Below are 57,671 nucleotides of genomic sequence, written 5' to 3'. Positions count from 1 at the left end.
CTGGGCTGCGACGTCTCCTACGTCAGCCTGCCGCGTCCCGAGGGCGGCTCCTACGTCCACGCGTCGGACGGCGAGACCACCATGTTCAACGTGGGCCTGGAGATCGAGGAGGGGCACGGCCTGGGCGAGGTGGCGCAGGGCGAGGGGGGTCCCCTGTGGACGGCCGACTACCTCGGCGACACCGCCTTCCCCCGCTCCGACCGGGTCGACGAGGTGGTACGGGCCGAAGGGCTGCGCGCGATCCTCGCCGTGCCCATGCGCCACAGCGGCAAGACCGTGGGCGCGCTCTACGCGGCGGACCGGAAGATCAGACACTTCACCCCCGACGAGATCGGCCTGATGCGATCGCTCGCCGACCTCGCCGGCACGGCCCTCGACCGGACCCGGCTGATGGAGCACGTCCAGACCGATCTGGCCGATGTGGGCGCGCGGCGCGCCAGGGAGCTGGCCATCTCCTCCCGGTCGCGGTTCCTCTCCGAGGCGCGGGGGAAGCTGGCCGGGATGGTGCTGGACGGCTGCGACCTCCGTGACGTCGCCACGGTCGCCGGGGACGTCCTCAACGGGTCGGTCGCCGTGCACGACGCGGCCGGCTGTCTCATCGTCGGCGTGGGCGCTCCGCAGGACGTGGACGCGGCCGTCACCGCGAAGGCGAGCCTGGACGCGCTCGCCATGCGGGCCCCGATCGCCCTCGGCCCCACGCTCTGGGCCGCGCCCGTCATCGCCGGTGCGGAGGATCTCGGGGCGCTGATCACCCGTACCCAGCGGCCGCTCTCCGACGAGGAGGCCAAGTTCCTGCACTTCGCGGGGCAGGCGGTCGCCCTGGTGCTGCTGCTCCAGCGGAGCACGGCGGTGGCGGCGGGCCCGGTGCGCGACGAGCTGTTCGACAATCTGCTCGCCGACTCCAACCGTTCTGTACGGCACTTGGCGGAGCAGGCCCGCAGGGTCGGCATCGATCCCAAACGGCCGCACTCCCTTCTGGTCATCCGGGTGGAGGGCAGTGAGCAGGGGCGTGCCGTGGTGTGGGCCTCCTCGTACGCCCACCGCAGGTCCGGGCTGAAGACGGTGCGCAACGGCTGCATTCTTCTGCTGCTGCCGGGCGAGAACCCTTCGGCGATCGCGCAGTCCGTGCACCATGAGCTGTCTCCGTTGCTCGCCCAGCCGGTCTCGGTGGGCGCGGCGGGCCCGACCCGCGATCTGGCCGCGATCAGGGAGGTCTACCGGGAGGCACAGCGCTGCCTGGACGCCCTGATCGCCATTGATGGACAGGGCAGCGCTGCGGCGACGGAGGACCTGGGCTTTCTGGGGGTGCTGCTCTCCGACGACCACGATGTCGATCGGTACATCAACTCGACTCTCGGCGCCGTCCTCGACTACGACAACGAACGGGACACCGAGCTGGTACGCACACTTGACGCCTACTTCAGTTCACACGCCAGCCCGACCCGGGCGGCCGGGGTGCTGCACGTCCACGCGAACACGGTCTCCCGCCGGCTGGAGCGGCTGACCGAACTGCTGGGGCCGAAGTGGCAGGAGCCGTCCGACGCCCTGGAGATCCAGCTCGCGCTGCGGCTGCTGCGGACCCGGCAGGTGCTGCGGCACCGCCATGGACCCGGCAGACGCGATCAGGCCGACAGGCGGGACACCTGACGGTGCGTCCGCTGCGCGGTGCGCCGGCCCTCGGTGGAGGAGAGGATCTCTATCGCGTGGGCGGCGGAGGCGAGTGACATGTGCCGGTGCCAGCCGCGCAGCGACCGTCCCTCGAAGTCCCGCAGCCCGGTGTTGAAACCGACCTGTGTGACGTCGAGGTCGACCCGGGAGGTGAGTTTGGTGACGAGCAGCAGCGCCTCGGCGCGGAGCATGTGCGCGTTGGCCACCCACAGATTCTCCGGGACCCGCTGAGGGTCCTGCCACTCCGCGAGCAGCAGAAGCCGCCCGTCGGCCGGGTTGCGCGGCCCGGCCGGCCGGCCCAACTCCCGTACCTGCACGGTCGCCACCAGGGAGTGGTGGGAGGCGTTCGGTGTGGCGGGGTCCGCCCAGGTGACGGGCCGGCGCAGCGACCGGGCCGACATGGCGATCTGCCGGGCCTGGAGCGGGCCCCCGGAGAAGCCCGCGAGAGCCGGGTCCTCGACGGTGAGCCGGGTCGTCGGACGCACCCGGGCCACGGCCGGCACGCCCGCGTCCGCGAACCGCCGGAACGCGGCGTCGACCCGGCCCATCGGCAGATCCAGCACCACGGGCGCCAGCGGTACGCCCCGCAGCGGCAGGGTCTCCAGTACGGACTTGACCGCGCACTCCTCCAGCGTCTCCTTCGGGTTCTCGGTGGGGGCCGCGTCGGAGCGGCCGGCCGGCTCCTGGTCGAAGCAGGTGTCCGGGAGGAACATCCGCCAGTTGACCGGGACGCTCAGCGCCGGAGAGGCGTGCCACATGCCGAACGCGCGCTGCCCCCGGAAGATCCTGCCGAGGTGGGGGTCGAAGCCCTGGTTCACGCCGACGGACTGATTGCCCGCCTTGGGGATGGACAGCGCCCGCACCACATAGGCCTGGGGCAGATTCTTCCGCTCCAGATAGGAGGCGAGCGCGTCGCGCACCGGCATCCAGTCCCACGGCGCGTTCGATATGAAGTGCTGTAACCGCTGTTCCGCCGCCGCGCCGCCCAGATGTGTGGCGAGGTTCCTGATGGACTTCCTGCCCTGCGCCTCCAGCAGCGCCCGAAGGTACTGCTCGCCCTTCTCCCGTTGGTCACGTCTGGAGAGGGAGCCGAAGAGTGTGTCGCACAGTTCGGCCGTGATGACCTCCTTCAGGCGCGCGCTTCTGCCCTCCGGGGCCCGCCACCACGTCGTGCCTGATGTCAGCCCGGCTTGAGGCTTCTTCACAGGGTTCCCCAATCGATGGACGCGGCAGCTCCCCTGCTGCCCGGACCAGGCTCGCCGCCCGGCGTCCCCCTGAGGAAGGTGAGCATCACACCACGACACCGATCGAGGCCACACAGAGTGGTCGCCCGCCCACCAGTCCCGTGCGCCACTCACGGCGGCTCACCGCCCAGCCGTCACTACCGGCGGGTAGTGGGTGTGGTGGGATCACCACTCACTCCCCGCCCACTGGTTGCCGCACAAGCGTTCGGTGGTGGTCTTTGCACACATCGCATGCACACGATCCGCACATCGTCAGGGCTCATATCAAGCCCTCGGCAGCCCGGGGCCGGGGCGGGCGGCGGCCCCGGGCGCGGGGTCTAACGGTCCGTCGGGGCGTCCGGGAGGGCGGGGGTGTTCGGGAGGGCGGGAGCGTCCGGGACGGCGGGGGTGTCCAGGAGGTAGGGGGCGATCGAGCCCCGGTAGGCGGCCCTGCGGTCGGCGGGCAGATCCTTCCAGCCGGTGATGCGGCCGCGGCACAGGACGGTGCCGCACTGGCAGCGGGCCGGGAAGTGCTCGATGGAGAAGTTCCGCATCGCGTAGTCGAAGGTGATCTCCTGACCCGACCGGATGGGGCGGCGGGCGACCAGGTCGTGCGCCCCCGCCGGGTTGAGCCCGATGCCGCAGGCCGGGTCGCAGGAGTGATTCACCTTCGGCACCAGTCCGCCGTGCCGGACGAAACGGTCCCAGCCGACCTGGGAGGCGTGGGAGTCGTTACGGCCGAGTTCGGCCTCGATGACACCGGTCAGCACCGTCTCTCCGGTGCGGAAGGAACGGACGGCGAAAACCCCGGCCCCCTTGCCCGCGGACTCCCGGAGTTCGGCCCCCGGCCGCCGGACGGCGGTGGTGGTGCTGAGTGCGGCGGGCGGGGGAACGGCGGTGCGGTCACGATCCATGGTTGAGCCCTTCGATCCGTCGGGCGCGAGTGGTGCGGACGTCCCGGCGGCGGGCCGGTGGCCGCGGAGCGGCCCCGCCGCTCCGCCGGGAGCGGATGTGGCACACACAACCCCACCCGGACCCGCGCCGCCAGGTGTTTACCGGCCGCCGCGGCCCGGGGACGACAACTGGCCGAGGACCGACGTACGCCCGGGCCGCTGGTCAGCCGGGGGCCAGAACCGGTTCCAGGACGTCGATCGCCTCGGCGAGCCCCAGCGGCCGCACGGTCCCGGGGACCCGCGCCCCGGACCAGCCGGGACCGGCCGTCAGGACGAGAGGGCGGCCGCGAGCGCCGCGTACGCCCCAGGTGATGCCCGCGACATGGCGGGCCAGGGCGCGATCGGCGGTGGTCCGGGACTGCGCCCAGAGCACCACGGCGGCGGGGCCGGTGCGGCGGACGGCGCTGTCCAGCGCCTCGACGGGCAGCGCGGCCCCGAACATCCGTACCGGAAGACCCCGCCTCCGCAGCGCCGCCGCGAGCGCCTCCAGCGGGAGGGTGTGCCCCTCCCCCGGCAGACAGGCCAGCAGGGCGGGCGGGCCCGGGCGCTCGGGGGCCACGGTGGCGCAGCCGCGCCGCAGGGCGCCGGAGATGTGCCAGGAGAGGAGGTGCTCGACCTCCACATACCGCTCGCCCGAGCTCTGCTGTTTGCGGCCGACGGCGCGCAGCACGGGCGCGATGACCTCGTGCCAGGCGGTGACCAGGCCATGGGTGCGGATGACGGAGTCGAGCAGCGCGTCGACGGCGTCGGCGTCCAGCCGCAGCGCCGCCCCGGCCAGCCCCCTGCGCTCCCGGCGCACCCCGCCGGCCGGCGGTCCCGCGTCCGCGTCCGAGCGGTCGGCGGCGGCGGTCCGGGGCCCGGGGACGCCCGCCGGGGCGTACGGGGCGCTCGGGGCGCTCCGGGCGATTCTGGCCGCTTCGGCGGGCGGGACGCCGGTGCTGGTCAGGGTGGCCATACGGGTGAGCACGGCCAGGTCGTCCGGGGTCCACCGGCGGTGCCGTCCGTCGGTGCGCAGCGCGGGGCCGACGCCGTAGCGGCGGTCCCAGGAGCGCAGTGTCGTCGGGGCCACTCCGAGCCGCCGTGCGACCGCTCCGGTGGTGAGGCCCGCGCCCGTCCCGCGGTCCCGCTCGGAGGGGGTGCTCATCGGCCGATGATACGACGCACGAACGACGCGGCTTGAAGGCCCCGGAGCACAAATCCGACACTGAGCCGCCCGTCCCGGTGCGCCCCCGTCGCGCCGGGACGGGGAATCCAGCCGGCCGGGAGGAGCGGGAGCATGAACGCCACAGCACTGTCCGGGACGGCCCCCGAGCCCCCCGCACCCGATGCGCCGCCCGGTGCGCCGCTCGGCGACGAGCGGAGCTTCGCCGACGCCTACCGGCGCTGGGGACCGCTGGTGCACACGCTCGCCGCCCGCACCCTGGGCGACGCCCGCGAGGCCGAGGACGTCACCCAACAGGTGTTCCTCGCCGCCTGGCGCGGCCGCGCCGGATTCCGCCCGGAGCGCGGCCCGCTCGGCGCCTGGCTCGTCGGCATCACCCGCCGCAAGACGGTGGACGCACTCGCCGCCCGCACCCGGCGCGGCGAACTCGCCGCCGCCGCCCGGCCGACGGCCGACGTCGGCTCCGTCTCCCCGGAGTCGGCGCTGGACCGGGTCCTCATCGCGGACGAGCTGGGCAGACTGCCCCGCCCCCAGCGCGAAGTGCTCTGTCTGGCCTTCTACGAGGATCTGACCCAGACCCAGATCGCGGAGCGCACCGGCATCCCCCTGGGCACGGTCAAGAGCCACGCCCGCCGGGGTCTGCACCGGCTGCGCGGCCGTATCGGCTAGGGCCTGTCGCCGGGGTCGATCGGGGTGAGGACTCCGAGGCGGTCCTCGACGGCCTGGGCCGCGTCCAGGCAGAGGTCCTCGCGGAAGGCGCGGCCGATGATCTGCACTCCGGTGGGGAGTCCGTCGGCCAGGCCGGTGGGGACGGCGACGGCGGGGACGCCGACGAAGCTGGTCGCGGTGCACAGGCGCATCGCGGAGGCGACGCGGTCGCGGCCCGCCCGGTCGCGGGACTCCAGACCTGGTTCGACGGGGGGTTCGGTGAAGGAGGGGCCGAGGAGCAGGGGGTACGTGTGGAGGAATTCGGCCCAGGAGCGGCGGATGTTGAGCCGGAGGCCCATCAGCCGCATCAACTCGTCGGCGCTCGCGGGCGGGGTCTTCTCCATCGCCATCCCGATGTAGCGGTCTCCGCCCTCGCCGAGCAGTTCGCGCACCGCGGGCCAGGTGGGGGCGAACTCGGTCAGGGTGATCCGGTCGTACGCGTCGAGGGCTTCGTCCAGCCTCGGTACGTCCGGCACCTCGCACACCTCGTATCCGGCGTCGTGGAGCGCTTCGGCGGCGGCCCGGACGGCCGCGCGGACCGTGGGGTGTACGCCGTGGCCGCCGGGGTCGGCGACGACCGCGACGCGCGGCGGGCCGGGGAGGGGTTCTCCGTGGAGGGGGACCGGGACGGAGCGCGGGTCCCGCGGGTCCGCGCCGGCCAGCACCTCGTAGGCGAGGCGCAGATCGCCGACGGTCCGGGCGAGCGGGCCGTCGGTGACGAGCGTCTGGGTCGCCGGGCCGGGGTCGTCGGGGCCGAAGACGCGGTGGTCCGCCGGGAACCGGCCGGTGGAGGGCTTCAGTCCGGCGACCCCGCAGAACTGGGCCGGGACGCGCACCGATCCGCCGGAGTCGCTGCCGAGGCCGAGCGCGGCCATGCCGGTGGCGACGGCCACCGCGTCGCCTCCGCTGGAGCCGCCCGGGGTCCGGCCGCCGTCCCACGGGTTGAGCGTGTCGCCGAACAGCTCGCTGCGTGTGTGCATTCCCGCCAGGATCAGGGTGGGGATGTTGCCGCGCCCGATCGGTATGGCCCCGGCCGCGCGCAGCCGGGCCACCGGGAGCGCGTCGGCCGGGGCCACCAGATCGCGGAAGCGCTTCACGCCGAAGGTGGTCGGGACCCCTTCGACGGGGGTGCTCTCCTTCACCGTGAAGGGCACGCCCGCGAGGGGTCCCGGCGTCCGGCCGGCGGCGCGCAGCCGGTCCGTCCGCGCGGCGGCCTCGCGGGCGCGCTCCGCCAGGAGTCGGGTGACCGCGTTGACCCGGGGGTTGACCTCGGCGATGCGGTCCAGATGGCTGTCGATCAGTTCGACGGCGGAGACTTCCCCGCCGCGCACGGCCGCCGCCTGCGCGGCGGCCGGCATCTTCCACAGGGCGTCCCGCACGGGCTCCCCCTCCTCGTTCCTCGTTCACCCATGTACCAATGCGCTTGCATCGGAACCGTACCCCGGAACCGATGCGAGCGCATCGGATAAAGTACGCCGCAGGAGCCGCGGAAGCAGTGGGAGCAGTGGGAGGCGAACGGGGTATGCCCAGACAGGTCGATCACGCGGGCCGGCGTCAGCTCATCGCCGAGGCCGTCTGCCGGCTCGCCGACGAACACGGGCTGGAGGGCGTGACCCTTCGCGATGTCGCCGCCCGCGCCGAGGTGTCGATGGGGGCCGTTCAGCGGTGCTTCCGCACCAAGGAAGAGATGCTCGTGTTCACTCTCGGGCACATCGGCGAGCGGATCGTGGGGCGGGTGCGGGCGGCCCGCCCCGCCGGGAGTCCGGCGCGGTCGGCCGGTGCCGCGCTGGGCCACGCGGCCACCGAGGTCGCGCTGCTCCGGGAGGAGCACCGCGCCGAGGCCAGGGTCTGGCTCGCCTTCCTCGCGCAGGCGGCGGTCAGCGAGACGCTCGCGGCGACGCTGAGGGCCGACTACGCGCCCCTGGAGGAGATGTTCACCCGGCTCGTCGCGGAGGCCGCCGGGGGGACGGACCGCGCCGTGCCCCTCGACGCCCGGCGCGAGGCCCGTACCCTGCTCGCCCTCGCGGACGGCCTCACCGCGCACGTACTCATCGGCCGTCTCACCTCCCGGGAGGCGCAGGACGTCCTCCAGGCGCGTCTGGACGGCCTCCGGGGCGCGGCGGGGAGCTGATCCCGGTTCCGGTTTCCCCCACTCCCCGACACTCCCAGACTCAGCCGACGTCCCGGGCCCGGCGGAAGCGGTCCAGCGCCTCGGGGAGGGTGACCAGGGGCTCGGGGTAGTCGTGGCGGGCGCGCTCGGGGGCGGGGAGCAGCCACGGCTCGTGCACCGCGGGGCCGGGGAGTCCGGACAGCTCGGGGACCCAGCGGCGGACGTAGTCGCCGTCGGGGTCGAAGCGACGGCCCTGGCGGACGGGGTTGAGGACGCGGTTGGGGCGGGTGTCCGCGCCCGTGCCTGCCACCCACTGCCAGTTGAGCTGGTTGTTCGCGATGTCGCCGTCCACGAGATGGTCCAGGAAGTGCCGGGCCCCGACGCGCCAGTCGATGTAGAGCGTCTTGGTGAGGAAGGAGGCGGTCAGCAGCCGGCCCCGGTTGTGCATCCACCCCTCGTGGCGGAGCTGGCGCATCGCCGCGTCGACCACGGGGTATCCGGTGCGGCCCGCCTTCCAGGCGGCGATGTCCCCGGCCGCCTCGCTCCCGGAGCGCCAGAGGTCGCGCCGGGGGCGGTAGTCGGCGTGGGCGGCGGCGGGGCGGGCGGCGAGCATCTGGTGGTGGAAATCGCGCCAGCAGAGCTGCCGTACGAAGGCCTCCGCGCCCGGTCCGCCCAGGGAGCGGGCGCGCTGGACCAGTTCCACGGGGGAGAGCGTGCCGAAGTGGAGATGCGGCGAGAGCCGGGAGGTGGCGTCGCCGGGCAGATCGTCGTGCCGGTCCTCGTAGCCGGCCAGACCGGCACGGCGCCAGGCGAGCAGCCGCCTGCGGCCCTCGCTCTCGCCGCCCGGGGCGAGCCCGGGGGCCGTCCCTGCGATGTCCGCGCGGGCGGGCACCGGCTCCGAGGCGAGGCCTTCGGGGACCCTTACCGCGCGGGGCGCGCCGAGCGGGTCGCGCAGCCGCTCCCGCGACCAGCGCTTGAAGTACGGGGTGAAGACGGCGTAGTGGTCGGAGCCCGAGGGCAGGACCGCTCCCGGGGGCAGTGCGGTGATCACCCCGTCGTGGACATGGAGCCGGCGGTCCAGGCCCGCCAGCGCCGAACGAAGCGCCTCCTCGCGGCGGGCGGCGTAGTGGGTGACGCCCGCCGCGACACGGACCTCGGCCGCGCCGGTCTCCGCGACGACCCGGGCGACCTCCTCGGCGGTGCGGCCGGAGCGGACCACCAGCCGGCCGCCGCGTTCGCGCAGCGCGGCGTCGAGGTCGGTGAGGCAGTCGGCGAGGAAGGCGCGGCGGTTGGGGACGTCGAATCCCGCTTCCCGGACGCCCCGGTCCAGGACGAACAGCGGCACCACCTCGTCCGCCGAGGCGAGCGCGGCGCGCAGCGGCGGATGGTCGTGCAGCCGCAGGTCCGAGGTGAACAGGACGACGGAGACCGCCATGGCGTCACTCCTGGTGGGTGAGGGTGGGGTGGGGTGGCCGGGGAACGCTTCGCCGTGTTCTTCCGGTCCCGGGGGCCGCGCGGATGCGCCGTTCCGCGCCGGAAGGCCCCGACCCTCGCCGACCGGGCGTCGCCGCGCAAGCACATCGGGCGCACGGGCTCCTGGGCGCGCCGGGCGGACCCGGTGGCGGACGGCCCCGGCCCGGGCCTTGGTACGGTCGGGCCGCACCGTGCCCGCCCGGTGCCCGCACCGTGCCCGCACAGTGCCCGACCAGCGAAGTCCCAAGGAAAGACCGGTGAAGGATCATGTCGGTGGATGTGCTCGACACCCGCATCCTGCGGCTCATGATCGAGCAGCCGCGCACCAGCGTGCGGGAGTACGCCCGGATCCTGGGCATCGCGCGCGGCACCCTCCAGGCGCGGATCGACCGGCTGGAGCGGAACGGGGTGATCACCGCCACCGGTCCCTGGCTCTCCCCCGCCGCGCTGGGCCACCCGGTGCTCGCCTTCGTCCACATCGAGGTCACCCAGGGGCATCTGGACGAGGTCGGCGAGGCGCTCTCGGCCGTACCGGAGATCATCGAGGCCTTCTCGATCACCGGCGGCGGCGATCTGCTGACCCGGGTCGTGGCACGCGACAACGGACATCTGGAGGATGTCGTGCAGCGGCTGATCCAGCTACCCGGGGTGGTGCGCACCCGCACCGAGATGGCGCTGCGCGAGCGGGTGGCGCACCGGCTGCTGCCGCTGGTCGAGTCCCTGGGCCGGGAGGCCGGCGGCGCGGGGCGATAGGGCTCCCGGCAGAGATGGGAAGAGACTGGCGAGGTGGCTGAGTCTGGTGTGGCCCGGCTGTAGGCCCCCTTGGCATGCTGGAGCGCATGAGCACTCTTCGTACGACTTCCGTCATTTTCGATCTCGACGGCACCCTCGTGGACAGCGAGCCGAACTATTTTGAAGCAGGGCGCAGACTGCTCGCCGAGTACGGGGTGACGGATTTCAGCTGGGAGCGGCACACCGATTTCATCGGTATCGGCACCCGCGAGACGCTGGAGGCGCTGCGCGAGGAGTACGCGATCGGCGCGCCGGTCGAGGAGCTGCTCGCCGGGAAGAACCGGCACTATCTGGAGCTGGCCCGGGCCGCCACCGAGGTCTACCCCGAGATGCTGAAGTTCGTGGAGCTGCTGCACGGCGACGGGGTGCCCCTCGCGGTGGCCTCCGGCTCCTCCCGTGCGGCGATCGAGGCGGTCCTCGCCGGTACCGGCCTGGACGCCTTCATCCGTACGGTCGTCTCCGCCGAGGAGGTCCCCCGGGGCAAGCCCGAGCCCGATGTCTTCCTGGAGGCGGCCCGCAGGCTGGGAGCGGTCCCAGCGGACTGCGTGGTCCTGGAGGACGCGGCTCCCGGGGCCGTCGCCGCCCGCGCGGCGGGGATGCGCTGCGTCGCGGTCCCCTACCTTCCGGCGGCGGCCTCGGACCCGGCGTTCGCGGCGGCCGAGCTGCTGTACGCGGGAGGGCAGCGCGAGTTCACCGCGCGGGCGGCGTACGACTGGCTGAACACCGCGGGCTGAGCGCGCCGGGGCCGGACCCCGGGCCCGGGACCGCCCCCGAGCCCGCCCCCGGGCCCGCGAAACGCCTTGGGTAGGGTCGGGTCCCGGAAGGAGCGGTGGTGGACACGAGCGGAATGACCCGAGCGGCCGGCGCCTGGTGGCAGCTGCTGCTGGTCGTGCTGGCTCTGGGCGTCTTCGCGATGCACACCACCGGCCACCCCGACGGCGGCTCCGGCATGAGCCACCCGGGCCCTGCCCCGTACTCCTACTCGGCCCCGGAGGCCGTCCACGGCCCGGCCGAACGGCAGGACTCGGCGCACCTTCCCCAACCGGGGATGGCGATGGACATGTCCTCGCTCTGTGTCGCGGTGCTCGTCGGCTGGATCCTCGCCGCGCTGCTGCGGGCCGCCCCCGGCCGGGGCGCGGATCGGCGGGCGGCAGCGCCCGCCGGTGTGTTCGCGGCCCCGGGGCCGGGCCCTCCGCCCCCGCGACCGGACCTCGCCAAGCTGTCGATCCTGCGGATCTAGGAGTCCGTCCGGCGTCCGACCTCTCTCGGACCGAACGTTCTCCTTCCGCGGTACAGACCAGCACGAGGTGCCCCCATGACATCCCACGACAGCTTCCCCACCGGTCCGCGCGCCCCGCGCCGCCGGACCGCCGCCCGCCGTACCGCCCTGGCCGCCGCCGTCGCCGCGGCCGGGCTGCTGCTCACCGCCTGCGGCGGCGACAGCGAAGGCGAAGACACCGGCCAGGGCTCCGGCGCGACCACCATCAGCCATATCCATGGCGTCGGTATCGGCCCTTCGGACGGAAAGCTCTACGTCGCCACCCATGAAGGCGTCTACACCCCGGACGCCGAGGGCCGGCCCCGGCTCGTCGGCGACCGCAAGGACGACTTCATGGGCTTCACCGTCGCGGGCGAGGGACGGTTCCTGGCCAGCGGCCACCCGGCCCCCGGCCGGGACGCCCCGAGCAATCTCGGGCTCATCGAGAGCACCGATTCCGGGGCGACCTGGAAGGACCGCTCGCTCGTGGGAGAGGTCGACTTCCACTCCCTCGAATACGCCCACGACACGATCTACGGCTACGACAGCACCAATGGGCTGCTGCGCGTCAGCCGGGACGGCGAACGGTGGGAGAAGCGCGCCGAGCTGACCGCGCTCGACATCGCCGTCAGCCCCGACGACCCCGACACGGTGCTCGCCACCACCGAGTCCGGGCTGATCACCAGCACCGACGGCGGCAAGAGCTTCGGATCCGGCGAGAAGCCGCTGATGGCCTTCGTCTCCTGGGCGAAGACCGACGCCCTCTACGGCGTCGACCCCAAGGGCGGGCTGAGCCGCAGCGCCGACTCCGGCGCGACCTGGAAGAAGGCCGGGACCGTGCCGGGCGGCGCGCCCCAGGCGCTGACCGCGCTCGACGCGCGCCATCTCGTCGTGGCGACCCAGGACGGCGTCTACGAGTCCAAGGACGCCGGCGAGACCTTCGCCAAGCGCCTCGACGTCAGCTCCGGCGGCGGCCACTAGACCCCGAAGAAGGCCCCGGGGGCCCGGACCCCGGGCCCCCGGCCACGCGTCAGCGGAAGTCCGCCGCGTGGTCGCGGGCCCACTCCGCGAAGTCGCGGGAGACTCCTCCGGTGACCTCGGCGGCGGTCAGCCAGGGGACGCTGTCCAGCCCCTCGTACGCGGGCTCGCCCTCCTCGATCGGCGTGCCCGAGTAGTCCTCGAAGCCGAAGATGAACTCGGCGTTCTCGGCGGCCCAGCCGCCCTGCCGGCGGTAGAAGGCGAGGGCCTCCTCCTGGGTGACCGTCTCCAGCCGGACGGGTTCGCCGATGGCCGCCGCGATGGCGGCGACCCGCTCCCGGGGGGTCACCGCCGAAGGCCCGGAGATGTCGTACGCGCGGCCGGTGTGGCGGTCCTCGGTGAGCGCGGCCACCGCGACATCGGCGATGTCGGCCTCGTGGACGGGGATGCCGGGCTCGTCGGGGGCGATGTCGACCACCCGGCGTCCCTCCCGGACGGAGGGCCCCCACAGCTGGAGCGAGTTGAGCGCGAATTCCCCGGGCCTGACATGGGTCCACTCCAGTCCGGAGCGCTCCACGGCCCGCTCCACCGGAAGGTGGTAGTCGGTGTCGTACCCGGCGGTGACGGCGGCCGACGACAGGACCACGATCCGGCGTACCCCGGCGTCGGCCGCCAGCGCCACCACCTCGTCGACGGCGTCGGCGACCGGGAACAGCAGCATCGCCGACACTCCGGCGAGCGCCGCGCGCAGGGTCTCGGGGCGGGCGAGATCCCCCTCGGCGACCGTCACCCCCGGGGGCGGGGCGGCCGTGGCGGGAGCGCGGGTCAGCGCCCGGACCTCCCTGCCGTCGGCGGCGAGCCGCCGGACCACGTGCCGGCCGATGTTCCCGGTCGCGCCGGACACCAGAATCGTCATACCGCTCAACCTCCGCGCTGGTACGGGCCGTTCGGCCCTCTCCCCGTCCACCGGTCTGCCCGGCGGGCGGCCCAGAACCCTATCGCCCGGCATCAACAGGCTTTTACCCGGGCCCCATTGACGGTTGGTCTGGACCAACCTACGGTTTGCCCGTCGCACCACGTACGTCTCCAGGCCCCCACACCCAGGAGGTGAGCGTGACCCCCCGCGTCCGTCCCCATCCCCCGTCCCCGACCGGGGCCGCGCTCACGGCCCCGCCCCTCCTGGTCTCCGTCGGCCTGTCCTGCACCGCACGGGATGAATGGCAAGGGAGCTTCGTATGATCCGTCGGACATCACGCCTGCTCGGCGTCGGGCTGGCAATGGCATTCCTCATACCGCTGACCAGCGCCGTCGCCGCGCCGGCCCAGGCCCCGGCCCCCCTCTCGCCGCGGGCCGACGTCTGCGCGGTCCAGTCGAAGCCCCCGGGCAAGGTGCTCCAGGGGTACTGGGAGAACTGGGACGGCGCGGCGAACGGCGTCCATCCGCCGCTGGGCTGGATCCCGATCACCGACTCCCGGATCCGCGCGCACGGCTACAACGTGATCAACGCGGCCTTCCCGGTGATCCGCTCGGACGGCACCGTCCTGTGGGAGGACGGGATGGACACCAATGTGAAGGTGCCGACCCCCACCGAGATGTGTCAGGCCAAACAGAGCGGCCTCACCCTGCTCATGTCCATCGGCGGCGCGACGGCGGGCATCGATCTCAGCTCCAGCGCCGTCGCCGACCGCTTCGTGGCGACGATCGTCCCCATTCTGAAGAAGTTCAACTTCGACGGCATCGACATCGACATCGAGACCGGTCTCATCGGCAGCGGAAACATCAACCAGCTCTCCGCCTCGCAGTCCAATCTGATCCGCATCATCGACGGGGTGCTCGCGCAGATGCCGTCGAACTTCGGTCTGACGATGGCGCCGGAGACGGCCTACGTCACCGGCGGCAGCGTGGTCTACGGCTCGATCTGGGGCTCGTACCTGCCCATCATCAAGAAGTACGCGGACAACGGCCGGCTGTGGTGGCTGAACATGCAGTACTACAACGGCAGCATGTACGGCTGCTCCGGCGACTCCTACTCCGCCGGGACCGTCGCGGGCTTCCGGGCTCAGACCGACTGCCTCAACCGGGGCCTGGTCATCCAGGGCACGACCATCAAGGTGCCCTACGACAAGCAGGCCCCCGGGCTGCCGGCCCAGCAGGGCGCGGGCGGCGGCCATATGTCGCCGAGCCTGGTGGCCCAGGCGTGGAACGGCTACAACAACGCCCTGAAGGGCCTGATGACCTGGTCGCTCAACTGGGACGGCGCGCGGAACTGGACCTTCGGCGACAATGTGAAGTCGCTCCAGGGCCGCTGACCGCCGCATCATGACCGCGGTGCCGGGCAGGTCACCCCACCCGGCCCGGCACCGCTTCCTCCCGACCGGATCCACCGGATCCACCGGATCCACCGGATCCGAGCCCCGGTCGGCCGCCCACGCCGCCCACGCCGTCCACGCCGTCCACGCCGTCCGCGCCGCCCACGCGAAGAGCCGCCGAGCGCTTGGCTCGACGGCTCTCGACCTGCTGTGGCGAAGGTGCCTAGCGGGCGCGGCGGACCCGGGCGGCCTTGCGGGCCTCGGCGGTCTGGCGGGACTCGGCGGTACGGCGGGACTCGCCGCCACCGCCGCCGGAGCGGCCGCCGCCACCGGTGCCGCCACCGCCGCCGGGGCGGCCACGACGGGTGCCGCGGCCGAGGAAGGGCGCGTTGCCGTTGCCGCGCTTGGCGGGGCGCTCCACGACCGGGGCGGTGACCTCGACGGGGACGCCGGACGGGGCCTGGGCGCCGGTGATCCGGGTCAGCTCGGCCTCGCCGGAGCGGACCCGGGTGGTCTCCGGGACGATGCCCGCGTCGGCCATGAGACGGGTCATCTCACGGCGCTGCTCGGGCAGGACCAGGGTGACGACCCGGCCGGACTCACCGGCGCGGGCGGTGCGGCCGCCCCGGTGGAGGTAGTCCTTGTAGTCGCTCGGCGGGTCGACGTTGACGACCAGGTCGAGGTCGTCGATGTGGATTCCGCGCGCGGCCACGTTGGTGGCGATCAGCGCGGTGATGTGACCCGTCTTGAACTGCGAGAGGGTGCGGGTGCGCTGCGGCTGGGACTTGCCGCCGTGCAGCGCGGCGGCGCGGACGCCGCTCTTCAGCAGGTGCTTGGTGAGCTTGTCGACGGCGTGCTTGGTGTCCAGGAACATGATCACCCGGCCGTCGCGGGCCGCGATCTCGGTGGTGGCGCTGTACTTGTCGGCGCCCTGCACATGGAGGACGTGGTGCTCCATGGTGGTCACCGCACCGGCCGAGGGGTCGACCGAGTGGACGACCGGGTCGGTCAGATAGCGGCGGACGAGCAGGTCGACATTGCGGTCCAGGGTCGCCGAGAACAGCATGCGCTGACCGTCGGGGCGGACCTGGTCCAGCAGCTCGGTCACCTGGGGCATGAAGCCCATGTCGGCCATCTGGTCGGCCTCGTCCAGGACGGTGATGCTCACCCGGTCCAGACGGCAGTCCTTGCGCTCGACCAGGTCCTTGAGGCGGCCGGGCGTGGCGACGACGACCTCGACACCGCCGCGCAGCGCGCTTGCCTGACGGCCGATCGACATGCCGCCCACGACCGTGGTGAGCCTCAGGTCGAGCGCCTTGGCGTAGGGGGTGAGAGCGTCGGTGACCTGCTGGGCCAGCTCACGGGTGGGCACGAGGACCAGCGCGAGGGGCTGCTTCGGCTCGGCGCGCCGCCCGGAAGTGCGTACGAGCATGGGCAGACCGAAGGCGAGCGTCTTGCCGGATCCGGTGCGTCCCCGGCCGAGGACGTCGCGTCCGGCGAGGGAGTTGGGCAGCGTGGCCGCCTGGATCGGGAAGGGCTCGGTCACTCCGAGGCCGGTGAGCGTCGTCAGCAGCTGCGCCGGCATGTCCAGTTCGCGGAATGACTCGACGGCCGGAAGGGCCGGGGTCGTGGACTCCGGGAGGGCGAATTCACCCTGCGGGGCCGAGGGACGGCCGCCATTGGAACGACCACCGGAACGGCCGCCCTGGCCCTTCGGGCGGAAACGAGCGCCGCGGCCGCCGCCAGAGCCACCGGAACCGGTGGATCCGCCGCTGCGGGGGTTGGGAAAACGACTGTTCGTGCGAGCTGAGCGGTTCAAAGGGGAACCTTTCCTCGACAGGGCACGCATCGAGGAATTCTCGGCAGAAAGAGCCGAATGAATTGCAAGCACGAGCCGATAATAAGAACATGAAGGAAACCGAACGTATCCGGTCGGCAAAAAATTACGCCCGGGCGGGGTCCACCGCGGGCACGGGCACAGCCGCGGCCAGCCGGAGCCATGGACCGCTCGGGTCCATGGAGCCGAGGCCCGGGGAGGTGCGCCCGGACTGTCGCCGCCGACGGGGGGACACCCCGTAAACGGCAACGAGCTGGGGCCCGACCTTGCGGTGCGGACCCCAGCTGTATTGCGCTTGTCAGCGTCAGGCGGGAACGATGTTCTCGGCCTGCGGGCCCTTCTGGCCCTGCGTGACGTCGAAGTTCACCTTCTGGCCCTCCTGGAGCTCACGGAAGCCCTGGGTGGCGATGTTCGAGTAGTGGGCGAAGACGTCGGGGCCGCCACCCTCCTGCTCGATGAAGCCGAAGCCCTTTTCCGCGTTGAACCACTTCACGGTGCCAGTAGCCATTTTAAAAACTCCTTCGGGGCATGATCCGAGATCCACACTGTGTGAACCCCGGTGTCGCCGCGATGATTGCCCCGTCCGGAAACTGCGCCGAAAACAAAAAGTGCCTGACGACTCAAGGTCATCAGAGGCACTTGAAGCGTTTGGGAACCACAACTGCAACTTCCAACAACACTAGCACGAGATGAGCGGGGACACGATGTCTCCCGCTTTTTCGTCGTGGCGCGGCCTGGATACAGCCCACATACAACCCGCGAGAGAGCGCATTTCCCGGGCTTCTCGGCCATGCGAAGGGGACGGAGAGCGGACGCACACCTTCCGCGGGAGACGGCCGGACCCCGCCGTCCGGCCATCACCCTCAGTGATGTGCGGTGGACGCACCCGAGGGGCACCGCACCCCCTGGCCAGCCGGATCATCACCGGGCGAACCGTCCGAACAGTATTGGTCCAGACCTTTACGCGGCGGACGTGAACTTATACGGTGTCGCCCGATGCAAACGTTTGCCGCAGTTTCATCATCTCCCCCCACAAGGAGTTACGTTGACAGGGATCCTGTCGGCGTTGGCCGCGCCGCACCCCAGGGCATTGCACCGTCCGAAAGGGCGAAAAATGTCATGCCTGCTTCACGCCCGATTCATGGGCGACGGCTGTCCGGAAAGACCCGGCAGCCGCATCGGGACCGCCGCAGCGCCCACGCCCCCGGCCAGACCGCATGACACAGCGTTTCCCTCCGCCGCACAGCCGGCGACCCGGGCCGCCGCCCCACACGGACGAGCCCACCGGACCCCGACCCCACCCATGAGCACGGACGAGCCGCCGTACGGGCGACCGGCCGCCGTCCCCGTACCCCCGCACCCGGTGGATACGAGGACACCCGGCCGCCCCGGAACACCCGGACGCCACCGCTGACGCCCCCGGCGCCCCGGCCCCCCACGGCACGGGACGCCCAAAGGACACGGCGGGCCCACCCCGCCCGGGCCACGACGGCCCTCACGACCACCTGAAACAGCGCCGCCGCGGCGCGTCCCTCCGGCATGCCCGGAGACGGCGCGAGACCACCTCGGCCGACGCCTGGCGCGCACCGCCGCCGGACCCGGTCGCGGCCGGCGGGGGCGCACATCTTGTTCAGAGCTCGGGACGGAGGCGTCGCAGCCGCCGGGCCGCCGCTTCAGGTCCGCACCCCGCCGCGCGCGGGAAGCGGACGGCGCGCCCGGGCCGGTGCACCCGTGGACGTCGCGAGCCGGAACCACACCATCAGGAAGGACGCACCATGACGCGTCATATGGGGAAACGAGGCAGCACCACCTCCCGCGAGGGAACAGACGAGCGGCACCGGTCGCCGGGCCGGAGCGGCGACGCTCTCCGGTACAGGCCCTTGTTCAGCGACGCGCTGAGCCGCTACCGGCCGCACAGCACCACCGTGCTCAGGGTGTCCGTGGGGCTCGTCTTCATCTGGTTCGGCCTGATGAAGTTCGTGCCCGAGGCCAGCCCGGCACAGGACGTCGCCACCAGGACCATGGACGTCCTCTCCTTCGGCCTGGTGCCGGCGGAGGCGACCCGCCCCCTGCTGGCGCTCTTCGAGACGGCGATCGGCGTCGGCCTGCTCACCGGGGTGCTGCTGCGCCTGGCGCTGGCGGCCTTCTTCGTCCACATGGCCGGGGTCTTCTCCGCGCTGCTGATCCTGCCCGGGGAGATGTGGAACGGCCCGATGGCCACCCCCACCCTGGAGGGGCAGTACGTGATCAAGAACATCGTCCTGATAGCCGCCTGTCTCGCGGTGGCCGCCGACGAACGGCGCAGGTGAGCTTCGGGCTCCGGCCCTCCGGGGCCGGGGCCCGAACCGGGTGATACACCCGATACAACGACAATTGCCGGATGGTTGTGCACAGAGGTGTCTCGATCGGATGGAGGTGGAGTCGCATCCCTGTCACGATCGGCGTGAACGACCGAAGTGATGATCTCTCCATCGGGGCGGGGCCCTAGATTCGGCCGGAACGATCCCCGCGTGATCGGCCGGTGAACCGGGCCCCGCGGCGGAGCGTCGTTCCCCGATCATCCAGAGAGAAGCCTCCCCATGCACCGCACCGCCGTCCGCCGTACCGCCGTCGCCGCCTCCGCGCTGTCGCTGACCATGATCCTGGGCGCCTGTTCCAAGGACGACTCCGCCTCGGCGAAGGACGAGCCGAAGACCAAGGCGTCGACGAGCGCGCCCGCCGCCGCCCCGGACGCGAAGGCCCTGTCGGCGGCCGAGCTGGAGAAGCTCGCGCTGGCCGAGAGCGACATACCGAACCACAAGATCAGCAAGGCCACCAAGGCCGACCTGGCGGGCGCGAAGTCCGCCTCCAGCGACAAGGCCGAGTGCGAGCCGCTCGTCGCCGCCATGGTGGCGCGCGGCTCCGGCGAGCCCGCCGCGAGCGCGATCCGCAAGATCGTGGCCGTGCCGAAGGCCCCGGCCGCCGACGCCTCGGCGGAGGAGAAGGCCGAGGCCGGTCTGAACGCGATGGGCGCGACGGTCACCGCCGCCACGGTCAGCTCCTACGAGGGCAAGGCCGCCGAGGACGCCCTCGCCGCCGTGAAGAAGGCCGGCGCGGACTGCGCGGGCGGCTTCACCCTGATCGTCGGCGCGGACAAGACCAAGATCACCAAGGTGGAGACCGGCTCGTTCACCGGGGGCGACGAGGCCGTCGCGTTCACCATCGCCATGGACCTGGGCGGCCAGAGCGCCACGTCCCACCTGGTGTCGGCGCGCAAGGGCGGCACGGTCGCCGACTTCTACGCCATGAGCCTCGCCGGAAGGCCCGAGCAGCAGAAGGGGGCCACGGAGGCGCAGCAGAAAAAGGGGGGCGCCCCCCCCCCCCCGGGGAAGCCCCCCGCCCCGACCCGGGGCGGCGGCCTTCCCGCGTGCCGCTCAGTCGTCGGTGAGCAGCAGCCGGGCTCCGAGCACGTCGATGTCGTGGTCGGTGTTGGAGAGCACCGCCACCGCGCGGCCGCTCTCGCGCTCCGGACCGACGAAGGAGCGGGATCGTCGGGGAGCCGGTCCGGGCGGGCGAGAGGCCGTCCCGGTCGATGAGACGGCTCAGCGGCATCCCGGTGAGGACCTTGGTCACCGAGCCGGTCTCGAAGGCGGTCTCCGGGCTCGCCGGGACGGCCGCGGCGGGGTCCTCGGTACCGAGCGAGGCGAAGCGGGCCGTGCCGTCGTCGATCAGCACGGCGGAGAGGACGCGGTAGTCGCCGGGCCCGCTCCCGACCCCGTCCCCCCGCCGGAGCAGCATCGCTCGCGCCGCCGGTCGGCAGGGAGTAGGACGGAGACGGCGGGCGGCGTTCAGGAGTGGGTCTGGTGCGGATCGTGGTCGATCTCAATCGCTGTCAGGGGTACGCGCAGTGCGTGTTCCTCGCTCCCGAGGTGTTCGAGCTGCACGGCGAGGAGGCCCTGATGTACGACCCCGCCGTGCCGGACGGGCAGCTTGAGCGGGTGGCGCGGGCGGTGGCGGCCTGCCCGGTCGGGGCGGTCCTGGCCGGTGAGCGGGCGGGCCCCGGTGGCGGCTGACCCGCTCGGCGGCCGGATCGCCGTGGTCGGGGCCTCGCTGGCCGGGCTGCGGGCCGCCGAGGCGCTGCGTGAGAAGGGATTCGCCGGTGAGCTGACGCTGATCGGGGACGAGCCGCACGCGCCGTACGACCGTCCGCCGCTGTCGAAGCAGGTGCTGCTGGGCCGGGCCCGGGCCCATGAGGTCACGCTGCCGCGCGTCCGTGAGGTGGACGCGCGGTGGCGGCTCGGGGTGCGCGCCGAGGGCGTCGATCCGATCGGGAAGCGGGTGCTGCTGGCCGACGGCGGCCGGGTGCCCTACGACCGGCTGCTGATCGCCACCGGGACCAGGGCCCGCCCCTGGCCGGTCCCCGGACAGGCGGCTCTGGACGGGGTGCTGACGCTGCGGACGAGCGACGACGCTGCGGCCCTGGTCGAGCGGCTGGACGCCGGGCCGCGCCGGGTGCTGGTGATCGGGGCCGGGTTCACCGGCTCGGAGATCGCCTCCGCCTGCCGGGAGCGCGGCCTGGCGGTGACCGTCGCCGAACGCGGACCCGCGCCGCTGGTCGGCGCGCTCGGCGGGGTGCTCGGGGCCTTCGCCGGGACGGTGCAGCGCTCCCACGGCGTGGATCTGCGCTGCGGGGTGACGGTCACCGCCCTCACGGGCCGGGGCGGCCGGCTCACCGGCGCGGAGTTCTCCGACGGGACCCGGATCGGGGCGGAGGTGGCGGTGGTGTGTCTGGGCGCGCTCCGCAATACGGAGTGGCTGGCCGCGTCGGGGCTGGCGGCGGGCCCCAGGGGCGTCGCCTGCGACGCGGGGTGCCGGGCGTTCGACATGTACGGGATCGTCACCGACGACGTCTTCGTCGCGGGTGACGTGGCCCGGTTCCCGCATCCGCTCTTCGAGTACCAGATGCTCTCGCTGGAGCACTGGGGCAACGCGGTGGCCCAGGCCGGGGTGGCGGCCCACAACATGGTCAGCCCCGGGCCCGCGCGCAGGCCGCATCTGACGGTGCCCGCCTTCTGGTCGGCGCAGTTCGGGCTGAACATCAAGTCGGTCGGGGTGCCGACCTTCTCCGACCGGATCGTCATCGCCCAGGGCTCGCCCGAGGAGGGCCGGCTGGTCGCCGTCTACGGCTACCGGGGGCGGATCACGGCCGCCGTGAGCGTCAACCGCGCCAAGTCGCTGGAGCACTATCTCCGTCTCATCGAGTCGGGCGCGCCCTTCCCGCCCGGCCCCGGCGCGGCGGACGGCCGGGGTCCGCGGCCGTCCGTCCCCTCCGACGTGCCGGACCCCCGGCTGCTCTCGCACGGGCCGACCGTCGCCCTCACCGGTCATCTCCCGGACCGCGGTCTGACCCTGCTGCGGCAGGACTGAGCCCCGCACCCGCCCTCCGCGCCCGCCCCGCGTCATCCACGAGGAGACCCGTCCATGTCCCCCCAGACCCTGTTCCGGCGGATCACCGACTACGCCCACCGGGCCGATCCCTACCCGCTCTACGCCGAACTCCGGGCCAACGGTGTGGTGCGGCAGGAGGACGGCAGCTATCTGGTGGGGACGTACGACGAGGTCGCCGCCCTGCTCCACGATCCCCGGCTCAGCTCCGACCGCCGCAACCGCACCGAACCCGACCAGCGGCCACTGCCGGTGAGGGACGATCTGCCGCCGTCGTTCATCGGCCTGGACGACCCGGAGCACGACCGGCTCCGCCGGCTCACCATGCGCTCCTTCGGTCCGCCCCACTCCCCCGGCACGGTCGACGCCCTGCACACGGGCATCACGGCGATCGCCGACGAGCTGGCCGGGGCGCTGCACGGGCGGGACCGGATCGACATCGTCGACGACTTCGCGTATCCGCTGCCCGTCACCGTGATCTGCCGGCTGCTGGGCGTGCCCGCCGGGGATGTGCCGCGGGTGCGTGCCTGGACCACCGCGATCATCGCCGCGCTCGACTTCGCTCCCGAGCAGGACCCGGAGCCGCTTCAGGAGGCGGCGCTGGCGGCCCAGCGGGAGATGGCCGGGTATCTGGGCTCGCTCGCCGAGGGCCGCCGGGGCGGGCCTTCCGGGGACATGCTCTCCGCGCTCGTCAACGACGACGGTCCCGAGGGAACGCTCACCGGGCCCGAGCTGATGAGCACGGCGGTGCTGCTGCTGATCGCGGGACATGAGACGACCGTCAATCTGATCGCCAATGGGGCGCTCACCCTGCTGCGCCACCCGGATCTCCTCGTCCGGCTGCGCGAGGCCCCTGAGCTGGTGCCGCAGGCGGTCGAGGAGCTGCTGCGCTACGAGCCGCCCGTGCAGTTCCTGCCGCAGCGGACCCCGCTGACCGACATCGAGGTCGCGGGCGTCACCGTGCCCCGGGGCGCTCCGCTGGTTCTGGTGCTCGCCTCGGCGAACCGGGATCCGCTGCGCTTCCCCGATCCCGACCGCTTCGACCCGATGCGTGAGCACAATCAGCATCTGGGCTTCGGCGGCGGGGCGCACTCCTGCTTCGGCGCGCCGCTGGCCAGGATCGAGACCCAGATCGCGCTGAACGCCCTGCTCCCCCGGCTGGAGGGCTTCCGGCTCGCCGAGGATCCGCCGCCGTACCGGCGCAGCCCGGTGCTGCGCGGGCCGCGCCGTCTTCCCGTGGTGCGGGGGTGATCCCCGTACCCCCGCAGGGTGGTCACCAGGTGACGGTGAGGCGCATGGGGCTGCGGGAGGTGGTGCCCAGTCGCCAGCTCACCTCGTCCATGGGTTCGGCGAGGCGGAGCCCGGGGAAGCGGGCGGCGAGCCGGTGGAGTCCGAGTCGGAGTTCGAGCCGGGCGAGCCAGGCTCCCAGGCAGTAGTGGGGTCCGGCCCCGAAGGCGAGTCCGGGGCCCTCCAGTGGGGCGAAGAGGTCGTCGAAGGGGCCGGCGGGGAAGAGTTCGGGGTCCCGGTTGGCCAGGAAGCAGTCGGCGAGGACGACGGATCCGGCGGGGATGAGGACGCCGCCGACCTCGACGTCCTCGGCGGCGTGGCGGGCGGTGCCCCGGTCGTCGCCGAGGGGGACGAGATGGAGCATCCGCTCGGCGAGCGCCTCGGCGGCGCTCTCGTCCGCGCCGAGGCGGGCCCAGCACTCCGGCCGTTCGCCGAGCAGATAGAGCAGGGAGTTGCCGAGCATGGTCATCGTGCTGTCGTGGCCGCCCACGACCAGTCCGCAGACCAGTTGGACGAGTTGGGCCTCGGGGATGCCGCCCTCCTCGTCGGCGGCCCTGACCACGCTGCTGATCAGGTCGTCGCCGGGCTCGCGGCGTCGCCGCGAGAGGAGTCCGGCCCCGAACTCGGCGAACTCGGCGAGGACCGACTCCACCTCCTGTCCGTCGTGGGAGCCGTCCGAGAAGGCGTGCTCGGACCAGTGGCGCAGCTTGGAGCGGACCTCGTCGTCGAGGCCCATGAGCCGGCTGATCACCATGACCGGCAGCGGGAGGGTGTAGGCGGCGACGATGTCGACGGGCGGGTCGTGGTGTTCCAGGGAGTCCAGGCACTGTTCGACGATCTCGGTGATCCAGGGCTGCCAGCGGGCGACGGCCCTGGGGGTGAAGGCGCGGCGCAGGGTGGCGCGCAGCCGCAGATGGTCCTCGCCGTCCTGGTTGAACATCAGGTCGGGGTTGTTCACCAGGTCGGGTACGGCGGAGAGGGCCGGGGCGTCGGGGGCGTACAGCTGGGAGCGCCGGAAGCGGGCGTCGGAGAGTACATGGCGGACGTCCCGGTGCCGGCTGACCAGCCAGGCGGGCGATCCGTCGGGGAGCCGGGCGGGGACGGGCGGGCCCGGTTCGCCGGTGACGACGCGGTGCAGCGGGAGTGGCCGCCGGCGTGGGCAGGTGCCGGTGTGCTCGGTGTCGGACACGGTTCCTCCTGGGAGTCAGAGCTGGACCAGCACTTTTCCCAGCCGTTCCGTCCGGCCCCGGTAGAGGCTGGCGTAGGCGGCGGGGATGTTGTCGAATCCGTGGTGGAGGATGTGGTCGCAGACGATCTCGCCCCGGCGGATCCGGCCGCCCAGCTCGGTGTGGAGGGCCTGCCAGTTCCGGGCGGTGAACCATTCGAGGGAGAAGACGCCCCGGATCGTCGCGCGCGGGAACATGATGTAGGGGAGCAGCCGGGGGCCGACGGACTCCTGGCCCACCTGGGTGGCCCACTGCCAGCAGACCGCGACCTGGCTGCCGATGTTGAGCATGGAGAAGACGGCGTCGGTGACGGCGCCGCCCAGGTTGTCGAAGTATTTGTCGACGCCGTCGGGGGCGACGGCGCGCAGCGCCTCGCGGACCGCTTCGGCGCTGTCGCCGTGGCGGTAGAGGAGGACCGCGTCGAAGCCGAGTTCGGTGAGGCGTTCGGCCTTCCAGCCGGTGGTGGTGGAGCCGATGACGCGTGCGCCGGCGCGTTTGGCGAGCTGGCCGACGAGGGATCCGACGGGGCCGGACGCGCCGCTGATGACCACGGTGTCGCCGGGCCGGACGGTCATGAATTTGGTCAGTGTGCCCCAGGCGGTCATGCCGGGTCCGCCCATCGCGCCCAGGGCGGTGGGGAGCGGGAGCGCCTCGTCGTACCAGTGCGGGTCGAGTCGGCGGTAGGCGGGGAAGACCATGGGGAAGGTGCCGCTCTGCCAGGGGGTGGCGGCCCCGGTGCCGATCACATGGGTGCGCCAGCCGCCGAAGCCCTGGACCAGGTCTCCGGCCTGGTGGGCGGCGAGCGGTCCGGCCTCCACCACTTCCATGATGGAGTCGGCTCCCATGTGGTCGCCGATGGGGGTGTCCAGGGCGATGCCCTGGAGGTAGAGGTCGACGGAGACATAGACGGTCCGCAGCAGCATCTCGTCCGGCGCGAGGCGCACCTCGATGTCCTCGACGACCTTCTCGTAGACCCGGTCCACGTCGGGCACGCCCTCCATGTGCTCCCGGAGCACCCATTTCTCCGTTCTCATCACGGCTCCTCGTCTGCGCGGCTCATTCCCGCAACCCGACGGGAATGACGAGATGGGTCGGCGGCGGTCCGCTCTCATCGATGGAGGCGGTGAAGGCCTTGCGGTCGTCGCGGCAGATGAACTGGAGGACATGGCGGCCGGCCGCCGCCGCCCGGATGAGTCCGCCGGTGGTCGCCCAGACGCCGGACTGGTAGAAGTTCGCCAGCCCCGGGAGTCCGGGGCCGTGTTTCTTGACCAGTTCCTCCAGGGTCTCGCCGCTCTCCACGAACGGCTGCCAGCCGAGGACGGTTCCGTCGTAGTTGCCGGTGTAGCGGACCTGGGTCAGCGGGCTCGACACATCGCGTACGGCGATCGCGTCCTCGATGCCGGGGTGGCGCTCGGCGAGGAAGCGGACGATGGTGTCGCGCGCGCGCCGTTTGGCCGCGTAGTAGCCGCGGCCGTGCCGTACGGGCAGGGTGTGGAGCTTCTGGCCGCCCCGGCTGCGGCTGGCCTGTTCGGGGCCCTCGTCGAGGGCGCGCCAGGGGGCGATGTCGCTGAAGTAGGTGGCGTAGACGACGGTGCTGCCGTGCGGGGACAGCTCGGGGTAGTGCCTGCTGCGGAACTGGACGTTGATGCTCGGGTGGCGGATGCCGGTGAGCTGGGCGGCGGTGTGCTCGTCGAGGAGGTGGGTGGTGCAGGGCTCTCCGTCGGGGAAGTCGCGCCGCAGGCCGAGGAAGAGGGTGAAGTAGCCGGGGAAGACCATGCCGGGTTCGCGGATGGTGCGGGTGTAGAGCTTGCGGTAGGCGTCGTTGAGATAGCGGCCCTTGAGGAGTCTCATCATGGTGGTGTGGCCGTCGCAGGCGGAGACGACGATGTCGGCCCGGTGCTCGCGGCCGTCGGTGAGCCGGACGCCGACCGCGCGGTCGTTCTCGACCAGTACCTCTTCGACCTTGGCGTTGTAGGTGACCTCGCCGCCCAGGGCGCGGTAGCGGCGTTCGATCGAGGTGGCGAGGCCCAGTGAGCCGCCCTCGGGGACGCCGGCGGAGAGGTTGGCGTGCGAGGCGAGCTGGAAGTGGAAGGGGAGCACGGGGAAGGCCGGGTGCTTCTCGTACAGGATGAAGTTGAACGCCTCGCGGAGCAGGGGGTCCTTGAAGCGGGCCGAGAAGTCGGTCATGAGGACGCTGATCGAGGTGCGGACGGCGTTGAAGTACGGGAGGAAGGAGGCGAGCATGCGCCAGCGCTCGGTCCGTCCCATCAGTCCGACGGGGGTGAGGAAGGGGTAGACGGCGAGGGCTTTGCGGAAGGCGCGGAGCTGGTCGCAGAAGACGCGGACGAGTTTGGCGTCGGCGGGCGAGAGTTCGGTGAGATGGGCCTGGAGCCGGTCGGGGTCGGAGTAGAAGAGGACGGTCCGGCCGTCCTGGCCGCGCACGATGTTGAAGACGTCGAAGTGGCGGATCCGCTTGCCCTGGAGGGCTCCCAGCTCCAGCCAGATCTGGTGCATCTCATTGCCGGGGCCGCTGCCGAGGAGCCAGCTGACGCAGCAGTCCAGGGTGAAGTCGCCGCGTTCCCAGGCGGTGCAGCAGCCGCCGGGGATCTCGTGCATCTCCAGGATGTGGGTGCGGTAGCCGTTCATCCGGGCGTAGCAGCCGGTGGAGAGGCCGCCGAGCCCGGCACCGATGATGATCATGGTTTCCCGGCCGGGCTTCGTCTGCGCCAAGGATCCGGTCTCCTTCGCCTGGGGCCGTCTCGTCGCGGTGCTCATGTGCCTGTTCCTGTGCTGGTACTGGTACTGGTACTGGTGCTCTGGCGGCGGGAGCGGCGGTCGCGGCCCTCGCGCCGGTCGAGCTGGGGCAGATGCCCGAGCCTGGCGGGGGTCCAGACGCCGCGCGGGGTGCTCTCGTGGGCCCGGAAGGGCATCCCCCACTCCTCGCAGAGGTACTGGACGGCGAAGCGGCCGGTGGACGCGGCGCGGATCAGTCCGCCGAGGCCGACCCACTGGCCGGCCATGGAGAAGCCGCCGAGCCCCGGCAGCCGCATCCGGTCCTTGCCGACCAGGGCGGCGGCCACGTCGTCGGCCTCCGAGAACGCCTTCCAGGCGAGGATGGAGCCGTCGAAGTTGCCGGTGTAGCGCTTGGTGGTGGCCGGCGAGGCCACGTCGATCAGCTCGATGCGCTCGGAGATGCCGGGCCGCTGCCGCTCCAGGAAGGCCCGGACGAACGCGGCCACCTGGCGCTTCTGCGCCCAGTAGGCCCTGCGGTCGGTGGAGCGCAGCTCCCGCCAGTGGTCGAAGTCGCTGAAGTAGGTGCAGTGGATGACGGATTTCCCGGGCGGGGCGAAGCCGTCCGAGTAGTGGGAGCGGAGCTGGACCACCAGGCTGCGCTGGAGCGCGCCGGGGAGGCGGGCGGCGTCCTCGGCGGAGAGGAGGTAGGTGGTGCTGTGGGTGGGGTCGGCTCCCTCGTCGCCGTCGATGCCGACGAAGGCGGAGACGACGGCGGGGAAGAGGGTGCCGGGTCGGGTGAGCAGCTCGCCGTAGAGCTTGTCGATCCGGGGTCCGGTGTACGCGCCGCCGAGCAGGGAGTGGATGGTGGTGTGGCCGTCGCAGGCGGCCACGACATGGTCGGCGTAGTGCCGCCGCCCGTTCGCGAGCTGGATCCCGACCGCGCGGCCCCCTTCCACGAGGATCTTGGCCACCCGGGCGCGGTAGGCGATCGAGCCGCCCAGCTCCCGGTAGCGCTCCTCGATGGACCGGGCCAGCCCGAGCGATCCGCCCTGCGGGAAGCCCGCGTTGCGGTGGTGGGCCGAGGCCATGTTGAAGAGATAGGGCAGCATCGGGAAGCCCTCGGGGTCCTGGAAGAAGATGTTGCGGAACGCCCGGCGCAGCAGGGGGTCCTGGAAGCGGTCGGCGAAGGTGTGCATGGGGGTGGCGGCGGTGCGCCAGAAGAGCCGGAAGGCGGGGAGCACGGTCCGCAGCATCGCGGCGCGCTCGCGGGCGGTGCGCAGCGCGGGCGCGGTCAGGAAGGGGTACAGCTCGATGGCGGTGAACCGGCGCAGATCGCGGCAGAAGGCGCGGATGAGCTTCGCGTCGGCGGGCGAGATCTCCAGCAGGTGCCGCTCCAGGCGGTCCGGGTCGTTGTGGAAGGTGACCGAGCGCCCGCTCTCGTCGACGACCCGGTTGAACATGTCGAAGTGGGTGATGGCCTTGCCGTCGAGCGCGCCCAGCTCCCGCCAGATCTGATGGGCCTCATTGCCGGGCGCGGTGCCGATGAGCCATTCGATGCAGTAGTCGAAGATGTAGCCGTCGCGGGCCCAGGCGGTGCAGCAGCCGCCGGGGAGCACATGCTTCTCGAAGATCCGGGTGCGCATCCCGCTCATCTGGGCGTAGCACCCGGTGGACATCCCGGCGACGCCCGCGCCGATGACGATCACCCGGGGCGGGGTGCCCGCGTCCGGGCCGGGCGGGCGGCCGGTCCAGTCGGTGTCCTCGTCAGCGGGCATGGGCGGCCCCGTTCGGCGAGAGGGTGCGGTGGACGAGTTCGGCGTTGCGGGCGAGGTGGCCGGGGTCGAGCATGTCGGCGTGGACCCCGGAGCCGCGCAGGACGGTGTGGGCGGTGGTGGAGCTGCCGTGCCAGGTGCCGCGCTCGCCGTCGGCGTACAGCTCCGCCTTCTCCTCGTCGGTGACGACGCTGACGGCGGCGGCGACCGCGCCGAGGTTGGGGGTGCGGCCGCAGAAGGCGAGGTATTCGGCGGCGTGTTCCATCGTCTCGCGGGCGACGATCTCGGACCCGGTGTGTTTGCGCAGGTGCTCGCGGAGTTCGTGTTCAAAGGCGGCGAGGTGTTCGCGGCCGGGCACATAGGGCTCCTCGATGCGGTGCGAGTCGAGGATGATCACATGGGCCACCTGCCGGCCGCGCCGCTCCAGCTCCTTGGCCGTCTCGAAGGCGAGGTTGCCGCCGAGGGAATAGCCGAGGAGGAGACAGCGGCCCTCGGGCTGGATGGCGTCGACCAGATCGGCGTAGCGGTGCACCTTGTCGTCGCCGGGCACATAGTTGAAGGCGGTGAAGCGGTACTGCGGGAGCGAGCCGGCGAATTCCCGGTAGACGAGTCCGTGGCCGCCGGCGGGCGGGAAGCAGAAGACGCGTTCGCCGGGGCCGGAGTTGAAGCCGATGCAGTACCGGTCCTCGCCGCTGCCGCCGCCGTCGGCGCTGATGCGCTCGACCGCCGCCGCCATCCCGTGCAGGGTGGTGACCTGGTAGAGCCTGCTGACGGGGATGGTGACGCCGAACTCGGTCTGGAGATGGTGGATCAGTTCGATCAGTTTGACGGAGCTGCCGCCGAGTTCGAAGAAGTCGTGGTCGGTGCTGATCCGTTCGCGGCCGAGCAGATCCCGCCAGTGCCGGGCCATGCTGATCTCGTAGCGGGTCGCGGGGGCCTCGTGGGGGGTGTCGTCGCTCTCCTCGGTCTCGGGCCGGGGCGCGGGCAGGGCGGCGGTGTCGACCTTGCCGTGGGCGGTGAGCGGGAGCGCGGGCAGCTCGACGAAGTAGGACGGGATCATGTACGTGGGCAGGGCGGCGGCGAGATGGCGGCGGAGCGCGCGCCGGTCGAGTCCGCCGCCCGGCTTCGGTACGCAGTAGGCGCAGAGGACGGCTTCGCCCCGGGCGTCCGCGCGGACCGCGACGACCGTACGGGCCAGTGCGGGCCACTGGGCGAGCCGGGACTCGATCTCGTCGATCTCGATGCGGTGGCCGTGCAGCTTGATCTGGGTGTCCGCGCGGCCCAGCAGATGGATCCGGCCCCGGGCGTCCCAGCGGGCCAGGTCGCCGCTGCGGTAGAGGCGTACGGGGACGGCCCCGGGCCTGCGGCTGAGGGTGCGGGTGACGAAGCGCTCGGCCGTCTGGTCCGGGTCCCCGGCGTATCCGAGGGCCACCGCGTCGCCGCCGATCCACAGCTCGCCGGGGACACCGGGCGGGACGGGTTCGCCGTGCCGGTCGAGGATGTGCAGGGCGGTGTTGGCCAGCGGGCGGCCGATCGGCACCATCCGGCTGGGCTCCAGATCGTCGGCCGGTCCCTCGAAGCAGGCGCTGTCGATGGTGGCCTCGGTGACCCCGTAGGAGTTGATCACCCGGGTGCGGGGGCCGCCGAGGGCGCGCAGCCGCCGGTACTCCCCGACCTTCCAGGCGTCGGAGCCGACCACCAGCAGTCGCATGAAGTCGAGCCGTACTCCCTGGCGTTCGCAGTGGTCCATCAGTGAGCGCACGACCGCCGGGACGAACTCGGCGGAGTCGACGCCCTGCGCGCGCATCGTGGCGTACAGCCGGGCGGCGTCGAAGACGAGGTCGCGGTCGGCGAGCACCAGCGAGCCGCCGGAGCACAGCGCCCGCACCAGGTCGCCGGTGAAGACGTCGAAGGAGGGGGCCGCCATCTGGAGATGGACGCCGCGCTCCTCCTCCAGCCGGTACTCGGTGCGCCACGCCCGGTAGGCGGAGGCGAGATTGCGGTGGCTGACCCGGACCGCCTTGGGGCGGCCGGTGGATCCGGAGGTGTGGATGACATAGGCCGGGGCGTCGGGGTCCACCTCGCCCGGGGGGTCGCCGACGGGCTCCGGGGCGGGCGGGGCGTCGCCCTCCGGGGCCGCCGCCTCGGACAGGGTCAGGGTCTTCACGGGCAGCCCCGGCAGTCCCGCCCGGCCGGGGAGGTCGGCGACGAGCACCAGGGCCGCGTCGGCGGTGCGGACCGTAAGGGCGAGACGGTCGGCGGGCTGGTCGGGCGGGAGCGGCAGATACGCGCCGCCGGCCTTGAGCACCGCGAGTACGGCGACGATCAGTTCTGGCGACTTGTCCAGGCAGAGCGCGACCACGGAGCCGGGCCCCACCCCCCGGTCGCGCAGCCGGTGGGCGAGGAGCCGCGCCCGGTCCTCCAGTTCGCCGTAGGTGAGCCAGCGGGCCCCGCCCGGCGCGGACGGCGGCACGCTGACGGCGATCGCGCCGGGGCGTTCGGCCGCGACGGCGCCGATGATCCGGTGCACCGGCAGGCTGTCCCGGGCGGCCCCGAAGTCCCCGGAGGTCCTGGAGTTCCCGGGGGCCGTGCCGCCGGAGTCCTCGGAGAGCAGCCGGGCCGCGCCGCTCCACTCGCCGGTGAGCCGTTCGCGCTCCCCGGCGTCGAGCATCTCCAGCCGGGTGGTGGGGCGTTCGGCGGGGGCCCGGGTCAGTTCGTCGAGGAGATGGATGTAGTGGGACGCCAGCCTTCGCATCGTCTCGGGGAGGAAGAGGTCGGTGTTGTACTTGAACACGCAGTGGAAGCGGTGCTCCGCCTCGTCCTCGTAGGCCGAGAGGGTGATGTCGAACTGCCCCTCCTCCTCGGGGAGTTCGATGTACTCCAGCCGGTAGCCGTACTTCTCGGTGGCCACCTTGTGGGTGAGCAGGATGAACATGGCCTGGAAGACGGCGGACCTGCTGGGGTCGTGCTGGAGGCCGAGCCGCTCCACCAGCAGCACGAAGGGGTACTCCTGGTGGTCGAGCCCGCCCAGCACCGAGCGCCGGACCTGTTCGAGGAGGGCCGCGACGGACGGGCCGCCGGAGAGATCGGCGTGCAGCGGCAGCGGATTGACGAAGTAGCCGTAGACGGAGGCGAACTCCTGGCGGGTGCGGCCGGTCACCGGGGAGCCGACGATGATGTGGTCCTGCCCCGAGTAGCGGTGCAGCAGGATGTAGTAGGCGCTCAGCAGCACCACGAACGGGGTCACCTCGTGGGCGCGGGCCAGCTCGTGGACGCGGGCGCTCAGCCCCTCGTCGAGGACGAAGAACTCGGACGCGCCGTTGTGGGTCTGCACCGCCGGGCGGGGCTTGTCGACCGGCAGATCCAGCAGCGGCACCCGGTCCGGCAGGTGCGAGCGCCAGTAGGCCAGCATCCGGTCGGCCTCGGGGCTCGCCAGGAAGCGGTTCTGGTCGTTGAGGAAGTCCAGATAGCGGGCGGAGAGCGGCGGCAGCTCCGGTTCCGCGCCCCGGCGCAGCCCCTCGTACACCGCGAGGAGTTCCTCGATGAAGGTGAAGGTCGAGATGGCGTCGGAGACGATGTGATGGACCGCCTTCATGATCACCCAGCGGTCCGGGGCGCGCTTGAAGAGCCGGAAGCGGAAGAGCGGGTCGTGGGCGAGGTCGTACGGCTTGCGGTACTCGTCCACGATGGTGCGGTGGATCTCGTCCCACTCCTGGTCCTGTACGTCGAAGAGCTTGACGTCCGGGGTGACCTCCGGGGAGACGCGCTGCACGGCGCGGCCCCGGTCCAGCAGGAAGTTGGTGCGCAGCGCGGGGTGGCGGGCGACCGTGCGGCGGACGGCCTCGAACATCAGGCCGGGGTCGATGGCGACCGCGACCTCGACCGCGCCGCCGATGTTGTAGGCGTAGCCGTCGGGGTTGAGCTGCTTGAGGAACCAGAGCGCCTTCTGGTTCTGGGTCAGCGGGTACTCCAGCTCGTCCTCGAAGACGTCGGGGGCGGCGAAGGCCCCCGGTTCGGCGGCCTCGGCGGTCACCAGAGCGGCCAGTCCGTCGTGCAGCTGGGAGACCAGCTCGCCGACGGGGACGCCGCTCAGCAGGGCGACCACCGGGAGCGCGATCCCGAACTCGGCCTGGACCCGGCCGCGCAGCTCCATCGCCAGCAGGGAGTCCAGCCCCAGCACACCGAGCCCGGTGGCGGAATCGACCTGGTCGGCCCTGGTGCGGAGGACGGGGGCGCCGGGCGGGGGGAACCCCCCGCCCCCGGGTGAGCGGCCCCCCCCCCCGCCCCCGGGGGCGGGGAGGGGGCGGGCGGGCCGGCCGCCGCCGCCGGGCCGGCTCTGGGGGGCGGCCGCCGCCAGCTCGCTCACCAGCGGCGGCGGGGAGGCGTACCAGTCGAGGAAGACCGGCCAGTCGACGACGGTGGCGATGAGGAGCTGGGCCCGGTCCTGGCCGATGACGCGTTCGAGGACCGCCATGCCCGTGTCGGGGGCGAGGGAGCTCATGCCCCGGTTGACGAGATAGTGGTCGACCAGGCCGAGTTCCTCGATCATGCCGGTGGCCCAGGGGCCCCAGTCGAGGCTGAGCGCGGGGAGGCCCTCGGCCCTGCGGTGGTGGGCGAGCGCGTCGAGGAAGGCGTTCCCCGCGGCGTAGTTGGTCTGGCCCGCCGTCGTCAGCAGGGACGCGATGGAGGCGAAGAGGACGAAGTGGTCCAGCGGTTCGCCGCGCAAGTGCCGGTGGAGCAGCAGGGAGCCGACGGCCTTGGGGTCGTGGGCCGCGTCGAAGGTCTCCCGGTCCATTCCCGCGATCAACGCGTCGCGGACCTGCCCGGCGAGATGGAAGACTCCTCTGATCGGCGGCGGGTCGCCGCGCCGGTGGTCTGCCAGCCAGCCGGTCAGCGCCGTCTCGTCGGTGATGTCGACCGGTGCCAGGATGGGCTGCGCGCCCAGCTCCTCCAGCTCCTTGAGGAAGGCGACCGCCCGGCCTCCGGGGGTCTCGGGGTCGGTGTGACGCCACTGCTCGCGATCGGGCAGCCTCGTCCTTCCCATCAGGATCAGCCGGCGGGCGCCGCGCCGGACGAGGGTGCGGCAGAGCAGCCGTCCGAGCGCTCCGAAGGCCCCGGTGACGAGATAGCTGCCGTCGGGGCGCAGCCGCAGCGGCAGTGGCCGGGTGAGCCCTTCGGCCTGCCGGATCCGGCTGGTGCGGCGGGCTCCGCCGCGCAGCCCGATCTCCTCCTCGTCCTCGGCGAGGATCTCGGCGAGGACCTCCCCGGCGCGGCTCACGGCGGCCCCGGCCAGGGGCTCCCCGGGGTCGAGGTCGATCAGCTTGCCCCGGTGCGAGGTGAGTTCCTGGTGCCGCAGCACCCGGGCCACGCCCCAGACGGGCGCGCCGAGCGGTTCGACGTCCTCCCCCGGTGTCACGGGCTGCGCGCCCCGGGTGACGATGTGGAGCCCGCCGCCGGTCCCGGAGGAAAGCAGCGCCCGGGCGAGGGCGATCAGGGAGTACGCGCCGAGGCCGCTGTGGTCGGCGAGTTCGGCCGTACGGGCCTCGCGGATGCCGGGCAGGTCCAGGTTCCAGAGGTGGACCAGGGCGTCGAAGGAGGTGACGCCGTCGGCGCGCAGCTCGGCGAAGAGGCGTTCCAGCTGTCCGGTGTCGCCGGGGACGACGGTGGACTCACGGCCCGTCGGGGGGGCCGGGGGGCCGGGGCCCGCGCCCCCCAGCCGGTACGCGGGGCCGGGGCGGACCAGAGGGCGGCGCCCGCCCCGGGCGGCCACCAGGGCGGCGAGCGCGCCGCCGACGCCCTGGGCGTCGGCGAGGATCAGCCAGTCGCCCGGGCCGGTCGCGGCGACGATCTCCGCTCCGGCGGGCCGGTCGTTCTCGTCGGGGGCGGCCGGCAGTTCGGTCCAGACCGTCTCGGTGAGCCAGGAGTCGACGGTGCTCCGGGCGACGGTGGTGGCGGCCTTCTCCACATCGGCGGCGCGGAAGCCCCGGACATGGCCGACGGCGGTGCCGTCGGCGTCGTAGAGGGCGATGTCGCCGGTCAGTTCGTTGCCGTCGTCGCGGGTGATCGTGGCGTGCGCCCACAGCGGCCGGTCCCCGGACTCGGCGATGTCGACCTCGGCGATGGAGAGCGGCAGCCGGATTCCGGTGCCGGGCGCGGGGGTGCTCCCCTCGGGGAGCCGGGGGGTGAGCAGCGTCTGGAAGCAGGCGTCGAGCAGTACCGGGTGGAGGTGGTGGCGGACGTCTGTGCCGGCTGCCGCCTCGGGGAGCCGGAGCCGGGCGAGCGCCTCCGTCGGGCCGGTCCACACCTCCTCGATGGCCTGGAAGGCGGGCCCGTACTGGTATCCGGCGGCGGCCAGCGCCGCGTAGCAGTCGGGTCCTTCGAGCCGGCGGCGGCTGCGGGCCCTGATCGGTCCGGAGTCGAGCGCGGGGCCGGGTGAGCGGTGCTGTGCGGCGCTGACGGCTCCGGTGGTGTGGACGGTCGTCCCGTCGTCCGCGCCCGTGGTGCCGGGGGACGTGGAGGCGATGGTGAAGGAGGCGTTCTCGGCGGAGAGGGTGAGGGTCACGGACCGGCTCTCGCCCTCGGGGAGGAAGAGCGCCCTGCGCAGTTCGATGTCGGTGAGCCGGGCGCTGTCGCCGCCGGTGAGCGCGCGTACGGCCTGGGCGGCCAGCTCCAGCTGACCGGCGGCCGGGAAGACCACGGCGTCCTGGATGCGGTGGTCGGCGAGGTAGGGGTGGGCCTCGGTGTCGAGTTCGGAGTGCCAGGTGGGCTCGGGGTGTTCGGTGCGGCGGCCGAGCAGGGGGTGGTCGCGGAGGCCGAGGCGTACGCGTGCCACGGACTCGGGCTCGGTCCAGTGGCGGTCGCGCTTCCACGGGTAGCGCGGCAGGGGCACGGCCCTGCCCGCCGGGTGCAGCACGTCCCAGGCGATGTCCGTGCCCAGGGTGTGCAGGGCGGCGAGGGAGGCGGCGAAGCGCTCGGTCTCGTCCTCCTGGCGGCGGACGGACGGCAGGGTGGTGCCCGGGAGTCCGCGCTCGTCGAGGCACTCGCGGATCGAGTGGGCGAGTACGGGGTGGGGGCCGATCTCCAGGAAGAGGCGGTGGCCGTCGTCGGCCAGCCGGTCGACCGCCGCGCGGAAGCCGACGCGGTCGCGGACGTTCTCCCACCAGTATCCGGCGTCCAGTTCGGGGCCTTCGGCGATGCCTTCCCGGGCGGTGGTGTAGAGCGGCACCCGGGCGGGGCGCGGCTCCAGAGAGGCCAGCGAGGTGAGCAGCTCGTCCTTGATCGTCTCCATTCCGGCGCTGTGGTAGGGCACGCGCACGCTCAGGAACCGGGTGAAGACCTCGTCGGCGGCCAGCTCTTCGGCGAGCCGCTTGAGGGCGTCCTCCTCCCCGGCGAGGGTGATGCCGGTGGGGCTGTTGACCGCCGCCACGGACACCTTGTCGCCGTAGGGGCGCACCCGGCGCTCCGCCTCGTCCTCGGTGAGGCTGACGGCGAGCATGGTGCCGGTGCCGGACAGCTTCTGCTGGAGGCGGCTGCGGTGCAGGGCGACGCCGACCGCGTCGCGCAGGGAGTAGACCCCGGCCTCGTGGAAGGCGGCGATCTCGCCGGTGCTGTGTCCGACGACGGCGTCGGGTCGTACGCCGTAGTGCCGCCAGAGGGCGGCCAGTCCGGTCTGGACGGCGAAGTTGGCGGGCTGGGCGAGCCAGGTCTCGGCCATCCGGGAGGAGGCCTCGTCGGCGAACATCTCGTCGAGGAGGGACCAGCCGGCGAGGGCGCGGATCTCCCGGTCGCAGCGGACGACGGCCTCGCGGAAGACGGGCTCGTCCGCGAAGAGCCCGCGTCCCATGCCCCACCACTGGGGTCCCATGCCGGTGAAGACCCAGACCAGCCGCCGGTCCGCCGGGTCGAGCCGGCGGCCCTGGACGACACCGGGGCGGGGCTCGTCCCGCAGCCGCGCGGCGAGCGCGGCGTCGAGGCCGGCGGCCGTGGAGTGGACGATCGCGAGCCGGGATTCATGGTGCTGGCGGCGGTGGGCGAGGGTGTGGCCGAGGTCGGCGAGGGAGACCGGCGGGCCCTGGGCTCCCGCGAGTTCCCGCCGGATCCCCTCGGCGACCTCGGGGAGGGCGTCGGGGGTACGGGCGGAGAGCGGCAGGATGGTCCAGGCGCGGGCGGCGGGCGGTTCGCCGAAGGCGCCGGGGGCGGGCGGGGCCTCCTCCAGGACGACATGGGCGTTGGTGCCGCCGAAGCCGAAGGAGTTCACCCCGGCGCGGGCGGGGCCCTCGTGCTCGGGCCAGTCGGTGAGCCGGGTGGGGATCTCGTACGGGAGCGCCGCCGGGTCGATGGCGGGGTTGAGCCGCTCCAGATTGATGTGGGGCGGGATCCGCCGGTGTTCGAGACAGAGCGCCGTCTTGATCAGTCCGGCGATGCCCGCGGCGGACTCGGTGTGCCCGATGTTGGTCTTGACGGAGCCGACGTAGCACCGCGCGCCCGGCCGCCGTCCGACGGCCAGGGCCCGGCCCAGGGCATTGGCCTCGATGGGGTCGCCGAGCGGGGTCGAGGTGCCGTGCGCCTCCATGTACTGGAGATCGCCCGGGGTGACGCCCGCCTCGGCGCAGACCCGCCGGATCAGGGAGACCTGGGCGTCCGGGCTGGGCACGGTGATGCCGTTGGTGCGGCCGTCCTGGTTGACCCCGCTGCCGAGGATGACGGCGTGGATGGGGTCCTTGTCGCGCAGGGCGTCGGCCAGCCGTTTGAGCGCGACGACGCCGACTCCCTCGGCGCGCACATAGCCGTTGGCCGAGGCGTCGAAGGTGCGGGAGCGGCCGTCGGGCGAGAGGAAGCCGCCCTTGGTCTCGGCGATGGTGTACTGCGGGGCCATGTGCAGCAGCGCGCCGCCCGCGAGGGCGAGGGAGGTCTCCCCCTTGTTGAGGCTCTCGCAGGCCAGATGGACGGCGACCAGGGAGGAGCTGCACGCGGTGTCGATGGAGAGGCTCGGGCCCCGGAAGTCGAAGCAGTAGGAGATGCGGTTCGACACCATCGTCATCATGGTGCCGGTGGCGGTGTGGGCGGCCAGCGAGCGGAAGCCCAGGTCGGAGAATTGGAGGATCTTGTAGTCGAGGGTGAACGCGCCGACGAACACTCCGACGTCGGTGCCCGCGAGGTCGGCCGGCCGCTGGCCGCCGTCCTCCAGCGCCTCCCAGGCGACCTCCAGGAGTTTGCGCTGCTGGGGGTCCATGTGGTCGGCCTCGCGCGGGCTGATGCCGAAGAAGGCGGGGTCGAACTCGTCGAAGCCGTCGATGTAGCCGCCCCGGCCGCCGGTGAGCCGTCCCGGTTTGTCCTGGTGGCGGCTGCCGAGCGTGCCGATGTCGTAGCGGTCGGCGGGCGTTGGCGTGATGCAGTCCTTGCCGTCGATGAGATTTCGCCAATAGGCCCGATGGTCCGACGCGCCGCCGGGCAGTCGACAGCCCATGCCGATGATCGCCACTCGGCCTCGCACCGGGTCGCGGGTCACGTCAGCCATGGTGGAACTCCTCACGTCGTGGCGCTGCGGCACGGAGGGGTGGGGCGGGTGCGGGACTTCTCGAACGCACCGGCTCCGAGGGCTTCCGGGGGAGAGAGCCCGGTCGGCGGGCTCTGTCGGAAGTACCGGTCAGCGACCTTCTGGGGACGGCCCATCCGCCGGATCGGCCGGTTCGCCGCCCGTCTTCGGCGGGCGGCGGCAGGGGTGGAGCAGACTGGCGAGGATCTCGCCGGTGCCGGGAAAGGACACCGGGTCGCTGAGTCCGACCGCGGCGGGTTCCCTACCGGGTCGCCAGGTGTAGCTGCCGAAGAGGTGGTCCCAGACCGAGAGGTCGGAACCGTAGTGCCCCGCTTCGGACAGAGCGGTGCTGTGGTGCAGACGATGCTGTTCCGGGCTGGCGAGCAGATGGTTCAGCCCGCCGATGCGGACCTCGATGTTGGCGTGGACGAAGTAGCCCTGCGCGGTCACGAAGAGGCCTGCGGCGAATACCGATTCGCGGGAGAATCCGGCCAGGGCCAGGGCGAGTTGAACGATTCCCTGGGCCAGGACGATGTCGAGCACATGATTGACGCCATTATTGGCGACATTGACCTTGGGCGGCACATGGTGCACCCCGTGCAGCCGCCAGAGCAGTGGCTGGGTGTGGCCGAGGCGGTGTACGAGATAACTGGCCAGCGAGCCGACCAGCAGCGCACCGGGGATTTCGGCCCAGAGCCCGATCGCCGGCTCCCGGGGAGAGAGCGCCGCGACCGCGAGGGTCACCAGCGCCTGGGCGAGCGCGCTGCCGACCATGGTGAGCAGGAAGTAAACGCCGTACCAGCGCCATTCACGGACATTGGGATGCCAGGAGCGTTCATACGGAATAAGTTGTTCAAGGGCGGCCAGATAGAGAAGAACGCCCATCAGGAAGAGCGGGCTGACCCGGGCCGGCTCCCAGTCGAGAACCAGCGCCGCCGCGGCCACCAGGACCGTGGCCGACAGCAGTACGGGGTAGGCGACCGCGCGGAGCACGGAACCGGGAGAGAGAGTCGGACTCTTCTTTCTCTTCTTTCCCGGCACCGCATCCCGGGCAGAATTCTCCCCGCCACCGGGACCATCGGATATTGCTCCGTACTCTTCCATCCATGGCTCCTCTGCAAGAGGCACGGCACAGCGAAACGAGCGAGGATGCAGAGCGACGAAAAACGAACGAGGGGATTCAATTTCTGGTCTTCAGAGTGTCTCGGTGACCGGAAAGAACGAACCCTGTTCAAACGCTCATGAATTGCCCGACAGTGCGGGTTCTGTCGCGTGCACCATCCGGGATTCGCATCCTTGGAGACTCAACAGGATGCCCCTGCGCGCTACCGCCCCGTCCGATGAACAGTGAAGCAGTATCGCCGCCTCGCGGGGAATACTTCGGGGTCCACATTTAATCAATGTGGGTTACATAGTGTTACTAGTAATCCTGGTGGGGAGCGCGGGGGGAGCATCCGGGTCCGGGCCGGCCTCGCGGCGGCGGCCCGGACCGGGCGCGCGGTCAGTCCCGGGGGCCGGGCAGTCTGGGCACGCTCTCCACGAGACGGGTCGTGTACGGGTGCGCGGGCGCGCCCAGCACCCGCGCCGTGTCGCCCTCCTCCACGACGCGGCCGTTCTCCAGGACGGCGGTCCGCTCGCACAGGGAGGCCACCACGGAGAGGTCGTGGGAGACCATCACCAGGGTCAGCCCCTGCTCCCGCTTCAGCTCGTTCAGCAGCTCCACCACGGCGACCCGGGTCGTCACATCGAGCGCGCTGACGGGCTCGTCGGCGAGGAGCACCCGGGGCTCGCAGACCGTCGCCCGGGCGATCGCGACGCGCTGGCGCTGGCCGCCGGAGAACTCGTGCGGATAGCGCTCGGCGGCGTCCGCCGGGAGGCCGACCCGCTCCAGCGCGGCGGCGACCCTGGGCCCGGCGGTGTGCCGGGTCTCCAGACCGAGCGAGCGCAGCGGCTCGGCGACGATGCTCCCGATCCGCCGGCGCGGGTCGAGGGAGGAGTAGGGATCCTGGAAGACGCACTGCACTCCGCGCCGGAACCGGCGCATCAGCTCCCGGTCGCCGAGGCGGAGTTCGTCCCCGCCGAAGCGGACGGTTCCCGAGGTGGGCCGGGTGAGGCCGAGGAGAAGCCGCAGCAGGGTGGTCTTGCCCGCGCCGGACTCGCCGACCAGGGCGAGGCTCTGCCCGTCGGCGACGGTGAGGGAGACGTCCTCCACCACGGGCGCGGCGCTCCCCCGGTAGGCGAAGGAGACCCGGTCGAGTTCGAGTACGGGGGTCATCGCCCGCTCCTTCGGTCGAGTGCCGACTCCAGCTGCCGGGCGCTGGCCACCAGGGCCCGGGTGTACGGCTCGCGCGGGGCGGTGACGATGTCGCGGACGTCGCCCTCCTCCACGGCGCGGCCGTCCTTGAGCACCAGGACGCGGTCGGCGACCTTGGCCACCACCGCGAGGTCGTGGCTGACGAACAGGACGGCCATCTCGCGTTCGCGCACCAGCGCGTCGAGCAGATCGAGCAGTTCGGCCTGGACGGTGACGTCGAGCGCGGTGGTCGGCTCGTCCGCGATGAGCAGCTTCGGTTCGCAGGCCAGCGCCATGGCGAGGGCGACGCGCTGGCGCTGGCCGCCGGACATCTCGTGCGGGAAGGCGCGGGCGATGCGCTCGGGCTCGGGGAGCAGCACCCGCTCCAGCGCGGCCAGGACCGCGCGCCGCAGCTCCGTACCCGACAGGCCCCGGCGGCGCAGCGGTTCGGCGATCTGCCGGCCCGCCCGCATCAGCGGGTCGAGCGCGGTCAGCGGCTCCTGGAAGACGATGGCGGCGTCCCTGCCCCGCACTTTGGCCAGGCGTCGTTCGCTCGCGCCCACCACCTGGGTTCCGGCCAGCTCGACACTGCCGCTCGCGGCCATCCCCTCGGGCAGCAGGCCCAGCACGGCGAGCGAGGTCAGGGACTTCCCGGAGCCCGATTCGCCGATGAGGCCGAGGCGCTGCCCGGGGGCGAGGCTCAGCGAGAGCCCGTCCACCAGGACCCGCCCTCCGGCGGTGCGGATGGTGAGGTCGCGTATGTCGAGGATGGTCATGCGCGCCTCCGTCGGGCCGCCGGGTCGAGGGTGTCGCGCAGTCCGTCGGCGATGAGGTTCACCCCGATGACGAGCAGGACCAGCAGGATGCCGGGGGCCAGCGCGCCGGCCGGGGCGGTGGTGAAGGTGGCCTGCGCCTCCTGGAGCATGCGGCCCCAGGAGGCGTTGGGCGGCGGGGCGCCGAGGCCCAGATAGGACAGACCGGCCTCGGCGAGGACCGCGAGCCCGAACTGGAGGGCGAGGTTCACGACCAGGGTGGGCCAGATGTTGGGCAGGATGTGCCCGGCCACGATCCTGGGCCAGGAGGTGCCCGAGGTGCGGGAGGCGGTGATGAAGTCCTGTGCCAGGACCCGTTTGACCAGGACGCGCACCAGCCGTCCCACGACCGCGCTCTGTGCCAGGCCGATGGCGAGCACCGCCGATTCCAGGGTGGCCGAGCGGGCGGCGACGATGAGCATGGCCAGCAGCAGGGTCGGGAAGGCGATGAGGATGTCGAGGAGTACGGAGAGGGTGTCGTCCAGCCAGCCCTGCGCGAAGGCGGCCAGCACTCCCAGGGTGACGCCGACGGTGGCCGCGATGAGGACCGAGCCCAGGCCCGCCTGGACGGCGATCCGGGAGCCGGTCATCAGCTGGGTGAGCAGATCGCGGCCGAGTTTGTCGGTGCCCAGGAGATGGCCGTCGCCGGGGGCGGCGAGCCGTCCGCCGGAGGTGTCGTCGGAGGCGTACGGCAGCCAGAAGAGCGAGACCAGCGCGAGCAGGCCGACCGCTCCGGCCAGCAGACAGCCGGTGGTCAGGGTGAGGGACCTGGTGAGGGACCTGGTGAGGCCGCGGGCGGGATTCTGTCCGGGGAGACGTTTCATCGGTTGCCTCCGGAGAGTCCGCGGCGCAGCCGGGGGTCGATGATCCGCTGAAGGAGGTCGGCCGCGAAGCCGATGATCAGCACCGCGAGGGTGGAGACGAACAGCACGCCCTGGATCACCGGGTAGTCGTGCTGCGCGATGCCGGTCGCGAGCAGTGAGCCGAGGCCCGGCAGCGCGAAGACGGACTCCACGACCACCGCGCCGAGCAGGGTGGAGGCGAGTTCGATGCCGAGGATCGAGACCACCGGGACGGAGGCGTTGCGCAGCCCGTGCCGCCACATCGCCCGTCCGAAGGACGAGCCGAGCGCCCGCGCGGTGCGCAGATAGTCGCTGCCGAGGACGTCGAGTGTGGCGGAGCGGACATAGCGGATGAGGGAGGCGCTCATCACCAGGGCGATGGTGAGGACGGGGAGGACCAGTGAGCGGATCGCCTCCCCGGGCCGGTCCCAGCCGTCGGGCGGAAAGCCTCCGGCGGGCAGCCAGCGGGCGTTCAGCGCGAAGACCGCGATGAGGATCATGCCGAGCCAGAACACCGGTATCGCGATGCCGAGCTGGGAGACTCCGCTGAGGAGCGAGCCGTACCAGGTGCGGCGGCGGTACGCGGCCAGGAAGCCGGCCGGGACCGCGATCAGGACGGCGAGGACGAAGGCCGCGAGGGTGAGCGGGACCGTCACATTGAGCCGTGCGCCGACCTCGGGCCCGACCGGCAGCGAGCTGACGAACGAGGTGCCGAGGTCGCCCCTGAGGAGCTGCCCGATCCAGTGGGTGAACTGTTCGGGCAGCGGCCGGTCGGAGCCGATGGAGCGCCGGGCCGCCGCGATCTGCTCGTCGGTGGCCCCCACGGCGGTGAGCGCGTTGGCGGGGTCTCCGGGCAGCATGCGCAGCAGCACGAAGAGCACGACGCTCGCGAGCGCCAGCGACACCAGGAGGAAGACGAAGCGGCGCAGGAGATAGCGCGCCATCAGCCCTTCTTGATGTCGTAGGCGTGGAACTGCGAGTTGAGGCCGTTGAGCGGGTAGCCGGAGAGCTTGGTGGAGGCCACCACGATCTGCGGGTAGAGATAGAGCCAGTCGCTGGCCGCGTCCTCGGCGGTCTTGCGGTTGACCTTCTTCAGCAGCTCGGTCTGCTCGGCAGTGGTGGAGGCCTGCTCGGCCTGCTCGACCCAGCGGGTGACCTGCTTGTCGTCGTAGCCCCAGTAGAAGTCGGGGTTGCCGTACCAGACGAGGTCGCGGTCGTTGACGTGCTCCTGGAGCGTGGCGGTGAAGGCCCGGTTCTTGTAGACCTTGGTGTACCACTCGTCCGAGGTGATGGTGTTGATCTTGACTTCGATGCCGACCTTGGCGAGCTGCGACTTGATGAAGGTGGCGGCGGTGGGGTGCGGGTCGTAGTTGGGGGTGTCGAGGGTGAAGCTGAAGCCGTCCTTGAGCCCGGCCTCGGCCAGCAGCTTCTTCGCGCGCTCGGGGTCGTACGCGTCGATCGCGGTGAGGTCCTCGTACCAGGGGTCGGTGGGGGGCACCATCGAGCCGATGAGCTTGCCGTGGCCGCCCCAGATCGACTCCAGGAGCTTCTTGTCGTCGATGGCGGCGGAGACGGCCTGGCGGACCTTGACGTCGGTGAAGGGCTTGGCCTTGTCGTTGAAGGCGAGCAGCAGCTTGGTGGTGGAGTCGCCGTCGTTGACCTTGTAGGCGGGGTTGTTCCGGAACTGGTCGAGGGCGTCGGGCGACTGTCCGCTGGTGACGACGTCGACGGCGTTGGTGAGCAGGGCGTTGTTGAGCGCCGTGGCGTCCTTGAAGTAGCGGAAGACGACCTGCTTGTTGGCGGCCTTGCCGCCCCAGTAGCCCGCGAACCGGTCGAGGCTGAGGGCGGAGCCCCGGGTCCACTTGCCGAGCCGGTAGGGGCCGGTGCCGTCCTCGCTCGTCTTGAGGTCGCGGGCCTCGGAGTTGATGATCCAGACGTAGGAGAGCTGGTAGACGAAGGAGATCGACTTCTTCGACAGCTTGACCTTCACGGTCCGCGCGTCGGGCGTCTCTATGGAGTCGATGACGCCGAGGTTGGCCTTGCGCGCGGACTGCGAGTCCTTCGCGGTCACCTTCTCCAGGCTGTACTTGACGTCCTGGCTGGTGAGCTTCTTGCCGCTGTGGAAGGTGACCTTGTCGCGGAGGGTGAAGGTGTAGGTGAGGCCGTCGGCGCTGACCTTGTGGTCCTGGGCGAGGAGCTTCTCGACCTCGCCGTCGTCGGTGAGCTTGAACAGGCCTTCGTAGACATTGCCGTTGAGCGCCTCGGTGACGCCCTGGCCGCCGCCCGCGGTGTTGTCGAGGTTCTGGGGCTCGTAGAGCGAGCCGATGTTGACCGTGGCGTCCGGGTCGTGTCCGCCGCCGGAGCTGCTGCCCGTGGTGGTGGCGCCGCCGCAGGCGGAGAGGGTGAGGGCGAGGGTGACGGCGGTGGCCGAGGCGTACAGGGAGGACTTCTTGATGCTCATGAGTGATACACGTACTTTCGTGCCGCAGGTCGGGGAGGGGCTGAGTCTGATCAGTCGCTGTCGGGGAAGCCGTCGCGGAAGACCGGCCGCTTCTCGCCCGCCCGTACGGGGAGGTGGAAGCGGTTCTGCCGCGGCGGCATCGGACAGTTGTACTGGTCGGAGTAACCGCAGGGCGGCACGAAGGCGCGGTTGAAGTCGAGGCGGACGGTTGACTCGCCGGTGCGGGTGACGAAGAGGAAGCGCCCGGCCCCGTAGGTCGTGTCGCCGTTGGTGGGGTCGCCGAAGACGAGCAGCAGTACGCCGTCGTCGTCGAAGGCGCTGAGGGTGTAGTCGCGGCCGTCGACGGTGAGCGAGATGTCCCCGGGGACGACCAGGTCGCGGCTGCCCCCGTTGTCCCTGATGTGCTCGAAGGCGACCTTGCGCGCGCCCTCCACCGGGGCGTACTCGGCGTCGAGCACCCAGGCCGGGTCGTACGGGAAGGCCTCGGTCCCCTCGTAGGCGCGGATCGCGGGGGCGTCCGCGGCCCAGAACCGGAGGCCGTGTTCGGGCTCCCCCGTGACCAGGTCGGTCCGCGACACCGTGGTGACGGTCACACCCTCCGGCTGTCCGGCGCGCGCCGCTTCGAGGTCGGGCGTCTCGCCGGCCGGGAGCCAGCGCGTCTCGGTGAGCGCGAGATTCCCGGTGGCCGAGGTGAGCGAACGCCCGCGGTCGGCGCGCCAGGCGGCCCACTCCCCCACGGGGTCGTCGGTCGGCGGGGCGGGGGCGGCGGAGTGGGACACGGGCATGACTCATTCGCGTAGAGGTTCATCGGTGGCCACGCCTCAAATGTCACTTGGCGTGAAGTTCAACCCAAAGCTTGTTCTTTATCATCCATAAGCCGAACTAATGTCAAGTTGCGCCACATGGCGAGATGGGGGCGCAAGGTGTGGGATGTCCCCCGAGGGGGCGCGCGGAGGGCATGCCGAAGGGGCGGCCGGCCCGGATCGGGCCGGCCGCGGCGGCTGCGGTCTCAGGGCGCGGTCAGCTCCACGAGCCTGACGACGGTGTTCCAGTTACGGGTGGTGGCGACGGCCCCCGGCGCGGGCGCGCGCTTCGCGAGGACGTCGGCGAGCCGGGAGCGGCCAAGACCGTCCGGGACATGGAGATAGAGCGCGCGGTCGCCCACGCGGAACTCCTCCGGCAGATAGGCCGCCGCGTCGAGGGAGGCCAGGTTCGCCAGGGCGACCGGCTCGGAGAAGTAGGTGACATGGAGCTGTCTGCCTTCGAGCGAGGCCGCCGGGAAGGGGCAGGCGTCGGCCACGGCGCTCAGATACGCGTGATCGCGCACCAGAAGTTCCACGCCGAAGCCGAAGCGCTCCTCCAGGGCGCGCCCCAGACGGGCGGCGAGGGCCTCCTCGTCCTCCTCGGCGGCGGTGAAGACGGCGTTCCCGCTCTGGAGATGAGTCCGCACCCCGCCGAGACCGAGCCCGGTCAGCAGCGCCCGCAGTTCGGCCATCGGCACCTTGCGGTGACCGCCCACATTGATGCCCCGCAGCAGCGCGGCGTACGCCTTCGTCTCCATGGGGCCAGCCTAGGTCGCGCCTTGGGCCCGTCGGGGCGTCACGGGCCTTCGATACCGACGACCGTGCCGAACGGATCGCGCAGCTGGGCGATGCGGCGGCCGGGCGCGATCTCCAGCGGGCCGCGGTGGTGTTCGCAGCCGGCCGCCAGGAGGCGGGCGCGGGCGCGGTCGAGGTCGTCCACCCCCCAGTACACGACCGGACTGCCGCCCCGGGGGTTGCGCGCGTCGTCCGCCGGGTGGAAGCCCAGCTCGACGCCCGCGGTCTCGATCCAGGCGTAGACCGCCCCGGTGTCGGCGACATCGAGCCGCACCGGGGCGTCCAGCAGCCCGCCCCACCAGCGGGCCGAGGCCTCGGGGTCGTCAGCGAAGATCATCACGGTGCGTACGCCGTGGAACACGGTCCTCCTCCTGGGTCCGGGGGACGTCCCCCGGAATCCCGGGGCCGGTTTCGTGTGATGGTATGCCCGGATGGATGACCGACGGCGGATGCTCATCGTGGCCTACGACGACGCCCAGATTCTCGACATCGCCTGTCCCTCCGGCGCGCTGGACATCGCCAACCGGTACGGCGCGACACCGCCTTACACGATCGAGCTGGGCACCCTCGGCCGGCGGGCCGCGCGCAGCTCGGCCGGGATCGTGATCGGGGCGGGGCAGGGTCTGGAGACGGTGACCGGGCGGCTGGACACACTGATCGTGGTGGGCGGGGCGGGGTCCTCCGACGCGGCGGCGGACGGCCGGCTGGTGACACAGGTCCGGCGCCTGGCCGGGCTCAGCAGACGCGTCGCCTCCGTGTGCACCGGGACCTATGTGCTCGCCGCCGCCGGGCTGCTCGACAACCGGCGGGTGACGACGCACTGGGGGTACGGCGATCAGCTCGCGGCCCGCCACCCGGCCGTGGCGGTGGACGTGGGGCCGCTCTACATCCGCGACGGGGACGTCTACACCTCGGCGGGCGTCACCAGCGCGCTCGATCTGACGCTGTCGCTGATCGAGGACGACCACGGTCCGACGCTGGCCCGCTCGGTCGCCCGGGAACTGGTCTCCTATCTGCACCGGCCCGCCGATCAGGCCCAGATCAGCATGTTCCTGGCCGCCCCGCCGCCCGGGGACCGGCTGGTACGGGATCTGTCGGTCCACATCTCCGCGCATCTGGCCGGCGATCTCAGCCCGGCGGCGCTGGCGGCCCGGGCCGGGGTGAGCGCCCGGCATCTCACCCGGCTCTTCACCGCGCATCTGGGCACCACGCCCGCCCGGGCGGTACGGGCGGCCCGGACGGAGGCGGCGGCGCATCTGGCGCGCTCCAGCGGGCTGCCGCTGGCGGCGATCGCCCGGCGCTGCGGGCTGGGGTCGGCGCAGACGTTACGCAAGGCCTTCCTCGACCACTACGGCGTCGCCGGGGACAGGATCCGCAAGATGCCGGACATGCCGAGACCGCTGGGGACCCCGTGGCAGCAGACTCCGGTGGCATGACGAACCGAGCGACTCGCAGAACCCTGCTGCGCGGTGGCGTGGCCACCGCCGCCCTCACCGCCGCCGCCTTCCCCGGAACCGCGCACGCCCACACGGAGGCTCTGCCCATCGAGACCCGCCGGCCCGGCGGCACCGGGCCGAAGATCGGCATCCTGCTGTTCGACGGCTTCAGCGTGCTGGATCCCACCGGCCCGGCGGATGTGCTCTCCCGGCTGCCGGGCGCGACCGTGACGATGATCGCCGAACAGCGGGGACCGGTCCGCACGGACACGGGCGATGTGCGGCTGGTGGCCGAACAGTCCATCGCGGAGGTGGACCGGCTGGATGTGCTCCTCGTACCCGGCGCGGGCAATCGCGGCACGATCGCGGCGATGCGGAACCAGGCCCTGCTGGACTGGATCCGCCGGATCCACCGGCACACCCGGTGGACGACGTCCGTCTGCACCGGAAGCCTGGTCCTCGCCTCGGCCGGACTGCTCACCGGCCGCCGGGCGACCACCTACTGGGCCTCCGGCGAATATCTGAGCACCCACTTCGACGTGACCTATGTACCGGAGCGCTATGTCCGCTCGGGAAAGATCATCACGGCGGCCGGGGTGTCCGCGGGAATCGACATGTCCCTGTATCTGGCCTCCCTGATCGCCGGTGACACCGTCGGCAAGGCGATCGAACTGGCCGTGGAGTACGACCCCCGCCCGCCCTTCGGCACGGGCGACGCGACGAAGGCCGATCCCGCGCTGAAGGAGCTGGCCCTGCGGCTGCTGGCCGAATCCCAGATCTGACCGGGTCCCCCTGGTCCCCGGGCCGGCCCGGGCCGGCCCGGCCCGGGCCGGCCCGGCGGGCTCAGGCTCTGCCGTGGGCGGCCCGTGAGCGGCGGGCCGCCGAGTCCAGGGCGACCGCCAGGAGGAGAACCGCGCCGGTGACCATGAAGCGGTAGGCGGAGTCGAGATTGAGCAGGGTCAGCCCGCTGGAGATCGACTGGATGACCAGCACGCCGAGGAGCGCGGCGAACGCGCTCCCCCGGCCGCCGAACAGGCTGGTGCCGCCGATGACGGCCGCCGCGATGGCGTTGAGGTTCACATCGCCGCCGCCGCTGCTCTGGTTGGCGGCGGCGAGCCGGGAAGCGGCCAGGATCCCGCCGGTGGCGGCGAGGGTGGTGCAGAGCACGAAGGCGGCGGTGAGGACCGCCTTGACGTCGATGCCCGCGCGCCGGGCCGCCTCGGCGTTGCCGCCGACCGCGTACATCGCCTTGCCGAAGCGGGTACGGGTCAGGAGGTAGTGGAGCGCGAACACCAGGGCGAGGAAGAGGACGAACATCCAGCCCACGCCCCGGTCGCGGTTGAGATACCAGACGGCCGTGCCGAGACCCAGGAGCAGGGCCAGACTCCGTACCGCCGGTGTGCGCCACGAGGGGGCGGGCAGCCCCGCCCGGCGGCGCTCGCTCGCGCGCGCGTGGCCGGTCGCGTAGAGCGCGAGCGCGCCGGCGGCGACCATGGTGTAGGCCAGCCAGGGCGGTACGAAGTGGAGTTGGGCGAAGGTCACCAGGCCGGAGTCGAAGGGGAGGTTGATGGAGCCCTTCGAGCCGAGGATCCACAGTTGCAGCCCGAGGAAGCCGAGCAGCCCGGCGAGGGTGACGACGAAGCTGGGCACGCCCAGCCGGTTGTGCACCTGGGCGTAGAACCAGCCGATCGCCACGGCGAGCAGGAGCGCGGCCGACACGGCGGCCCAGGCGGGCAGCCCCCGGTCCACGAAGAGGACCGCGAGGACGGCCGCGCTGAGCCCGCTGACCGAGCCGACGGAGAGATCGATCTGTCCGACGAGGAGGACGCAGACCACACCGAGGGCGATGACGCCGACCGGGACGCTTTCGAGCGCCAGATTGGTGAGGTTGGCGCTCGACAGGAAGATCGGGTTGAGCAGCTGCATCACGGTCCAGATCACGACCAGACCGGCGACGACGGGCGCGATCCCGAGATCGCCGCCGCGCAGCCGGGCCGAAGCGGCCGCGAGGGCGCGCCGGGGGCCGGGGGCGGCCCTTCGCTCCCCGGGCGGCCCGGCCGCCGGGAGGTCTGGTGCCGCCGCCGGTCGCGTCATGATCGGGGACTCCTGTCCGGGTCGGCGCCGGCCGGGGGCGGCGGCACGGCTGTCTCCGGCGGCACGGCCGCGGGACGGCCCGCGCGGCGGCTGACGACGTTGTCCGTGGCCCCGGTGATGGCGGCCACCAGCTCCGAGGCCGTCGCGTCGGACGCGTCGAACACCCCGTTGTTCCGGCCGAGCCGGAGCACGGCCACGGTGTCGGCGACCGCTTTCACCTCGGCCATGCTGTGGCTGACCATGATCACGCCGAGGCCTCGTTCCCTGAGCCGCTCGATCAGATTGAGCACTTCGGCGGTCTGGGCCACCCCCAGGGCCGCCGTGGGCTCGTCCAGGATGATCACCTTCGGGTCGCCGAGCAGCGACCGGGCGATGGCCACCGTCTGGCGCTGACCGCCCGAGAGGGCGGCCACCGGCAGCCGTACGGAGGGGATGGTGGCCGACAGCTCGTCGAGCAGCGCGCGCGAGGTCACTTCCATGGTGACGTCGTCGAGGCGGAGTCCGCGCAGTTCACGGCCGAGGTAGAGGTTCTCCACCACATTCAGGTTCTCGCAGAGGGCGAGATCCTGGAAGACCGTCGCGATGCCGAGCTGCCGGGCGGCGGCGGGCGAGGGGACGGTCACGGTCCGCGAGCCGAAGACGATGGTCCCGAAGTCCGGTGGATGGACCCCGGAGAGCACCTTGACCAGGGTGGACTTCCCCGCGCCGTTGTCCCCCACCAGGGCGAGCACCTGACCGGCCGCGACATCGAGGGAGACATCGGTGAGCGCGGCGACCGCGCCGAAGGACTTGCTGATGCCGCGCAGGGAGAGCAGTGGGCCCCCTCGCCCCGGCCGGGGCGGCGGCGCGGGTACGGGCACGGGTACCGGTACGGAGGACATGGCGCGCCTACTCGATGCCGAGCCCGGCGCAGGCCGCGGCGTAGTTCGCGGTGCAGACCTCGGCGGTCTTGAGCGGCTTCCCGGAACCCACCAGCACCTCCGCGATGTTGTCCCGGGTGACGACGGTGGGGGTGAAGAGTTCGGAAGGGGTGTCGAAAAGCGTGGCATTCCCCTTGGGCGTCTCGCCCCGGAGAAGGGCGAACGCGGCCTCGGCGGCGGACCGGGCGACGGTCTTGATCGGTTTGGAGATCGTGTTGTATTGATCGCCGCTCACGATCCGCTGCGCGGCGGCGGCCTCCGCGTCATTTCCGGTCACGGGCGGCACTTTGACGCCCGCGGCCCTGAACGCCGCGACGGCTCCGCCGCCCGTGCCGTCATTGGCCGCCACCACTCCGGCGATCCGGCCGGGGAATTTGCTGATCTGTCCGCTGACCCAGTCCTGCGCCTTGCTCGGTTCCCAGGCCGGGGTGTCGTATTCGGCGAGGAGATCGAATCCGCTGGAGTCGACGGCCCGGTGAATACCCTTCTTGATCAGACCGGCCGCCGCGTCCGTGGGCGAGCCGTTGACCTGGAGGATGCCGCCCTTGGCCGAGGTCTTCCGCAGCCGGTCGACCAGCGACTGGCCGATCATCGCGCCGATCTTCTCGTTGTCGAAGGAGACGTAGAAATCGGCCCTGGCCCTGGGTATCGGCCGGTCGTACGCGATGACCGGTATGCCGCGGGCCTGCGCGGTACGGACGGTGGTGACCGCGGCGGCCGAGTCCACCGGGTCGATGACGATGGCCTCCGCCCCCTGGGCGATGGCCGAGTTCGCCTGCTGTTGCTGCTTGGCCGCGTCGCCGCCCGCGTTCTGATAGAGAACGGCGCAGCCGTCGCAGAGTTCTTTCATCCTGGCCTTGAAAAGCGGTGCGTCGTACAACTCGTAGCGGGTGGAGGCGAGATCGGGCATGAGAAAAGCGATCTTCGCGGAGTCCTTCCCCGAACCCTTGGCCGAATCATTCGCCGAACAGCCCGCGATGGAGACGAGTACGGCCGTGACGGAGACCGTCGCGGCGAGCGTTCTGAGGGAGGAGTGCTTCACTGGAGTCTCCTTGGAATTCCGCCCGCGGCACCGGGCCGGCGACGGGCGGGACGACGCCCCCGTCGCGAAACCCCGGACACCGTCCGGTAGACCTTCGACCCTAATCCGCGCAAATACACTTAACATCGATTTCGTTAATACTGTCAATGAGTCTGTCGGAATTAAGGGCGCGGTGCCCGTGAAACACCCCGAGGAGTACGCCGCCACCTGGTGAGATCCGGTCAACCACGGCTCATGGCAGCCGTGTTCATCCGAAGCGCCCGCCGGGGGCGGCGGACCGCGGGGGCTTGTTGGATTCAACAGCCCACCTGTGAGACTGGGGCCCATGGAGAGAGCATCCGGCGACGCGCGCCGACGGCGCATCGCCGACCACGTCATGGAACACGGCACGGCCACCGGGGCAGCGCTGGCGCGGCTCACCGGGGTGAGCCTGATGACCGTCCACCGGGACCTGGACGAGCTCGAACGCCGGGGTGTGCTGCGGCGCTTCCGGGGCGGCGCCTCCGCCCTGCCGTCCACGGTGTTCGAAGCCGGCCTCGACTACCGGCTCGGCGTCAACACGGCCGCGAAGCAGGCCATAGCGCGCACCGCCGCGAAGCTGGTGGAGCCCGGGATGTCGGTGATGCTGGACGACTCGACCACCGTGCTGGCGATGGCGCGGCTGCTGGTGGACATGGCTCCGCTCACCGTGGTCACCAACGCCCGGCGGGTGGTCGACGTCTTCGCCGACCGGGAGGGCGTCCGGCTGATCGCCCTGGGCGGCGAGTACTCCCGTACCCATGACTCCTTTCTCGGGGTGCCCTGCGTCGAGGCCATCGAGGCGCTCTCCGTGGATCTCGTGGCGGTCTCGACCTCGGCGCTGGACGCCCGGATGGCCTACCACCAGGAGCAGGACGTGGTGCTGGTGAAACGGGCCATGCTCGCCTCGTCCGCGTCGAGGGTGATGCTCATGGACCGCACCAAGCTCGCCCGTACCGCGCTGCACCGGCTCGCCCCGGTGAGCGATCTCGGGCATCTCATCGTGGACGAGGGCGCGGAGCCGGAGCTGCTCGCCGGGCTGCGGGAGCGGACGCGGGTCACGGTCGCCGCCGGCCCGTGAGGTACGGGAGGGGCGCGCCGATCCCCTGTCCCACCGGCCCCCGCCTCAGCGGCGCGCGCCCCTCATCGGCTCCCCGATCTGTCGTAGCCGTCGGGCGGGCTGAGCAGCGGGTCTATTCCCGCCCGGAGATATCTCAGCAGCGCGCCGGGCGGGGCGGAGCCCAGCGCCGGGGTGCGCAGGGCCATCCGCATCAGGGTCGCGCCGAGCAGCCAGGCCGAGAGCAACTCGGCGCGCAGCGCGGCGTCCGGGCCGTCGAGCCGCCGGGCGAAGCTCTCCGTGAAGACCTCGGTGATCTCCTCGCGGAGCCGTCCGACCGCCTCCTCCCGGTCGGAGGAGCGGAGCACCGACAGCACCGGGTGCGGGACCTCCTCGTCACCGCGGGGCGCGTTGACGACGATGTCGCGGACCCACTCCGCGACGTCTTCCAGCGGAAGCCCGCGCAGCGGTTCGAACAGGGCGGTGCTCGTCGAGACCGCCGCGAAGAGTGCTTCTTTTGAGCCGAAGTAGCGGTAGACGAGCGCGGCGTCCACCCCCGCGTCCCTGGCGATGTCGCGCACGCTGGCGCCCTTGTAGCCGTACCGCCCGAACCGCAGGGCGGCGGCCTCCGTCAGCGCGGCGCGGGTGTCCGCGGCGTCGGGCTTGCGGGCGCGTGACGGCGTCGTTCCGCCCCTTTGTGATGTGCCCGGTGCGTTCACCTGTCGTACCTCCGGCCGAGTCGAATCACGGGTGTGGATGCGGGTGCGGATGCGGGTGCGGTCACGGGTGCGCGGGGTGCGAATTCCCCTGTGTCCAAAAGTCATCGAACGTTGTCACCGATCGTTGACCCAAGGCTGTACCGGCCATATTTTCTGGTCAAGGGGCGATGGCGTCGGATGCCGTTCAGCCCGGCGGGGCCGCTCGGCCACCGGACAGCCTCTCTCCTCGCGGCGACCACCCCCCGACGGAAAGGGCTCATCATGCGCGTCCTGTTCACCACCATCGGCAGCCCCTCGCACGGGCGCGCCCAACTTCCCCTGGCCCGGGCGCTCGCCGCGGCCGGGCACGAGGTGAGGGCGGCCACCACCCCGCACGTCGCCTCGGTCTTCGAGCGGGACGACGTCCAAGTGACCGAATGTATGCCCGACTTGATGCCCGGCTACCACGCGATGCCCGAGCTGACCGCGCTCGCCGCCCGTACGGATCTGGACGAGGAGGAGCGGGGCCGGCTGATGATGAGCCTCATGGCCCGTGAGCTGTCCGGCGCGATGGCGCGGGACCTCCTTGACCCGCTGCTCCCCCTCGCTCGGGAGTTCCGCCCCGATCTGATCCTCCGCGACGGCATGGACATGGCCAGCGTCCTCACCGCCGAGCTGCTGGGCATCCCCCAGCTGCCGACTCCGTCCGGTTCCACCAACTCGTTCGACCCCGCCGAGCTGCTGCCGGGCCTCAACTCCCTGCGGGAGGAGCACGGTCTGCCGCTCCAGGAGGACCCGTTGTCGATCGTGCCCCGGGGGCGCGTCGACTACGTCCCCCCGGCCTACTCCTTCACCCGGCACATGCCGATCTCCTTGTCGTACCGGCAGACGGTGGGGGTGGACCGGCACGCGGTACTGCCGCAGTGGATCACGGAGCTGCCCACCGACCGGCCGCTGGTGTTCGCCGCCCTGGGCACCGCGCTGCCCATGCTCCAGCAGCGGGGGGACGAGGCGGAGGAGAACCTCAAGGACGTGTTCCCGGTGGCGGAGCCCGCCGGGACACTGCGAACGATCATCGAGGCATTGGCGCTGCTGGAGGAGTGCACCGTCATCCTGTCGACCTCCGGGCTCCCGGCGGACGTCGAGGGGGTGCCGTCGCACGTCCATGTCACCGAGTATCTGCCGCAGCCGCTGCTGCTGGAGTCCGTCGACCTGTTCCTCACCCACGGCGGGTTCAACAGCGTCCGGGAGTCCCTGCGCACGGCGACGCCCATGGCGGTGCTGCCCCAGTTCGGCGATCAGCACGGCAACGCGCAGCGCGTCGAGGAGCTGGGCCTCGGCCGGAGGATCGCCGACCATACGCCGGAGGGCATCGCGGCGGTCTGCCGCGCGGTGCTGGCCGACGCCTCCATCGGGGCGAGGGCACGCCGGGCGCGGCTGGCCATGCTGGCGCTGCCGGAGATCGAGACCGCCGTAGCCGATCTGGAGAACCTCGTCGGATAGTCGGACGGTCCGCCGTACGGCGGGGCCGGACCGGCGCTCCGCCGGTGTGCCGACGCACCCGCGTCTCCCGGGCATTCCCCCGGGCGTTCCCCAGGCATTCCCCCGGCATTCCCCCAGGGAGATGATGTGACCTCGTCGGAGACGGCCCCGCCCGGCACCCCGGAGAACGACCGGGTACGGCTGACTCACCGTCAGATCGTCACCGTGCTCTCCGGGTTGATGCTCGGGATGTTCCTCGCGGCGCTCGACCAGATGGTGGTCTCGTCCGCGCTGCGCACCATCGCGGACGATCTGCGCGGGCTGACCGCGCAGGCGTGGGTGACGACCGCGTATCTGGTCACCGGCACCATCGCCACTCCGCTGTACGGGAAGCTCTCCGACATCTACGGCCGCCGGCCGGTCTATCTCTGCGCGGTCGTCCTGTTCGCGGTGGGGTCCCTGCTCTGCGGGTTCGCCGGGTCGATCCATCAGCTCGCGGCGTTCCGCGCGGTGCAGGGGCTCGGCGGCGGCGGGCTGATGTCGCTCGCGATGACGATCATCGCCGACATCACCTCGCCGCGTGAGCGGGGCCGTTACCAGGGGTACATCACCGCGGTCTTCGCGGGCTCCAGCATCGCCGGTCCCCTGGTGGGCGGGGTGTTCGCGGGCCGCGACACCCTGCTCGGGCTGGACGGCTGGCGCTGGATCTTCCTGGTCAATGTGCCGCTGGCGGCGCTGGCCGTCGTGGTGATCCTGCGGGTGCTGCACATCCCGCACCGGCCCGTCCGGCATCGGCTGGACTACGGAGGGGCGGCGGCGCTGGCCGTCGGCATCGTCCCTCTGCTCGTCGTCGCCGAACAGGGCCGGGGCTGGGGCTGGGGCTCCCCGCGCGCACTGGTGCTGTACGCCGTCGGGCTGGCCGGGCTGCTCGTCTTCGTCCTGGTGGAACGCCGGATGGCGGACGCCGCCCTGCTGCCGCTGCGGCTGTTCCGCGTCAAGGCGTTCCGGCTGGGGAGCGTGCTGCACTTCGTCGTCGGTGCGGGGATGTTCGGCGCGATGGCGCTGCTTCCGCTGTACTTGCAGCTCGTGCGGGGCATGAGTCCGATCGAGGCGGGTCTCGCCACACTGCCCACCGTGGTGGCGAACGTGGCGGTGACGATGCTGGTCGGCCGGATGATGTCCCGTACGGGGAAGTTCAAGGTCCATCTGGTGGCGGGCATCGGCTCCCTCACCGTCGCCATGCTCGTCTTCGCGACGCTCCGGGCCGACAGCCCGCTCTGGCAGGTCTCCATCGGCATGCTGTTCATGGGCGGCGGCCTGGGCGCGTCCATGCAGACGATCACCACGCTCGCCCAGTCCGAGATAGCCCAGCGGGACATGGGAGCGGCGACCGCCTCGGTCAATTTCTTCCGCTCCAACGGCGGCACCGTCGGCACCGCCGCGTTCCTCTCCCTCTTCTTCTCCCTCTCCGGCTCCCGCATCGGCGAGGGCCTGGACAGCGCGGCCCAGGACCCGTCGTACCGCCTGCTGGCCGAGGAGCCCGCGAACGCCGTCCCGCTGGAGGGCGTACTGCGAGCGGACGGCGGTCTGCATCTGGAGGACTCCGCCTTCCTGGGGCTCCTCGACAGCCGGGTCGCGCTGCCCTTCCTGGAGGGCTATGCCGACGGCACGCGGATCGTCTTCCTCCTCGGCGCGGCCGTGACCCTGATCGCCTTCGTGATCGCGGCGTGGCGGGTGCCGGACACCGTGCTCTCCTCCGACTGAGGTGTGTCGCGGCGGTCGGCGGTCGGCAGCCTCAGAATGTCAGTCTGAAGCTGTTGATGCGGCCCGTGTCCTGCCAGCCCTTGTCCTGCACCCGTAGCTGCCAGACGCCGTTCGCCACCTCCGACGAGGCGTCGACCCGGTAGGACTTCTTGAGGTCGGGCGCGGTGTCGTGGGGGCTGGACGCCTTGAGCGGATACACGGTTCCGTCGGGTGCCAGCAGATCGACCGCCAGGTCGCCCCGGAAGGTGTGGGTGATGTCCACGCCGATGTGCAGTGAGGCCGGGGCGTTGCCCGGGATGCCGGAGACGGTGACCGGGGAGGTGACCGGCGGCCCGAGGTCCGGAATGGCGACGGCGGTGGTGTTCTCGAAGACCGTGCCCGGGGGGTTGGGCTCGCCGCCGCCGGGCCGGTCGCCGACGTTGACACCGGCCCAGGCGTCGGTCACGGACGCGACCTCGGGGCTGGTGGCTCCGTACAGCTCGGCGGCGACCGCGAGGGTGCCCGCCCGTGCGCCCGCGTAGTCGGTGGTGGAGCTGAACTTGGTCGTCAGCGCCTTGTACCAGATCAAGGCCGCCTTGTCCCGGCCGATACCGGTCACGGGCAGCCCGTCGGAGGTGGGCGAGTAGTAGGAGACACCGTTGACGGTCTTCGCGCCGCTGCCCTCGGAGGCGAGGTAGAACCAGTGGTTCGCCGGGCCCGAGGAGTA

45 protein-coding genes and 1 pseudogene (1 of these 46 running past the window's edge) are annotated in these 57,671 nt (G+C 72.2%); 18 read left to right on the top strand and 28 right to left on the bottom strand.

Annotation, left to right across the window (positions count from 1 at the left end; translation table 11 throughout):
* Window positions 1-1,647: the 3' portion of a helix-turn-helix domain-containing protein gene (locus IE247_RS31960; RefSeq protein ID WP_229869494.1), read on the top strand. Its footprint begins 303 nt before the window's first position; the window shows 1,647 of its 1,950 coding nt (coding positions 304-1,950); its start codon lies off the left edge, out of view; it ends in the stop codon at window positions 1,645-1,647.
* On the opposite strand, the gene IE247_RS31955 is transcribed toward IE247_RS31960, so the two are convergent.
* From IE247_RS31955 to IE247_RS31945, 3 genes are all read right to left on the bottom strand, one after another.
* Complete coding sequence (locus tag IE247_RS31955) at window positions 1,623-2,873, bottom strand: IS701 family transposase (protein WP_229869493.1); 1,251 nt, start codon at window positions 2,871-2,873, stop codon at window positions 1,623-1,625. The genes IE247_RS31960 and IE247_RS31955 overlap by 25 nt on opposite strands.
* A gap of 356 nt (window positions 2,874-3,229) precedes the next feature.
* Window positions 3,230-3,805 (bottom strand): SET domain-containing protein-lysine N-methyltransferase, encoded by a 576-nt coding sequence (locus tag IE247_RS31950; RefSeq protein ID WP_190126851.1) that lies wholly within the window; start codon window positions 3,803-3,805, stop codon window positions 3,230-3,232.
* 202 nt (window positions 3,806-4,007) lie between these two features.
* Window positions 4,008-4,988, bottom strand: coding sequence for a MerR family transcriptional regulator (locus IE247_RS31945; protein ID WP_190126850.1), 981 nt, complete (start codon window positions 4,986-4,988; stop codon window positions 4,008-4,010).
* 132 nt (window positions 4,989-5,120) lie between these two features.
* Between IE247_RS31945 and IE247_RS31940 the strand changes: the two genes are divergently transcribed.
* Window positions 5,121-5,675, top strand: coding sequence for an RNA polymerase sigma factor (locus IE247_RS31940; protein WP_190126849.1), 555 nt, complete (start codon window positions 5,121-5,123; stop codon window positions 5,673-5,675).
* Here IE247_RS31940 and IE247_RS31935 read toward each other — a convergent pair.
* On the bottom strand, window positions 5,672-7,072 hold the full coding sequence (locus IE247_RS31935; protein WP_190126860.1) for an amidase: 1,401 nt from the start codon (window positions 7,070-7,072) through the stop codon (window positions 5,672-5,674). The genes IE247_RS31940 and IE247_RS31935 overlap by 4 nt on opposite strands.
* Before the next feature lie 164 nt (window positions 7,073-7,236).
* On the opposite strand from IE247_RS31935, the gene IE247_RS31930 reads away from it, so the two are divergent.
* The gene (locus IE247_RS31930; RefSeq protein WP_190126848.1) at window positions 7,237-7,845 is read left to right on the top strand and encodes a TetR/AcrR family transcriptional regulator; all 609 of its coding nucleotides are present in this window, start codon (window positions 7,237-7,239) and stop codon (window positions 7,843-7,845) included.
* A gap of 40 nt (window positions 7,846-7,885) precedes the next feature.
* On the opposite strand, the gene IE247_RS31925 is transcribed toward IE247_RS31930, so the two are convergent.
* A complete protein-coding gene (locus IE247_RS31925) occupies window positions 7,886-9,259 on the bottom strand; it encodes a cryptochrome/photolyase family protein (RefSeq protein ID WP_190126847.1) in 1,374 nt (457 codons plus the stop codon).
* 305 nt (window positions 9,260-9,564) lie between these two features.
* On the opposite strand from IE247_RS31925, the gene IE247_RS31920 reads away from it, so the two are divergent.
* The 4 genes from IE247_RS31920 (at window position 9,565) to IE247_RS31905 (ending at window position 12,328) form a co-directional block, all read left to right on the top strand.
* A complete protein-coding gene (locus IE247_RS31920; protein ID WP_190126846.1) occupies window positions 9,565-10,050 on the top strand; it encodes an Lrp/AsnC family transcriptional regulator in 486 nt (161 codons plus the stop codon).
* Window positions 10,051-10,136: 86 nt separating this feature from the next.
* On the top strand, window positions 10,137-10,823 hold the full coding sequence (locus IE247_RS31915) for an HAD family hydrolase (RefSeq protein ID WP_190126845.1): 687 nt from the start codon (window positions 10,137-10,139) through the stop codon (window positions 10,821-10,823).
* 98 nt (window positions 10,824-10,921) lie between these two features.
* Complete coding sequence (locus IE247_RS31910; protein WP_229869492.1) at window positions 10,922-11,329, top strand: DUF6153 family protein; 408 nt, start codon at window positions 10,922-10,924, stop codon at window positions 11,327-11,329.
* A gap of 75 nt (window positions 11,330-11,404) precedes the next feature.
* A complete protein-coding gene (locus tag IE247_RS31905) occupies window positions 11,405-12,328 on the top strand; it encodes a F510_1955 family glycosylhydrolase (RefSeq protein ID WP_190126844.1) in 924 nt (307 codons plus the stop codon).
* A 49-nt stretch (window positions 12,329-12,377) separates the two neighbouring features.
* Here IE247_RS31905 and IE247_RS31900 read toward each other — a convergent pair whose 3' ends face one another.
* A complete protein-coding gene (locus IE247_RS31900; protein WP_190126843.1) occupies window positions 12,378-13,241 on the bottom strand; it encodes an SDR family oxidoreductase in 864 nt (287 codons plus the stop codon).
* 319 nt (window positions 13,242-13,560) lie between these two features.
* On the opposite strand from IE247_RS31900, the gene IE247_RS31895 reads away from it, so the two are divergent.
* Complete coding sequence (locus tag IE247_RS31895) at window positions 13,561-14,634, top strand: chitinase (RefSeq protein ID WP_190126842.1); 1,074 nt, start codon at window positions 13,561-13,563, stop codon at window positions 14,632-14,634.
* Between the two features lie 223 nt (window positions 14,635-14,857).
* Here IE247_RS31895 and IE247_RS31890 read toward each other — a convergent pair whose 3' ends face one another.
* Complete coding sequence (locus IE247_RS31890; RefSeq protein WP_373305635.1) at window positions 14,858-16,483, bottom strand: DEAD/DEAH box helicase; 1,626 nt, start codon at window positions 16,481-16,483, stop codon at window positions 14,858-14,860.
* 292 nt (window positions 16,484-16,775) lie between these two features.
* On the bottom strand, window positions 16,776-16,979 hold the full coding sequence (locus tag IE247_RS31885; protein ID WP_018536328.1) for a cold-shock protein: 204 nt from the start codon (window positions 16,977-16,979) through the stop codon (window positions 16,776-16,778).
* 1,372 nt (window positions 16,980-18,351) lie between these two features.
* Here IE247_RS31885 and IE247_RS31880 point away from each other — a divergent pair.
* Both IE247_RS31880 and IE247_RS34650 read left to right on the top strand, forming a co-directional pair.
* Window positions 18,352-18,780, top strand: coding sequence for a DoxX family membrane protein (locus IE247_RS31880; RefSeq protein WP_229869491.1), 429 nt, complete (start codon window positions 18,352-18,354; stop codon window positions 18,778-18,780).
* 270 nt (window positions 18,781-19,050) lie between these two features.
* A complete protein-coding gene (locus tag IE247_RS34650) occupies window positions 19,051-20,046 on the top strand; it encodes a hypothetical protein (protein ID WP_229869490.1) in 996 nt (331 codons plus the stop codon).
* 28 nt (window positions 20,047-20,074) lie between these two features.
* On the opposite strand, the pseudogene IE247_RS35105 reads toward IE247_RS34650, so the two are convergent.
* A pseudogene (locus IE247_RS35105) lies at window positions 20,075-20,248 on the bottom strand (hypothetical protein); the annotation flags it as partial.
* 65 nt (window positions 20,249-20,313) lie between these two features.
* On the opposite strand from IE247_RS35105, the gene IE247_RS31870 reads away from it, so the two are divergent.
* The 3 genes from IE247_RS31870 to IE247_RS31860 are packed head-to-tail and all read left to right on the top strand — an operon-like array spanning window position 20,314 to window position 23,146.
* Window positions 20,314-20,523, top strand: a complete 210-nt coding sequence (locus tag IE247_RS31870) for a ferredoxin (RefSeq protein ID WP_190126840.1) — start codon at window positions 20,314-20,316, stop codon at window positions 20,521-20,523.
* Complete coding sequence (locus IE247_RS31865; RefSeq protein ID WP_190126839.1) at window positions 20,513-21,877, top strand: NAD(P)/FAD-dependent oxidoreductase; 1,365 nt, start codon at window positions 20,513-20,515, stop codon at window positions 21,875-21,877. The genes IE247_RS31870 and IE247_RS31865 overlap by 11 nt, the downstream gene beginning before the upstream one ends.
* Window positions 21,878-21,931: 54 nt before the next feature.
* Window positions 21,932-23,146, top strand: coding sequence for a cytochrome P450 (locus IE247_RS31860; RefSeq protein ID WP_190126838.1), 1,215 nt, complete (start codon window positions 21,932-21,934; stop codon window positions 23,144-23,146).
* 22 nt (window positions 23,147-23,168) lie between these two features.
* Here the strand turns inward: IE247_RS31860 and IE247_RS31855 are convergent, their stop codons facing one another.
* From IE247_RS31855 to IE247_RS31790, 14 genes are all read right to left on the bottom strand, one after another.
* Window positions 23,169-24,320: a cytochrome P450 gene (locus tag IE247_RS31855; RefSeq protein ID WP_373305636.1), complete on the bottom strand. Its 1,152-nt coding sequence runs from the start codon at window positions 24,318-24,320 to the stop codon at window positions 23,169-23,171.
* Window positions 24,321-24,386: 66 nt separating this feature from the next.
* Window positions 24,387-25,442: an MDR family NADP-dependent oxidoreductase gene (locus IE247_RS31850; RefSeq protein WP_190126836.1), complete on the bottom strand. Its 1,056-nt coding sequence runs from the start codon at window positions 25,440-25,442 to the stop codon at window positions 24,387-24,389.
* A gap of 22 nt (window positions 25,443-25,464) precedes the next feature.
* Window positions 25,465-27,108, bottom strand: a complete 1,644-nt coding sequence (locus IE247_RS31845) for a phytoene desaturase family protein (RefSeq protein WP_190126856.1) — start codon at window positions 27,106-27,108, stop codon at window positions 25,465-25,467.
* 71 nt (window positions 27,109-27,179) lie between these two features.
* Window positions 27,180-28,916: a phytoene desaturase family protein gene (locus tag IE247_RS31840; RefSeq protein WP_190126835.1), complete on the bottom strand. Its 1,737-nt coding sequence runs from the start codon at window positions 28,914-28,916 to the stop codon at window positions 27,180-27,182.
* A complete protein-coding gene (locus IE247_RS31835) occupies window positions 28,906-38,430 on the bottom strand; it encodes a non-ribosomal peptide synthetase/type I polyketide synthase (RefSeq protein WP_190126834.1) in 9,525 nt (3,174 codons plus the stop codon). Before IE247_RS31835 ends, IE247_RS31840 begins: the two co-directional genes overlap by 11 nt.
* Window positions 38,431-38,559: 129 nt before the next feature.
* Window positions 38,560-39,552: a sterol desaturase family protein gene (locus tag IE247_RS31830; protein WP_190126833.1), complete on the bottom strand. Its 993-nt coding sequence runs from the start codon at window positions 39,550-39,552 to the stop codon at window positions 38,560-38,562.
* A 397-nt stretch (window positions 39,553-39,949) separates the two neighbouring features.
* Window positions 39,950-40,723 carry an ABC transporter ATP-binding protein gene (locus IE247_RS31825; protein WP_190126832.1) on the bottom strand — a complete coding sequence of 258 codons (774 nt, stop codon included), beginning with the start codon at window positions 40,721-40,723 and terminating at the stop codon, window positions 39,950-39,952.
* The gene (locus IE247_RS31820) at window positions 40,720-41,517 is read right to left on the bottom strand and encodes an ATP-binding cassette domain-containing protein (RefSeq protein WP_190126831.1); all 798 of its coding nucleotides are present in this window, start codon (window positions 41,515-41,517) and stop codon (window positions 40,720-40,722) included. The genes IE247_RS31825 and IE247_RS31820 overlap by 4 nt, the downstream gene beginning before the upstream one ends.
* Complete coding sequence (locus IE247_RS31815) at window positions 41,514-42,377, bottom strand: ABC transporter permease (protein ID WP_190126830.1); 864 nt, start codon at window positions 42,375-42,377, stop codon at window positions 41,514-41,516. The genes IE247_RS31820 and IE247_RS31815 overlap by 4 nt, the downstream gene beginning before the upstream one ends.
* Entirely contained in the window at window positions 42,374-43,339 is a 966-nt protein-coding gene (locus IE247_RS31810) for an ABC transporter permease (RefSeq protein ID WP_190126829.1), read from the bottom strand. Before IE247_RS31810 ends, IE247_RS31815 begins: the two co-directional genes overlap by 4 nt.
* Entirely contained in the window at window positions 43,339-44,856 is a 1,518-nt protein-coding gene (locus IE247_RS31805) for an ABC transporter substrate-binding protein (protein ID WP_190126828.1), read from the bottom strand. Before IE247_RS31805 ends, IE247_RS31810 begins: the two co-directional genes overlap by 1 nt.
* A 50-nt stretch (window positions 44,857-44,906) precedes the next feature.
* Complete coding sequence (locus IE247_RS31800) at window positions 44,907-45,641, bottom strand: DUF1684 domain-containing protein (RefSeq protein ID WP_190126827.1); 735 nt, start codon at window positions 45,639-45,641, stop codon at window positions 44,907-44,909.
* 224 nt (window positions 45,642-45,865) lie between these two features.
* Window positions 45,866-46,417, bottom strand: coding sequence for a DUF1697 domain-containing protein (locus IE247_RS31795; RefSeq protein ID WP_190126826.1), 552 nt, complete (start codon window positions 46,415-46,417; stop codon window positions 45,866-45,868).
* 38 nt (window positions 46,418-46,455) lie between these two features.
* A complete protein-coding gene (locus tag IE247_RS31790) occupies window positions 46,456-46,815 on the bottom strand; it encodes a VOC family protein (protein WP_190126825.1) in 360 nt (119 codons plus the stop codon).
* An 88-nt stretch (window positions 46,816-46,903) separates the two neighbouring features.
* On the opposite strand from IE247_RS31790, the gene IE247_RS31785 reads away from it, so the two are divergent.
* Both IE247_RS31785 and IE247_RS31780 read left to right on the top strand, forming a co-directional pair.
* Window positions 46,904-47,890 (top strand): GlxA family transcriptional regulator, encoded by a 987-nt coding sequence (locus IE247_RS31785; protein ID WP_190126855.1) that lies wholly within the window; start codon window positions 46,904-46,906, stop codon window positions 47,888-47,890.
* Window positions 47,887-48,672 carry a DJ-1/PfpI family protein gene (locus IE247_RS31780; protein WP_190126824.1) on the top strand — a complete coding sequence of 262 codons (786 nt, stop codon included), beginning with the start codon at window positions 47,887-47,889 and terminating at the stop codon, window positions 48,670-48,672. Before IE247_RS31785 ends, IE247_RS31780 begins: the two co-directional genes overlap by 4 nt.
* 61 nt (window positions 48,673-48,733) lie before the next feature.
* On the opposite strand, the gene IE247_RS31775 is transcribed toward IE247_RS31780, so the two are convergent.
* From IE247_RS31775 to IE247_RS31765, 3 genes are read right to left on the bottom strand one after another with little or no spacing between them, the layout of a single operon-like run.
* Window positions 48,734-49,984, bottom strand: coding sequence for a sugar ABC transporter permease (locus IE247_RS31775; RefSeq protein WP_190126823.1), 1,251 nt, complete (start codon window positions 49,982-49,984; stop codon window positions 48,734-48,736).
* Window positions 49,981-50,865, bottom strand: coding sequence for an ATP-binding cassette domain-containing protein (locus IE247_RS31770; RefSeq protein WP_190126822.1), 885 nt, complete (start codon window positions 50,863-50,865; stop codon window positions 49,981-49,983). The genes IE247_RS31775 and IE247_RS31770 overlap by 4 nt, the downstream gene beginning before the upstream one ends.
* A gap of 7 nt (window positions 50,866-50,872) precedes the next feature.
* Window positions 50,873-51,946, bottom strand: coding sequence for a substrate-binding domain-containing protein (locus IE247_RS31765; protein WP_190126821.1), 1,074 nt, complete (start codon window positions 51,944-51,946; stop codon window positions 50,873-50,875).
* A 325-nt stretch (window positions 51,947-52,271) separates the two neighbouring features.
* Here IE247_RS31765 and IE247_RS31760 point away from each other — a divergent pair, with 325 nt between their 5' ends.
* Entirely contained in the window at window positions 52,272-53,045 is a 774-nt protein-coding gene (locus tag IE247_RS31760; RefSeq protein ID WP_190126820.1) for a DeoR/GlpR family DNA-binding transcription regulator, read from the top strand.
* A gap of 62 nt (window positions 53,046-53,107) precedes the next feature.
* On the opposite strand, the gene IE247_RS31755 is transcribed toward IE247_RS31760, so the two are convergent.
* Window positions 53,108-53,740, bottom strand: a complete 633-nt coding sequence (locus IE247_RS31755) for a TetR/AcrR family transcriptional regulator (protein WP_229869488.1) — start codon at window positions 53,738-53,740, stop codon at window positions 53,108-53,110.
* 261 nt (window positions 53,741-54,001) lie between these two features.
* On the opposite strand from IE247_RS31755, the gene IE247_RS31750 reads away from it, so the two are divergent.
* Both IE247_RS31750 and IE247_RS31745 read left to right on the top strand, forming a co-directional pair.
* Window positions 54,002-55,222 (top strand): glycosyltransferase, encoded by a 1,221-nt coding sequence (locus tag IE247_RS31750; RefSeq protein WP_190126818.1) that lies wholly within the window; start codon window positions 54,002-54,004, stop codon window positions 55,220-55,222.
* A 126-nt stretch (window positions 55,223-55,348) separates the two neighbouring features.
* A complete protein-coding gene (locus IE247_RS31745) occupies window positions 55,349-56,965 on the top strand; it encodes an MDR family MFS transporter (protein WP_190126817.1) in 1,617 nt (538 codons plus the stop codon).
* Window positions 56,966-56,996: 31 nt separating this feature from the next.
* Here the strand turns inward: IE247_RS31745 and IE247_RS31740 are convergent.
* Window positions 56,997-57,671 (bottom strand): M4 family metallopeptidase (locus IE247_RS31740; RefSeq protein WP_190126816.1); only part of this gene is annotated, 675 nt, incomplete at its 5' end.

It is taken from the genome of Streptomyces inusitatus, assembly GCF_014651115.1.
In the GTDB taxonomy this organism is placed as follows: Bacteria; Actinomycetota; Actinomycetes; order Streptomycetales; family Streptomycetaceae; genus Streptomyces; species Streptomyces amakusaensis.
Note: the sequence above shows the minus strand (reverse complement) of the source record. Positions and strands in the feature narration are given on the sequence as shown.

What these genes read in the sequence shown, in the direction of transcription:
- IE247_RS31850 (WP_190126836.1), bottom strand. Translation starts at nt 25,442, where the DNA reads ATGAGAACGGAGAAATGGGTGCTCCGGGAGCACATGGAGGGCGTGCCC.
- IE247_RS31845 (WP_190126856.1), bottom strand. Translation starts at nt 27,108, where the DNA reads ATGATCATCATCGGTGCCGGGCTCGGCGGCCTCTCCACCGGCTGCTAC.
- IE247_RS31750 (WP_190126818.1), top strand. Translation starts at nt 54,002, where the DNA reads ATGCGCGTCCTGTTCACCACCATCGGCAGCCCCTCGCACGGGCGCGCC.
- IE247_RS31930 (WP_190126848.1), top strand. Translation starts at nt 7,237, where the DNA reads ATGCCCAGACAGGTCGATCACGCGGGCCGGCGTCAGCTCATCGCCGAG.
- IE247_RS31940 (WP_190126849.1), top strand. Translation starts at nt 5,121, where the DNA reads ATGAACGCCACAGCACTGTCCGGGACGGCCCCCGAGCCCCCCGCACCC.
- IE247_RS31835 (WP_190126834.1), bottom strand. Translation starts at nt 38,430, where the DNA reads ATGGCTGACGTGACCCGCGACCCGGTGCGAGGCCGAGTGGCGATCATC.
- IE247_RS31895 (WP_190126842.1), top strand. Translation starts at nt 13,561, where the DNA reads ATGATCCGTCGGACATCACGCCTGCTCGGCGTCGGGCTGGCAATGGCA.
- IE247_RS31785 (WP_190126855.1), top strand. Translation starts at nt 46,904, where the DNA reads ATGCTCATCGTGGCCTACGACGACGCCCAGATTCTCGACATCGCCTGT.
- IE247_RS31840 (WP_190126835.1), bottom strand. Translation starts at nt 28,916, where the DNA reads ATGCCCGCTGACGAGGACACCGACTGGACCGGCCGCCCGCCCGGCCCG.
- IE247_RS31925 (WP_190126847.1), bottom strand. Translation starts at nt 9,259, where the DNA reads ATGGCGGTCTCCGTCGTCCTGTTCACCTCGGACCTGCGGCTGCACGAC.
- IE247_RS31920 (WP_190126846.1), top strand. Translation starts at nt 9,565, where the DNA reads ATGTCGGTGGATGTGCTCGACACCCGCATCCTGCGGCTCATGATCGAG.
- IE247_RS31935 (WP_190126860.1), bottom strand. Translation starts at nt 7,072, where the DNA reads ATGCCGGCCGCCGCGCAGGCGGCGGCCGTGCGCGGCGGGGAAGTCTCC.
- IE247_RS31800 (WP_190126827.1), bottom strand. Translation starts at nt 45,641, where the DNA reads ATGCCCGTGTCCCACTCCGCCGCCCCCGCCCCGCCGACCGACGACCCC.
- IE247_RS31775 (WP_190126823.1), bottom strand. Translation starts at nt 49,984, where the DNA reads ATGACGCGACCGGCGGCGGCACCAGACCTCCCGGCGGCCGGGCCGCCC.
- IE247_RS34650 (WP_229869490.1), top strand. Translation starts at nt 19,051, where the DNA reads ATGCACCGCACCGCCGTCCGCCGTACCGCCGTCGCCGCCTCCGCGCTG.
- IE247_RS31825 (WP_190126832.1), bottom strand. Translation starts at nt 40,723, where the DNA reads ATGACCCCCGTACTCGAACTCGACCGGGTCTCCTTCGCCTACCGGGGG.
- IE247_RS31860 (WP_190126838.1), top strand. Translation starts at nt 21,932, where the DNA reads ATGTCCCCCCAGACCCTGTTCCGGCGGATCACCGACTACGCCCACCGG.
- IE247_RS31890 (WP_373305635.1), bottom strand. Translation starts at nt 16,483, where the DNA reads ATGCGTGCCCTGTCGAGGAAAGGTTCCCCTTTGAACCGCTCAGCTCGC.
- IE247_RS31820 (WP_190126831.1), bottom strand. Translation starts at nt 41,517, where the DNA reads ATGACCATCCTCGACATACGCGACCTCACCATCCGCACCGCCGGAGGG.
- IE247_RS31770 (WP_190126822.1), bottom strand. Translation starts at nt 50,865, where the DNA reads ATGTCCTCCGTACCGGTACCCGTGCCCGTACCCGCGCCGCCGCCCCGG.
- IE247_RS31815 (WP_190126830.1), bottom strand. Translation starts at nt 42,377, where the DNA reads ATGAAACGTCTCCCCGGACAGAATCCCGCCCGCGGCCTCACCAGGTCC.
- IE247_RS31950 (WP_190126851.1), bottom strand. Translation starts at nt 3,805, where the DNA reads ATGGATCGTGACCGCACCGCCGTTCCCCCGCCCGCCGCACTCAGCACC.
- IE247_RS31760 (WP_190126820.1), top strand. Translation starts at nt 52,272, where the DNA reads ATGGAGAGAGCATCCGGCGACGCGCGCCGACGGCGCATCGCCGACCAC.
- IE247_RS31945 (WP_190126850.1), bottom strand. Translation starts at nt 4,988, where the DNA reads ATGAGCACCCCCTCCGAGCGGGACCGCGGGACGGGCGCGGGCCTCACC.
- IE247_RS31900 (WP_190126843.1), bottom strand. Translation starts at nt 13,241, where the DNA reads ATGACGATTCTGGTGTCCGGCGCGACCGGGAACATCGGCCGGCACGTG.
- IE247_RS31810 (WP_190126829.1), bottom strand. Translation starts at nt 43,339, where the DNA reads ATGGCGCGCTATCTCCTGCGCCGCTTCGTCTTCCTCCTGGTGTCGCTG.
- IE247_RS31885 (WP_018536328.1), bottom strand. Translation starts at nt 16,979, where the DNA reads ATGGCTACTGGCACCGTGAAGTGGTTCAACGCGGAAAAGGGCTTCGGC.
- IE247_RS31830 (WP_190126833.1), bottom strand. Translation starts at nt 39,552, where the DNA reads ATGGAAGAGTACGGAGCAATATCCGATGGTCCCGGTGGCGGGGAGAAT.
- IE247_RS31795 (WP_190126826.1), bottom strand. Translation starts at nt 46,417, where the DNA reads ATGGAGACGAAGGCGTACGCCGCGCTGCTGCGGGGCATCAATGTGGGC.
- IE247_RS31905 (WP_190126844.1), top strand. Translation starts at nt 11,405, where the DNA reads ATGACATCCCACGACAGCTTCCCCACCGGTCCGCGCGCCCCGCGCCGC.
- IE247_RS31915 (WP_190126845.1), top strand. Translation starts at nt 10,137, where the DNA reads ATGAGCACTCTTCGTACGACTTCCGTCATTTTCGATCTCGACGGCACC.
- IE247_RS31780 (WP_190126824.1), top strand. Translation starts at nt 47,887, where the DNA reads ATGACGAACCGAGCGACTCGCAGAACCCTGCTGCGCGGTGGCGTGGCC.
- IE247_RS31805 (WP_190126828.1), bottom strand. Translation starts at nt 44,856, where the DNA reads ATGAGCATCAAGAAGTCCTCCCTGTACGCCTCGGCCACCGCCGTCACC.